The organism is Lysobacter sp. CA199, assembly GCF_052078715.1.
Lineage (GTDB): Bacteria > Pseudomonadota > Gammaproteobacteria > Xanthomonadales > Xanthomonadaceae > Lysobacter.
The window spans coordinates 397,737-453,319 of the sequence record NZ_JBQJIL010000005.1 but is presented as its reverse complement, the minus strand read 5'-3'; the positions used below and the strand labels follow the sequence as shown (position 1 = coordinate 453,319).

At 66.7% G+C, this 55,583-nt stretch carries 34 protein-coding genes (1 of these 34 only partly in view); 13 read left to right on the top strand and 21 right to left on the bottom strand.

Annotated features, from left to right (window positions below; genetic code table 11):
- From ACTOWJ_RS11430 to ACTOWJ_RS11395, 8 genes are all read right to left on the bottom strand, one after another.
- Nucleotides 1–6,916, bottom strand: a 6,916-nt coding sequence (locus tag ACTOWJ_RS11430) for an amino acid adenylation domain-containing protein (protein ID WP_441334731.1), incomplete at its 3' end; no start/stop codon positions are given.
- A 103-nt stretch (nucleotides 6,917–7,019) separates the two neighbouring features.
- A complete protein-coding gene (gene fabD / locus ACTOWJ_RS11425) occupies nucleotides 7,020–8,891 on the bottom strand; it encodes an ACP S-malonyltransferase (protein ID WP_441334730.1) in 1,872 nt (623 codons plus the stop codon).
- Between the two features lie 20 nt (nucleotides 8,892–8,911).
- Entirely contained in the window at nucleotides 8,912–9,169 is a 258-nt protein-coding gene (locus tag ACTOWJ_RS11420) for an acyl carrier protein (protein ID WP_441334729.1), read from the bottom strand.
- A 91-nt stretch (nucleotides 9,170–9,260) separates the two neighbouring features.
- Complete coding sequence (locus ACTOWJ_RS11415; protein WP_441334728.1) at nucleotides 9,261–10,505, bottom strand: aminotransferase class I/II-fold pyridoxal phosphate-dependent enzyme; 1,245 nt, start codon at nucleotides 10,503–10,505, stop codon at nucleotides 9,261–9,263.
- Nucleotides 10,506–10,568: 63 nt separating this feature from the next.
- Nucleotides 10,569–11,555, bottom strand: a complete 987-nt coding sequence (locus tag ACTOWJ_RS11410; RefSeq protein WP_441334727.1) for an NAD-dependent epimerase/dehydratase family protein — start codon at nucleotides 11,553–11,555, stop codon at nucleotides 10,569–10,571.
- 1 nt (nucleotide 11,556) lies between these two features.
- Complete coding sequence (locus tag ACTOWJ_RS11405; RefSeq protein ID WP_441334745.1) at nucleotides 11,557–27,765, bottom strand: SDR family NAD(P)-dependent oxidoreductase; 16,209 nt, start codon at nucleotides 27,763–27,765, stop codon at nucleotides 11,557–11,559.
- A 517-nt stretch (nucleotides 27,766–28,282) separates the two neighbouring features.
- Nucleotides 28,283–28,921: a hypothetical protein gene (locus ACTOWJ_RS11400; RefSeq protein WP_441334726.1), complete on the bottom strand. Its 639-nt coding sequence runs from the start codon at nucleotides 28,919–28,921 to the stop codon at nucleotides 28,283–28,285.
- Nucleotides 28,911–29,459, bottom strand: a complete 549-nt coding sequence (locus tag ACTOWJ_RS11395) for a hypothetical protein (RefSeq protein ID WP_441334725.1) — start codon at nucleotides 29,457–29,459, stop codon at nucleotides 28,911–28,913. The genes ACTOWJ_RS11400 and ACTOWJ_RS11395 overlap by 11 nt, the downstream gene beginning before the upstream one ends.
- Nucleotides 29,460–29,963: 504 nt before the next feature.
- Between ACTOWJ_RS11395 and ACTOWJ_RS11390 the strand changes: the two genes are divergently transcribed.
- From ACTOWJ_RS11390 to ACTOWJ_RS11380, 3 genes are all read left to right on the top strand, one after another.
- Nucleotides 29,964–30,311, top strand: coding sequence for a hypothetical protein (locus ACTOWJ_RS11390; protein ID WP_441334724.1), 348 nt, complete (start codon nucleotides 29,964–29,966; stop codon nucleotides 30,309–30,311).
- Nucleotides 30,312–30,503: 192 nt separating this feature from the next.
- Nucleotides 30,504–30,983, top strand: a complete 480-nt coding sequence (locus ACTOWJ_RS11385; protein ID WP_441334723.1) for a YybH family protein — start codon at nucleotides 30,504–30,506, stop codon at nucleotides 30,981–30,983.
- A gap of 168 nt (nucleotides 30,984–31,151) precedes the next feature.
- Nucleotides 31,152–31,535, top strand: coding sequence for a hypothetical protein (locus tag ACTOWJ_RS11380; protein ID WP_441334722.1), 384 nt, complete (start codon nucleotides 31,152–31,154; stop codon nucleotides 31,533–31,535).
- 566 nt (nucleotides 31,536–32,101) lie between these two features.
- On the opposite strand, the gene ACTOWJ_RS11375 is transcribed toward ACTOWJ_RS11380, so the two are convergent.
- Together ACTOWJ_RS11375 and ACTOWJ_RS11370 are read right to left on the bottom strand one after the other, a co-directional pair.
- The gene (locus ACTOWJ_RS11375) at nucleotides 32,102–33,319 is read right to left on the bottom strand and encodes a chitinase (protein ID WP_441334721.1); all 1,218 of its coding nucleotides are present in this window, start codon (nucleotides 33,317–33,319) and stop codon (nucleotides 32,102–32,104) included.
- Nucleotides 33,320–33,698: 379 nt separating this feature from the next.
- Nucleotides 33,699–34,832 (bottom strand): DUF4861 family protein, encoded by a 1,134-nt coding sequence (locus tag ACTOWJ_RS11370; protein ID WP_441334720.1) that lies wholly within the window; start codon nucleotides 34,830–34,832, stop codon nucleotides 33,699–33,701.
- A 341-nt stretch (nucleotides 34,833–35,173) separates the two neighbouring features.
- Between ACTOWJ_RS11370 and ACTOWJ_RS11365 the strand changes: the two genes are divergently transcribed.
- Nucleotides 35,174–36,376, top strand: a complete 1,203-nt coding sequence (locus tag ACTOWJ_RS11365) for a glycoside hydrolase family 88 protein (protein WP_441334719.1) — start codon at nucleotides 35,174–35,176, stop codon at nucleotides 36,374–36,376.
- A 150-nt stretch (nucleotides 36,377–36,526) separates the two neighbouring features.
- Here the strand turns inward: ACTOWJ_RS11365 and ACTOWJ_RS11360 are convergent, their stop codons facing one another.
- Nucleotides 36,527–37,087, bottom strand: a complete 561-nt coding sequence (locus tag ACTOWJ_RS11360) for a hypothetical protein (protein ID WP_441334718.1) — start codon at nucleotides 37,085–37,087, stop codon at nucleotides 36,527–36,529.
- 126 nt (nucleotides 37,088–37,213) lie between these two features.
- Here ACTOWJ_RS11360 and ACTOWJ_RS11355 point away from each other — a divergent pair, with 126 nt between their 5' ends.
- Together ACTOWJ_RS11355 and ACTOWJ_RS11350 are read left to right on the top strand one after the other, a co-directional pair.
- Nucleotides 37,214–37,684 carry a hypothetical protein gene (locus ACTOWJ_RS11355; protein ID WP_441334717.1) on the top strand — a complete coding sequence of 157 codons (471 nt, stop codon included), beginning with the start codon at nucleotides 37,214–37,216 and terminating at the stop codon, nucleotides 37,682–37,684.
- A gap of 58 nt (nucleotides 37,685–37,742) precedes the next feature.
- Nucleotides 37,743–38,288: a hypothetical protein gene (locus ACTOWJ_RS11350; RefSeq protein WP_441334716.1), complete on the top strand. Its 546-nt coding sequence runs from the start codon at nucleotides 37,743–37,745 to the stop codon at nucleotides 38,286–38,288.
- On the opposite strand, the gene ACTOWJ_RS11345 is transcribed toward ACTOWJ_RS11350, so the two are convergent.
- Entirely contained in the window at nucleotides 38,277–38,783 is a 507-nt protein-coding gene (locus ACTOWJ_RS11345) for a nuclear transport factor 2 family protein (protein WP_441334715.1), read from the bottom strand. The two genes, ACTOWJ_RS11350 and ACTOWJ_RS11345, sit on opposite strands and share 12 nt — an antisense overlap.
- 477 nt (nucleotides 38,784–39,260) lie before the next feature.
- On the opposite strand from ACTOWJ_RS11345, the gene ACTOWJ_RS11340 reads away from it, so the two are divergent.
- Together ACTOWJ_RS11340 and ACTOWJ_RS11335 are read left to right on the top strand one after the other, a co-directional pair.
- A complete protein-coding gene (locus tag ACTOWJ_RS11340; protein WP_441334714.1) occupies nucleotides 39,261–39,473 on the top strand; it encodes a DUF6289 family protein in 213 nt (70 codons plus the stop codon).
- Between the two features lie 146 nt (nucleotides 39,474–39,619).
- Nucleotides 39,620–39,850: a DUF6438 domain-containing protein gene (locus tag ACTOWJ_RS11335; RefSeq protein ID WP_441334713.1), complete on the top strand. Its 231-nt coding sequence runs from the start codon at nucleotides 39,620–39,622 to the stop codon at nucleotides 39,848–39,850.
- Nucleotides 39,851–39,884: 34 nt separating this feature from the next.
- Here ACTOWJ_RS11335 and ACTOWJ_RS11330 read toward each other — a convergent pair whose 3' ends face one another.
- Nucleotides 39,885–41,726, bottom strand: a complete 1,842-nt coding sequence (locus ACTOWJ_RS11330; protein ID WP_441334712.1) for a DUF885 domain-containing protein — start codon at nucleotides 41,724–41,726, stop codon at nucleotides 39,885–39,887.
- A 378-nt stretch (nucleotides 41,727–42,104) separates the two neighbouring features.
- Between ACTOWJ_RS11330 and ACTOWJ_RS11325 the strand changes: the two genes are divergently transcribed.
- Both ACTOWJ_RS11325 and ACTOWJ_RS11320 read left to right on the top strand, forming a co-directional pair.
- On the top strand, nucleotides 42,105–42,560 hold the full coding sequence (locus ACTOWJ_RS11325) for an Rrf2 family transcriptional regulator (protein WP_441334711.1): 456 nt from the start codon (nucleotides 42,105–42,107) through the stop codon (nucleotides 42,558–42,560).
- On the top strand, nucleotides 42,550–43,449 hold the full coding sequence (locus tag ACTOWJ_RS11320) for an NAD(P)/FAD-dependent oxidoreductase (protein WP_441334710.1): 900 nt from the start codon (nucleotides 42,550–42,552) through the stop codon (nucleotides 43,447–43,449). The genes ACTOWJ_RS11325 and ACTOWJ_RS11320 overlap by 11 nt, the downstream gene beginning before the upstream one ends.
- Nucleotides 43,450–43,533: 84 nt before the next feature.
- Here ACTOWJ_RS11320 and ACTOWJ_RS11315 read toward each other — a convergent pair whose 3' ends face one another.
- From ACTOWJ_RS11315 to ACTOWJ_RS11295, 5 genes are all read right to left on the bottom strand, one after another.
- On the bottom strand, nucleotides 43,534–44,709 hold the full coding sequence (locus ACTOWJ_RS11315; protein WP_441334709.1) for a hypothetical protein: 1,176 nt from the start codon (nucleotides 44,707–44,709) through the stop codon (nucleotides 43,534–43,536).
- 6 nt (nucleotides 44,710–44,715) lie between these two features.
- Nucleotides 44,716–45,609, bottom strand: a complete 894-nt coding sequence (locus tag ACTOWJ_RS11310) for a LysR family transcriptional regulator (RefSeq protein ID WP_441334708.1) — start codon at nucleotides 45,607–45,609, stop codon at nucleotides 44,716–44,718.
- Nucleotides 45,610–45,679: 70 nt separating this feature from the next.
- Nucleotides 45,680–46,441, bottom strand: a complete 762-nt coding sequence (locus ACTOWJ_RS11305; protein WP_441334707.1) for a cysteine hydrolase family protein — start codon at nucleotides 46,439–46,441, stop codon at nucleotides 45,680–45,682.
- A 173-nt stretch (nucleotides 46,442–46,614) separates the two neighbouring features.
- On the bottom strand, nucleotides 46,615–47,325 hold the full coding sequence (locus ACTOWJ_RS11300; protein WP_441334706.1) for a hypothetical protein: 711 nt from the start codon (nucleotides 47,323–47,325) through the stop codon (nucleotides 46,615–46,617).
- Between the two features lie 129 nt (nucleotides 47,326–47,454).
- Entirely contained in the window at nucleotides 47,455–47,778 is a 324-nt protein-coding gene (locus ACTOWJ_RS11295) for a hypothetical protein (RefSeq protein WP_441334705.1), read from the bottom strand.
- A gap of 231 nt (nucleotides 47,779–48,009) precedes the next feature.
- On the opposite strand from ACTOWJ_RS11295, the gene ACTOWJ_RS11290 reads away from it, so the two are divergent.
- Complete coding sequence (locus tag ACTOWJ_RS11290; protein ID WP_441334704.1) at nucleotides 48,010–49,143, top strand: sensor histidine kinase; 1,134 nt, start codon at nucleotides 48,010–48,012, stop codon at nucleotides 49,141–49,143.
- 10 nt (nucleotides 49,144–49,153) lie between these two features.
- Nucleotides 49,154–49,939 carry a LytR/AlgR family response regulator transcription factor gene (locus ACTOWJ_RS11285; RefSeq protein WP_441334703.1) on the top strand — a complete coding sequence of 262 codons (786 nt, stop codon included), beginning with the start codon at nucleotides 49,154–49,156 and terminating at the stop codon, nucleotides 49,937–49,939.
- A 24-nt stretch (nucleotides 49,940–49,963) separates the two neighbouring features.
- Here ACTOWJ_RS11285 and ACTOWJ_RS11280 read toward each other — a convergent pair whose 3' ends face one another.
- Complete coding sequence (locus ACTOWJ_RS11280) at nucleotides 49,964–51,346, bottom strand: XVIPCD domain-containing protein (RefSeq protein WP_441334702.1); 1,383 nt, start codon at nucleotides 51,344–51,346, stop codon at nucleotides 49,964–49,966.
- Nucleotides 51,347–51,359: 13 nt separating this feature from the next.
- Nucleotides 51,360–51,872: a hypothetical protein gene (locus tag ACTOWJ_RS11275; RefSeq protein WP_441334701.1), complete on the bottom strand. Its 513-nt coding sequence runs from the start codon at nucleotides 51,870–51,872 to the stop codon at nucleotides 51,360–51,362.
- 991 nt (nucleotides 51,873–52,863) lie between these two features.
- Here ACTOWJ_RS11275 and ACTOWJ_RS11270 point away from each other — a divergent pair.
- Complete coding sequence (locus tag ACTOWJ_RS11270) at nucleotides 52,864–54,171, top strand: iron-containing redox enzyme family protein (RefSeq protein ID WP_441334700.1); 1,308 nt, start codon at nucleotides 52,864–52,866, stop codon at nucleotides 54,169–54,171.
- A gap of 39 nt (nucleotides 54,172–54,210) precedes the next feature.
- Here the strand turns inward: ACTOWJ_RS11270 and ACTOWJ_RS11265 are convergent, their stop codons facing one another.
- On the bottom strand, nucleotides 54,211–55,583 hold the 3' portion of the coding sequence (locus ACTOWJ_RS11265; protein WP_441334699.1) for an aspartate aminotransferase family protein. 1 nt of this gene lie beyond the right edge of the window; only the last 1,373 of its 1,374 coding nucleotides appear in the window; only part of the start codon is in view: it crosses the right edge, with 2 bases visible at nucleotides 55,582–55,583; it ends in the stop codon at nucleotides 54,211–54,213.

Here is a 55,583-nt window from a genome sequence, read left to right as displayed (position 1 = left end):
TGTCCGTCGGCGTCGCTTCGATGCCCGGCAGCGACAACCGCCCTTCGTCCTGCGTCTGCCACGCCAGCAAGGTCTGGAACACCGGCGTGTGCGAGGGATTGCGCGGCGGCTTGACCGCATCGACCACTTGGTCGAACGGCAGGTCCTGGTGCGACTGCGCCTCCAGCACGCGCCGGCGCGTGCGCGCCAGCAGCTCGGCCACCGTCGGCGCGCCGCCCAGATCGATCCGCAGCGCCAGGGTGTTGACGAAGAACCCGATCAGCGGCTCCACCTCCACCCGGTTGCGACCCGCGACCGGGCTGCCGATCACCACTTCGTCCTGGCCCGACAAGCGGCCCAGCACCGCCGCCCAGCTTGCCAGCAGCGTCATGTACAAGGTCGCGCCGTGGCGCTGGCTCAACGCCTTCAGCCGCGCGGTCAAGGTCGTATCGAGCGCGATCTCCAACACATCGCCCGCGTAAGCCTGGTGCGAAGGCCGCGGCCGGTCGGTCGGCACTTCCAACAGCGCCGGCGCACCGGCCAGGGTTTCGCGCCAGTACCCTGCTTGACGCGCCCACTCTCCGTCCGCCAATCGCTGACGCTGCCACTGCGCATAGTCCACGTACTGCACCGGCAGCGGCGGCAGCGACGACGGCACCGTGCCGACACGCGCGGCATACGCGGCGCTCAACTCGTTCAACAAGACGCCGATCGACCAGCCGTCGCAGATGATGTGATGCATCACCAACGCCAGCCCGAACTCCTGCTCGTCCAACTGCGTCACTTGCACGCGCAGCAACGCATCGCGCTCCAGATCGAAGGGCTGGGCGAACAGCGCTTCGTCCAGCGCCGCGACCGCGGCTTCGCGGTCTTCGCGGCCGCGCAGATCATGCACACGCAGGTCCGGCGCGGCCTGTGCCGCGATCTGCTGCATCGGTTGACCGTCGACCAGCACGAAGCGCGTGCGCAGCACTTCGTGCCGAGCCACCACTTCGTCCAAGGCATGCGCCAACGCCGTCAGATCCAGCGCGCCGCGCAGGCGTCGGCCGTCCCACAAGTGGTACGCCGAGCTCGCGCCGTCGATCTGACTCAGGAACCACAACCGCTGCTGCGCCTGCGACAGCGGCATGAACGCCTGCCGCGCAACCGTCGCGATACCGGAGGAGTCCGAGCGTTTTCCGACCGTTACGTGCGCCGCCAGTTTCCACAAGGTCGGCTGCTCGAACAGATCGCGCATCGACAGTTCCACATCGAGCGTCTTGCGCACGCGCGAAGCCAGTTGCACCGCCAGCAGCGAATGTCCGCCCAACTCGAAGAAATCGTCGTGACGGCCGACTTGCTCGACCCGCAGCAACTCCGCCCAGATCGTGGCCAGGCGTTCTTCCATCGCGCCCTGCGGCGCTTCGTAAGCACGCCGCGCGTACGCCGAATCGTCCGGCGCCGGCAAAGCCTTGCGATCGAGCTTGCCGTTCGGCGTCAGCGGCCATGCGTCCAGCCGCACGAAGGCCGACGGCACCATGTACTCCGGCAATCGGCTCGCCAACGTTTCGCGCAGCGCGCCGATATCGAGGGTGTCGTCGCCCAGGCAGTAGGCGACCAGACGCTTCTCGCCGGCCGCATCCTCGCGCGCCAGCACCGCCGCCTCGCGCACGCCCGCGCACTCGATCAGCCTGGCTTCGATCTCGCCGAGTTCGATCCGGAATCCGCGGATCTTCACCTGGAAGTCGTTGCGCCCCAGATAGTCGAGCGCGCCGTCGGCCGACCACCGGCCCAGATCGCCGGTGCGGTACATCCGCGCTTCCGGATCGGCAGCGAAGGGATCGCGCACGAAACGTTCCGCGCTCAGATCGGGGCGTCCGTGATAGCCCAGCGCGACACCGTCGCCGCCGATCCACAATTCGCCGTTGGCGCCCGTCGGCACTGGCTGAAGGTATTTGTCGAGCACGTACACGCGGGTATTGGCGATCGGCTTGCCCAACGTCACCTTGGACCGGCCCGCGGTCACGCGGTCTATCGTCGACCATACCGTGGTCTCGGTGGGGCCGTACATGTTCCATAGTTCCGCGCCGTCTTGCAGCAGCCGCGCGCCGAGATCCATCTGCCAGGCTTCGCCGCCGCACAGCAGGCGCATACGCGCCGCGGGCGTCCAACCGGTTTCCAGCAGCATGCGCCAGGTCGCGGGCGTCGCCTGCATCACGGTCGCGCCGCTGCGTTCGATCAACGCCGCCAAGGCGTCGCCATCCATCGCGGTGTCGCGATCGACCACCACCACGCGCGCGCCGACCGTCAGCGGCAGCAGCAGTTCGAGCACGGAGATGTCGAACGACAGCGTCGTCACCGCGCACAAGGTGTCGCTGGCTTTCAGGCCGGGGCGTTGCGCCATCGAACAGAGAAAATTCACCACGGCGCGATGCGGCACGCACACGCCCTTGGGGCGCCCGGTCGAGCCGGAGGTGAACAGCACATAGGCCGGATGCGTCGCCGGCGCAAACGCCGACAACTGGGTCGCGACGATATCGTCGTCGGCGTCGCCGGAATCCTGCTGGCCCAGCGCGATACGCGGCAGATCGACCATGGCGATCTCGTCGCCGCCGTCGAGCAGCGCGCGGCCGCGCGCATCGACCAGCGCCGCGGCCGGTTGACCGTCCTCGACGATCTGCACGAGCCGCCCGCGCGGATAGGCGATATCCAGCGGCACGTAGGCCGCGCCGGACTTGAGCACGGCGAGCACCGCGACCAGCATCTCGATGCCGCGCTCGGCGCAGATCGCGACCCGGTCGCCGGGCGCGACGCCCATGGCCCGCAGGCGGCGCGCGAGATGATTCGCGCGGCGATCCAGGCCTTGATAGGTTTCGGTCTCGTCGCCGAAGACGACCGCTATGGCCTGCGGCGAGCGTTGCGCCTGCGCTTCGAACAACTCATGCACGAAGCGATCGCGCGGATAGTCCTGCGCGGTCTCGTTCCAGGTCGCGATCGCGCGGTCGCGTTCGGCCGGTTCCAGCAGCGGCAAACTCGCGACCGGGCTCTCGCTGTCGGCGACCATGCCGCGCAGCAGGCGCTCCCAGTAGCCGGCGAAGCGTTCGATCGTTTCGCGGTCGAACAAGGCCGTCATGTAATTCACGAAGCCGGTGATGCAGCCGTCCTTCTCGCGCAGATCCAACAGCAGATCGGTCTGTGCGGCCGTCATCGCCTTCGGCGCGTGGGATACGTCGACGCCGGGCAAGGCCAACTGCCCTTCATCGTGGCTTTGCCAGGCCAGCATGACCTGGAATATCTGATTGTGCGCGGTGCTGCGTGGCGGCTTCACCGCCTCAACCACCTGGTCGAACAGCACATCCTGGTGCGCCTGCGCGTCGAGCAGGCATCGGCGCGTGCGCGCCAACAGCTGTGCGGTCGAGGGATCGCCGTCCAGATCGATCCGCAGAGCGAAGGTGTTGACGAAGAATCCGATCAGCGACTCGATCTCCTCGCGATTGCGGCCGGCCACCGGGCTGCCGATCACCACCTCGGACTGGCCGGACAACCTGGAGAACACCGCCGCCCAACTCGCCAGGATCGTCATGTACAGCGTGGCGCCGTGGCGCCGGCTCAGGGTTTTCAGCCGCGTGGTCAGCGCCTCGTCCAGATGCAGATCGATCGCCGCGCCGGCGAAGTCCTGCTGCGGCGGCCGCGGTCGATCCGTCGGCAACTCCAACAGCGGCGGCGCGCCCGAAAGCGCTTCGCGCCAGTAACCAATCTGCCGATCCAACTCGCCTGCCGCGAGGTACTCGCCCTTCCACGCGGCATAGTCGATGTACTGCACCGGCAGCGTCGGCAAGGATGCCGGGGCGCCACCGGTTTGCGCGGCGTAGAGTTCGCTCAGTTCCTTGAGCATGACGCCGATCGACCAGCCGTCGGAGACGATGTGATGCGTCACCCACTGCAGCTCGAAGGTCCGGTCCTGCAGTTGCAGCACTTGCGCGCGCAGCGGGACGTCGCGCCCGAGATCGAAGGGTTCGGCGAATAGCTCCGAATACAGCGCATTGGCGCGGCCGGCGGGATCCGCGTCGTCGCGGATGTCCTGGAAACGCGGCTGGATCAGCGCCTCGTCGTCGACGCTCAGCAGGGGCTCGCCGTCGACCAGCACGAACCGCGTGCGCAGAATTTCGTGGCGGTCGACGATTTTCTGCCAGCTGCGCTCCAGCGCGGGGCGATCGAGTTCGCCGCTCAGGCGGAACGCGCCGCCGATGTGATAAGCCGACGTCGCTTGATTGAGCTGGGTCAGCACCCAGAAGCCCTTGACGAGCTGCGGCATCGGCAGCAGCGGCCGGCGTTCCACCGGCACGATCGCGGTCAGGCTCGCACCGGCGATCAGCGGCAGGCGCTCGGCCAGTTCGCGCAATTCGGAAGCCTCGAAGACATCCCGAAACGTAAGTTCGATATCCAGCGCCTTGCGCACGCGCGACACCAGTTGCACAGCGAGCAGCGAGTGCCCGCCAAGCTCGAAGAAGTCGTCGTTCCGCCCGACCTGTTCGACCCGCAACAGCTCCGACCAGATCGAGGCGAGCGTCGTCTCGATCGGCCCCTGCGGCGGTGCGTAGGCGCGGCGCGTGTAGGCCGCGTCGTCGGGCTCCGGCAGCGCCTTGCGGTCGAGCTTTCCGTTCGCCGTGAGCGGCCAGGCCGCGAGGCGGACGAACGCCGACGGCACCATGTAATCGGGCAAGGCGCTGGCGAGGCCGTCGCGAATCGCGCCGATGTCCAAGGCCTCGTCGGCGAGGCAGTACGCGATCAACCGCTTGCCGCCGATCTCGTCGTCGCGCGCGATCACCACGGCTTCGCGCACGCCCGCGCATTCGCCGAGCTTGGCTTCGATCTCGCCCAGCTCGATCCGGAATCCGCGGATCTTCACCTGGAAGTCGTTGCGACCCAGCAGCGTGATCGTGCCCTGCGCCGACCAGCGTCCCAGGTCGCCGGTCTTGTACATGCGCGCGCCGGGTTCGGCGTTGAAGGGATCGTCGAGGAAACGATCGGCGGTCAGCTCGGGCTTGCCGAGATAGCCGCGTGCGACGCCGTGCCCGCCGATGAATATCTCGCCGGCCACGCCGACAGGCACGGGGTTTCCCGCCGCGTCGAGGATGTAAACCTGGGTATTGCCCACCGGGCGGCCGATGTCGGCGACGAAGCCGGTGGCGCGATCCATCTGCGTCCAGGTGGAATAGGTCGTGGTTTCCGACGGCCCGTAGAGATTGCACAACTGCTCGACCTGCGCACTCGCCAGAATGCGTTCGGCCAGCGCGCGCTTCAACGGTTCGCCCGCGACGTTCACTACCCGCACCGTCGGTGGCACCGCATCGGCCCGGCTCAGTTCCATCATCACCGAGGGCACGGTGTTGATCAGCGTGACCGGCAAGGCGGCGTTCAACAAGGCCAGCGCGTTGTCGACCAGGGTCACCCGGCCGCCGCACGCCAGCGGGACGCCGTATTCGTAGATCGACAGATCGAAATTGATCGAGGTGGAGAACAGGCAGTTGCTCAGCGTCTGGGGCGAGAACTCCTGCAAGGCCCAGTAGATGAAGTTCACCGCGTTGCGGTGTTCGATCGCCACGCCCTTGGGTCGGCCGGTCGAACCGGAGGTATAGATCAGATACGCCAGATGCTTCGAGGTCAGCCCGACCGCCTGCGCCGCCGGATTCTCGTCGGACGCGTCCTCCCACGCGCCCGCATCGGCTTGCAGGTCCAGCACCGTCAGCGACTGCGCTTGTTCGGCCAAGGCCAGGGCTTGCGACAGCACGGGCCGGCCGACCGCGTCGGTGAGCACGGCGCGCGGCATCGCGTCGTCGAGCATGTAGCCCAGACGATCGGGCGGATAAGACGGATCCAGCGGAACATAGGCGGCGCCGGATTTCAGCGACGCGAGCAGCGCCACCAGCATGTCGGCGTTGCGTTGGACGCAGATGCCCACGCGCTCGTCCGGCCCCAGGCCCAGAGTGCGCAGATGGTGGGCAAGCCGATTGGCGCGGCCGTTGAGTTCGGCATACGTCAGCGACCGGTCGCCGGCGACCAGCGCGACCGCATCCGGCGTGCGCGCGGCCTGGGCCTCGAACAGTTCGTGCATGCACGCATCGCGCGGGTACTCGATCGCGGTCGCATTCCAAGTCTGAAGAACAAGGTTGCGCTCGTCCTCGCCGAGAATCGGCAGACGCGAAACCGCCTGCGTGTCGTCGAGGGTCATCGCCGTCAACAAACGCTGCCAGTAACCGGCGTAGCGTTCGGCGGTTTCGGCATCGAGCAGTCCGCTCGCGTATCGCAGCGTGCCCGCAACGCCGTCGCCGTCGCGCCGCAGTTCCAGCGCCAGGTCCAGGCCGGCCGGCCCGGACGGATACGCTGGCTGAACCTCGAACGCCAGCATGGTCTGAAACACCGGCGAGTGCGTGGCGCCGGCCAACGATGCCGTCGCCGCGGCGATCCCTTCGAAGGTCGGCACCGCGTGCGCGTAGGCATCGTGCAAACGGCGTTCGACCCGGGCCAGCAGCGTGGAGACGGTCGGCTGTCCGCTCAGATCGATGCGCAACGGCAGCGCGTCGCCGGACGGGCCGACACGCGCTTGGCTCGCGGCATCGACGTCGCGATCGGCCGGTATGCCGATCACGATATCGTCCTGACTCGACAAGCGCGCGAGCGTGCCCGCCCAGGCCGCCAGCAAGGCTGTTTGCAGACTCGCGCCATGGCGCGCACTCAGGGCTTCCAGGCGCGCGGTCAAATCCCGATCCAGGCCCACCTCGACGCTGCCCATGTCCGAATCCTGCCGACCCGCCCTGGGGCGATCGGTCGGCAGTTCCAGCATGGCCGGCGCACCGGCGAGCGCGTCGCGCCAATAGGCGACGTGACGGTCGAAATCGTTGCCGACCGGCGGCACGCCGGTGTCGTGGCCGATACCGGTCGTGATCGAAGCGTCCAAGAAGTTTCCGTTTGACATCCCTTATCCCTGTCTTTCCCTGCATCGAATCGGCCTTCCAGCCGACCCTGTCTTCGTCAACGCGAGCCGTGCGGTCCGGGTCGGCTCAAGCCGCGAGCTTGCCGACCGCGCCCGCCACGGTTTCCGCGTTGCGTCCGAACTGATTGATCGTGGCGATCTGCTCGAGGCGATCGCCATAACCGTGTTTGATGAAACCCGACAGCGTGCCGGTGGGGCCGAGATCGACGAAGCGACACGGTCCTTCGGCGGCGATGGTCGCGATTGCGCCGCGGAAATCCATCGGCATGCGGGTCACGTTCCAGTAATGCGGTGGATCGATCCGCTGCAGACGCCCGCCGGTCGCCGACGAGTACTGCGCGATCGACGGCGCCGAGATCGCGATGCCGTCGAACAACCCCAGGTAGGCCCGTTCCACCGGCGCGAGCAATGGAGAATGAAACGGGTACTCCACCGGCAAGCGCATCGAGACGATGGCGTCCGCGTCGAGCTTGCGCGCGACTTCGTCGATGGCGGCCCGGGTTCCGGCGATGACGAAATTGCCGTCGAAATTGACGCTGCCGATCGTGGTGTCGCGATAGACGTCCGGCTGGCTTTGGAAATGCTCGACCGGCGCCAGGACCGTGAGCATGCCGCCGGTCGACGCCTCGGCCTTGAACAGCCCGGCCTGGCGTATCACCACGCGCATCGCATCCTCGCGCGACAACGCTCCAGCCGCGACCGACGCGGCGTATTCGCCGAGGCTGTAACCCAGCACGGCGTGAGGACGGATGCCGGCCTCGGCCATCGCGACGGTGAGTCCGTAGCCGACACTGAAGATCGCCGGATGCGACAGCATGATGTCGGTCATTTCGCGCCACTTGTTCGCCTCGTCGTACAGCTCGGCGATCATGTCGCGCGCGGTCATTTCGCGGTACACGGCGTTGCAGGCATCCATCGCGTCGCGGAAGGCCGGGTTCTTCGCATACAGATCGCGGCCCATGCCGTAGTACTGCGAGCCCTGGCCCGAGTACATGAACACGGTGCGCGGCTTCGATGACGCGATCCGCGCGGGCGCGATCGCCGCGGGCTCGTCCACCGGCGCGGCGGCGTCCAGCGCCATCGGCGCCTTGCGGATCTTCACGAACAGTCCCGCGAGCACGTCCCCGGGTCCGACCTCCCGCAACGCGACCTCGCCCTGCGCGAGCAGCCAGGACATCGACTCGTACCAGTTCACGGGATGGCTGATCTGCTCGATCAGTCGCGGCAGCCAGGCGTCGCGCGCATGCGGACGCGCGGTGCGGTTGGAGACGACGTCGGCCTGCAGCGGATGCAGGCGTCCTGCTTCGCTCAGTCGGGCGGCGAACTCGGCGTACACGGTTTCCACCTCGCGCATGTAGCGCGAATGGAAGGCCGCGCTGACGTTCAATCGCACGAAACGCGCACCGGCCTGCGCGAAGACGCCCTCGCAACGATCGATGTCCTGGTGCAGACCGGAGATGACGTGCTGACTGTCGGAATTGATGTTGGCGATGTCGACGCCTTCCAGGCCGGCCTGGTCGAGGATCGTGCGCACGCGCGCCAGATCGGGGCCGATGATCGCCGCCATCGCGCCGCGCGGCGCATGCGCCATCAGCGCGCCTCGCTTGGCCACCAGTTCGATGCCGGTAACGAAGTCGAACGCCCCCGCCGCGAACAGCGCGGCGAATTCACCGAGGCTGTGGCCGGCGAAAACTTCCGCGACCGGCGCACCTTCATCGCGCGCTTTCAGGAACGACAATGCGGACACCGCGAACAGCGCCGGCTGGGTGTACTCGGTCCGGTTCAGCACGCCGCTCGGATCGTCGAGGCACAGCTCGCGCAAGGAGTAGCCCAGGACCGCATCGGCCTGCGCGACCAGTTCCGGATAGCGCCCGAACAGGTCGCCGCCCATGCCTTTATGCTGCGATCCCTGCCCGGGAAACACCCACACCGTCGTCATCGAAGCCGTCCTCGTCCGTCTCAGGCGACGAGCGCGCGATGGTCCAGCTGCGCGCGCAACACGTCGACGACGTCCTGCAGCGTGTAGCGGTCGCGCTTGTCCGAATCGGCCACCCGGATGCTCAGGCGCTGTTCTAGCTCGTACCAGATCTCCAGCATTTCCCTGGAGTCCACGCCCAGATCGCCTCCGAGATAGAAGTCCGGCTCCACCGACTCGACGGTGAACCCGGTCCGCTTGATCTCGTTGATGGCGGACAACACTTCTTCGTACACGTTCATGTGTTTCTCCTCAGCTGACGTTGCATCCCGGCGCGAGACGGCGCTCGTCCGGAATTCGATGACGCGTGCGTTAGCGCGCGAAGCGGTGGATTCAGAGCAGGCCCATCTCGCGCGCGGTCGTGGCGATCAGATCGACGGCGGCGTCGATCTCTTCGCGCGTATGCGTGGCCATCACCGACAGCCGCAGGCGTTCGGCTCCGGGCGGCACCATTGGGTATTCCATGATGTTGGCGAACAGGCCGCGACGGTACAGTTCCTTGTTCAATCGCCTGACCGCGCCGTCCTCGCCGAAGAACACCGGCACGATCCCGGATTCTCCGCGCGCGATGCGCATGCCGGCCGCTTCCAGGCGATCCTGGATATAGCGAACGTTGGCGTGCAGGTTTTCGATCCGCTGCGGCTCGCGCTCCATTACGTCCAGCGCGGCGGAGATCGCAGCGATCGTCGGCTGCGCCAGACCCGAGGTGAACAGATACGGATAAGAGAAGTTGCGCAGCAGGAAGATATGTTCGTTGCTACCCGACACGAACGCGCCCTGCGCGCCGATCGCCTTGCTGCAGGTGGACATGCGCAGGTCGACCTGGCCCAGCAGATCCAGATGCTCCAGGGTGCCGCGCCCGCTCCGCCCCACCGTGCCCAGGCCGTGGGCGTCGTCCAGGATCGTGATCACGTCGTGGCGCTTGCAGATACCGATGTATTTCTTCAGATCGATGATCAGGCCGTCGACCGAACGCACGCCCTCGACCGTCGAGAAGATCTGCACGCCGGGCTTGGCCTTGGACTTGATCCGATCGAGGATTCGCTCGAAGCCGTCGAGTTCGTCCGGATCGAAGGTATAGAACGGAACGCCGGCCATCTTGATCGCGTTGATCACGCTGGCGTGGCTGTTCTTGTCGTACACGATGATGTCGTTGCGGTTCATCAGGCCGGTGACCCAGCACAGATTGGCCATGTAGCCGCCCGGCAGCAGCACCGCGTCCTCGTGATCGGCCAGCTTGGCCAGACGCAGTTCCAGATCGCGATGCTGCTTGGTGTAACCGGAGAATGCCGGCGAACCACCGCTGCCGATGCCGTACAGCTCGACCGCTTCGATCACCTTGCGCTTCACATAGGGATCGTTCGACAGACCCAGATAGCTGTTGGAACCGAACACCAGCACTTCGTTGAAGACTTCGCTGTTGAGTTCCTTGTACTTCATGCGGCGATCGACCGGGCCGAAGCCCTGGCGGCCGACCATATAACCGGCTTCCAACTCTTTGACGTAGGTTTCGTACTGGTGCGCGAGCCGCTCCTTGAAGGGCTTGCGTTCGAGTTCGATCAAAGCTCTTGAGTCCATGTCCAATCCCTTCGTGCTTGAAAAGTGTCCCTACCGCTTCCTGACCATCGTCCAGGCAGAGCCCTAGCCGAAAAATCCGTTGCGCCGGTACCAGTCCGCGCTGTCGCGAACCATCGCTTCGATCGGCGCGGAGCGGTAGCCGAGCTCGCGCTCGGCCTTGCCCGAATCGAAGTAATAAGTGCATCCCATCACCCGCATCCGATAGGCCTCGACCGCCGGCTGACCGGGTACGAACGGAAAGCGGCGCTCCTGCAGGGCAGTCTTCAGCCGCAGCCAGCGGTAATTGGTTTTCGGAATGCGCAGCGGCTTTTCCAGAACCTCGCCGATCACGTTCAGGAAACGTGCGATGCGAATGTTCTCCCCGCCTAGCAGATAACGCTCTCCGGGTGTTCCAAGGGACAAAGCGCTGACGTGAGCGCGCCCCACATCGGCCGCGGAGCAATAAGTCGCCCCGCCCGGCGGACTGAACGGGAGTTGGTCGTAATGCGCGGCGATCAGCAATCGCCCCCATTGCATGTTGTGGTCGTAGGCGCCGACCACTTCGGCCGGGTTGAGCACGATCGTCTCCAGCCCGCGCGTATTGGCCTGGAACACGATGCGTTCGGCCTGCTGCTTGGTCGCCGCGTAAGGGCTGCGCGCGCGATAGCCGGCGAGCGGCACGCTCTCATCGGCGACGCGCGACTCGTCGTCGAAGGCGCCGACGGTGGAGGTGGTGCTGGTGTAGACCAGCCGGCGCACACCGTTGCGCAGCGCGGCGTCGACGACGTTGCGCGTGCCGTGCACGTTCGCCGCTTCCAACGCCGGCAAATCGCTCCATTTGCAGCTGGTGTTGCCGGCGGTATGGATCACCGCCTGCGCGCCGCGCATGGCGTCGGCCAGGGCGTCCACGTCGTCCAGGCCGCCGCGGACGATCTGCGCGCCGAGCGGTTCGAGGTACTTGATGTTCGAACCCGGCCGCGCGATGGCGGTGACCCTATGCCCTGCGGACACCAGCGCGGAAACGATGTTGAGGCCGACGAAGCCGTTGCCGCCGGTGACGAATACGTGCATGTCACGAACCTTCCGTAGTGGGGGTTTTGGCTTCCATGGTTTTCCAGAACCGTTCCCGGCTCTCGGCCTTCGTGCGCATGCCCAGCGCCGAAGGCATTCGGTCGGGGTTCGAGACGATCCCCTCCAGAAGCACCTTGATCTGTTCGAGCAGCATCGCCGCGCCGGCGTGATCGGGCTCGACCGCGCGATAGATCAAGCTCAGTTCGAGCGAATCCGCGTCGACCGCCGCCGCCAGTTCCATGCGTGGCCGCACGCCCGAGGAATCCGCTTCCGAGGCCAGCCGTCGCTCGCTCGCTCCAACCGGACATCCGAACGAGACGACGCAATCGAACAACTGTTCGCGCCCCACCCATTCGCCGATCCGCTCGATCGTCGTCGACGCATGGCGATGCTTGCGCAGCAAGGTCGCCTGCAGTTCGGACAGCCATTCGAGCATCTTCTGCCGGCCGACGGTCCGCACGCGCACCGGCAACAGTTCCGGTTCGGCGGCGTGGACCGCGCCGAACAATCCGAACTGGGAATAGCGCGCGTTGCTGTAACGATTGAGCAGCACGGCCCAGGCCGCGGCGATCAGGGTCTCCAGGGCGATGCCGTGGCGCGATCCGAACGCTTGCAGCAGTTGCACCAGCGCGGGATCGATCAGCTCGGACGCCGCGTGCACGGCGCCGCGCTCGTCGTGGCCCGGAGCCCCGAATTCGAGCGACATGCTGTCCCCCAGCGCGACGACCGTATCGACCGCGTCGCCCAGGTGTTCGACCCAGTAACGGCGCACCCATTCCTCGTAGGGCTCGTCGGCGTCGCTCCAATCGGATGCGTTCTCGATGTCGGCGGTTACCACGTCCGACAAACGACGCCACTCCGTCGGTTCCTCCGCCCCGTCGGCGACCGCTTCCACCTCGTGGACGTGCGCGCCGTCGTCGATCGGCATGTCAGCCAATACCCGCGAAGACGAGTTCGCGCCTTGCGAAGCGACGAGGTGGCGAAGATCGCAGCGCACCAGTTCGAACGGCGTTCCCGGGAACGATGCGCGCCGCCGCAACTGCCCGTGATGGATCGCGGGCCACTCGATCGCCGCACCGCGCACCCACAGTTCGGCCAGCTTGTCGAGGTCGCGAGCGCGCAGCAGCGTGTCGACGAATCCGTCGCCGGCATCGCCTTCGAGCAAGCGCAGCACGTCCAGCGAACCATGGGCTTCGACATCGCCCGCGAACATCCCGCTGCGGCCGCCCGCGTCTTGCGCATGTTCCAGCGCCGCGATCAGCGCCAGCGCATCCGCTGCGACCACCGCGAGGCGATGGCGGTAGGCGACGCGGCCGATCTGAGAGGCGTAGGCGAGATCGGCGAATGCCGCGAGCGTTAATCCTTCAGCGACCCGTTCGCGCATGAACGCGGCGACCGACGCCCGGTAGGCCGCCAGTCCTTCCGGGCTGCGCGCCGACAGCACGAACACCGTCGAACCCGGCGTGCCGGGCGTTTCGACGGACGCCGGCTCATGCGATTCCACGACCACGAAGGCATTGGAACCGCCCATTCCGAACGAGTTGATGCCCGCGATGCGCGTTCCCCTGGCGTTGCGCGGCCAGGCCACCGCCGTATCCGGGAAACGGAACGCCGAACGCGCGTGATCGAAATTACCGTTGATCCGCCGCAGCTTCGCGCAGGGCGCGAGTTCGCCATGGCGCATGCTCAACAGCACCTTGATGATCGAGCCGAGCCCGGACGCCGCTTCCATGTGCCCGATCGCGGCCTTGCTGCCGATCGCGCAATGGCCGACCGCGGTGGAGGTGCGGCGCAATGCGTTGTCGAGCGCCTTGAGTTCGATCGGATCGCCGAGCTCGGTTCCGGTGCCGTGCGCCTCGATGCAGGTGATGTCGTCGGCGACCAGGCCCGCTTCGCGAATACAGTCCGCGGCGGTGTCTTCCATCACCTGCAGATTCGGCATGAACTGTCCCGGTCCGGTGCCGAAGTGTCCGATGCGCGAACCGCGGATCACGCCATGGACGTGGTCGCCGTCGGCGACCGCGCGACTGAGCGACTTGAGCACCACCACGCCGACGCCCTCGCTGGGCACCAGCCCGTTGGCGGCATCGTCGAACGTGCGCTCCTTTCCGTCGGGCGACAGCACCTTCATGTCGTGCAGCAACTGGTACTTGCTCTGGTGCAGGGAGAGGTTCACTCCGCCGACCAGCGCGACATCGCAGTCGCCGGCCAGGATCGATTGCCGCGCCAGGTGCAGCGCGGTCAGCGAAGCTGAGCACGCGGTCGCGACGGTGAGGCTGGGACCGTGGAAATTCATGACGAACGACAGCCGGTTCGACAGCTCGCTGCTGACCGAGCCCGGGCCGAGGTACTCGGCGCTGCCGTTCTGCATATCGGCAGCGATCCGGCTGAAATCCTCGTTCATCGCGCCAACGAAGACGCCGACCCTCGACGTCGCCAGCGCCTGCGGCGTATACGCGGCATCCTCGACCGCGCGCCACGCGGTCCGCAGCAACACGCGCAATTGCGGATCGGCCTTGTCGGCCTCCGACTGCGACATCCGGAACAGCTTGGGATCGAACAGATCCACTTCGGAGATGAAGCCGCCGACGTCGACGATCGATTGGCCCGAGCGCGAGCGATACTCGTTGAGCGAAGACGCGAAGCCCCGCGCCGCCGGAATGCGCGTCAGGCAGTCGCGGCCTTCGCGCAGGTTGCGCCAGAACTGATCCAGGTCGGGCGAGGACGGGAATTCCCCGGCGATGCCGATGATCGCGATTGCCTCCGCCGCGACGGTCGGCGCACGTCCCGTCGGCAAGCGCTTGGACGGCAACAGCACCGGCGCTTTGTCGTGAACCGGCGGCGGCGCGGCCGGGGCCGGTGCGGGCCGCTCACGCGGCGCAACGGCGGTGTCGGCATCGTCCATGGAGAAACGCCGCCGTACCGCGTCCGGATAGCGGACGCTCAGATAGTGCGCCAGTTGCGCCGCGCTGTCGTATTCGAACAGCGCCGTTTTCGGCAAGTCGGCGAAGTCCGCGCTCAGGGCGGTATGCAGTTCGAGCATCAGCACCGAGTCCATGCCGCACTGCTCGAAGCTGGTGCGCGAGCCGATCGCCGACGCCTGGGTCTTGGTGACCGCCGCCATGCGTTCCTTGACGAATTGCTCGACCCGCGTGCGCAGTTCGTCGTCGCCGGCTGTCGATGCGTTCGCCTTCGACGGTTCCGCGCGCACGGCCGGACGCGTCTCGACCGCGGTCGAACGCGCGGCCGCCGCGCTGTCGACCAGACGCGCCGTGCCGCTGCGTTCCGCGGCGACGGGCCTGTCCGTCGTCACGACCGGCGCGGCCGCGGGCTCGGGCAATCGCAGCGTTCTGGCGATCCGCTGCGGATCGCCCACGGTGACCAGCACGTGGCCTTGCGCCCGGCGCAGCAGCAGCGTGTCCAGGATCTGCAGCCCTTCGGCTTCGGTCAGCGCCTGCATGCCGGAGAACCCGAACACCACCGAGTCGCCTCCGGTGATCTCCATCCCACCGGTCGCCCAGAGCGGCCAGCCGATGGCCAGGCTGCGGCCATGGCGCAGGCCGCGTGCGCGCTGCGCCTCGCGCCACAGCACGTAGCCGTCCATGAAACGGTTGCCGGCCGCGTACGCGCCCGATCCCAGATCGCCGATCAGCGCGGAAACCGACGAGAACGCGACGAAGACGTCCAGCGGCAGCGCCGCGGTCGCGCGATCCAGCACGATCAGGCCGTCGACCTTGGGCGCAAGCAGCTCGGCGAAGTCGGCGTCGTCCAACTCCAGGATCGAGCGATCGCTGGCGGCACCCGCGCAATGGAACACGCCGTTCAGCCCACCGAACTCGCGTTCGGCCACCGCCACCAGTGCCGCCACGGCGGCCGCGTCGGCGGTATCGGCGCTGCGGTATTCGACTTGCGCTCCGAGCGCGCGCAGCGCCTCGATCGCTTCGCGAGCGCTCGACGACAATTCCGGCGAACGGCCGGCCAGCAGCACACGCGCCCGGCACTGCGTCGCCAGCCAGCGCGCCACCGCCAGGCCGAGCTTGCCCGCGCCGCCGGTGATCAGGTACGCCCCCGACTCGCGCAACGCAAGCGCGGCGGGCGCCTCGGCTGCGGTCATCGGCATGGCGCGCAAGGCCCGGCGATGCCGTTGCCCGTCGCGCCAGGCGATCTCGTGGGCGCCGAAGCCGCCGTCGGTTTCGAACTCCTCGACGATGCGCCGCGCGTATGCGTCGGCATCGTCGCGGTCGTCGCGCAGGGTCGAAAGTTCGAACCGGTGGTTGACCATCAACAGCGATCGCGCGTAGCCGATGATGGCCTCGTGTTGCGGCTGCGGATCGCCGTCGTCGCGATGGGCGTACAGCAGCCGCACCGCGGCGCCCGGATTCGCCCGTTCGGACGCCACGAACAACTGCCGCACTGCCTGCAAACCCCGGTGCAACGCCTGCGCGTCGGCCGCATCGGCCGTCAACGCCGCGGTCGATGCGCTGTTCCACACGACGATGTGTTCGGGCAGCAGTTTGCGTTCGCGCAGCGAATCGAACAACGCCGAAGCGCTCGCGGCGCTGAACGGATCGAACCGATCCGGACCCGATCCATCCGCGGCGTCCGCGAACGCGACCGCGACGCCGCGATCGCCTTCGGGCAGGGCCCGAATCACCGCTTGCGCGCGCTCGGGATCGTCGGCCACCACCAGCACCGTGCGCGGTGCGCGACTCGCGACCGTCGCCTCCGGCCGCGGTGCGGGCAGCCATTCGTCGTCGAAGAATTGCAAGGTCCGCGTGTTGACGGGTTGACGCACGAGCGCCCGGCCGCTGAAGCCATGCAGCCTCGCCAGCACGCGTCCGTCCGCGTCGGTCACTACGATGTCGTACTTGTACGCGGTCGCATCGGTGGTCGCGACCAATCCGTCCGCCGTCGCCGGCGCGAGCGCGTCGCGACTGCGCACGACGTGCGCGTAACAGGTTTCGGTGAGCGGGTGATGCAGCTCCAGCTCATCCAGGGCGAACGGCACGATCGGCACGAGCGGATCGCCGTTGCCGGCCACCTCGACCGCGAGCCCCGCGCGCAGCGCGGCGTCCAGCAACGACGGATGCAGGCCGTACTGGCCCAGGCCGGAGCGCAGATGCTCGGGCAGTCGCAGCTCGCACAGCGCCCCTTCGGCCAGACGATAGCGGGCCTGGGTGACCTGGAAAGACGGGCCGAAATGGAAACCCATGCGCCGGAATCCGGCGTAGATCTCTTCGGGTCCGCGTTCGAGCCGTGTGCCGCGCGCGATGATGGCCTGGATATCGAGCCATTCGTCGGCCACACCGTCTTCGGATTGCTGGAACACCAATTCGCCGTCCACGCACACCGCGGCGTCGGAGTCGCAAAGGATCTCGAACTGCAGGCTGGCGTCGTCGCTGTGCATGCGGATCGTCAGGCCGTCCGGCGCGCCGGCGATCTCGAACGGCTGCCGCCAGACGAAATTGCGGATGCGCGAAACGCGCCAACCCTCGCCCGCGGCCAGTTCGCCGGCCGCGCGCGCCATCTCCAGATAGGCCACCCCGGGCAGGATCTTGCGATCGCGATCGGTGTGCACGATGTGGTCGCGCAGGTAGAACTCCTGGCCGTCGAAACGCTTGCTGTATATCTGTGTGGCGAGGGTGGACGCATTTCGGTCGATCAGCGGATGCGGGGCGTTGTCCACCGCATCGGCGCGCTTCTCGTCGACCCAATAGCGCTGCGTGACGAAAGGCATGGTGGGGAACGGAACGCGGTGCGGCCGCGCGGTCCCGAGGCTTGCCGGATACAGCGCATCGACATGACGCGCCCAATCGATATCCAGCATCGACACCCAGGCGCGGGCCAGCTGCGGCAGGCGACCGCCGCCGATCAAGGTGCGGATCAGCGCATCGCGCTCGCCCTGGTCGACGATCGCATCGAGCTTCTCGCCTTGTCGCCGCGGCGAACCGCGCAGCAGGCCGTTGCCGGATGTGCCCGCGCGGCAGGCTCGAAGCGCGGCCAGCACGTCGTCGATGCTGGTGGCGACGACCGCGAGGCGTTCGTCCATCGCTTCGCGACCCACTTGAGACGAATAGGCCAGCGACCGCAGGTCCAGGCCGACGTCCGGATCGCCGCCGCGTTCCAGGAACGCGATCATGCGCTCGACATAGCGCATCAGGCGCTCTTCGCTGTCGGCCGAAAGCACGAACAACACAGGCCGCCCGTCGGGCGCGGTGGACTGCGGCCGCGGATGATCCTCGATCAGGCAATGCGCGTTGGCGCCGCCCGCACCGAAGGAACTCAAGCCGGCGCGGCGCGGCGTCCGCGCATCGGTCGCGCGCCAGGCCTCGCGCTGCTGGACCACCCGGAACGGAACCTGGGCGAAGTCGATGTTCGGATTGAGCGGCGAGGCGTGCAGCGACGGAGCGATGGCGTCGTATCGGAACTGCAGCAGGATCTTGGTCAGCCCGGCGATGGCCGCCGCCGACTCCAGGTGTCCTATGTTGGATTTGACCGAGCCGATGCGGCACTTGTCTCGGTCCGCCATCGCACCGCGGACCGCCGGCGACGCCGCGTCGAACGCGCGGGTCAGGCCGGCGATTTCGATGGGATCGCCCAGCGACGTGCCGGTGCCATGGGCTTCGATGTAGTCGATGCTGCGCGGGTCCCAACCGGTCTGCTTGAGCGCTTTGCCGATCGCATTGGTCTGGGCGACCTGGTTCGGCACCGTGTAGCCGTTAGTCTTTCCGCCATGATTGAGGCTGGTGGCCTTGATCACGCCGTAGACGTGGTCGCCGTCCTCGATCGCCTGGCTCAGCCGCTTGAGCAGCACCGCGCCGACGCCCTCGCCCGGCACATAGCCGTCGCCGTTCGCGCCGAAGGCGCGGCAGCGGCCGTCGCTGGACAGGAACTGCGCGGCGGACAGTTTCTGGTACTTGTTCGGATGCACGATCAGATTGACGCCGCCGGCGATCGCCATGTCGCAGTCGCCGTTGCGGATCGCCTGGCAGGACAGATGGATGGCGGTCAGCGACGACGAGCACATCGTGTCGACGGCCATGCTGGGGCCGTTGAAGTTCATGAAGTACGACACGCGGTTGGCGATCGAGGAGAACGGCGGATTCGGCCGTCCCGACTTCAATTGTTCGTCGGTGACGTCGATCTGCGCGTAATAGCCCCACATCACGCCGACGAAGACGCCGACCGACTGGCCCTTGAGCGACTGCCGGGTTTGGCAGGCGTCCTCGATGCACTCCCACGCGGTTTGCAGGAACAACCGCTCCTGCGGGTCGATCAGTTCGGCCTCGCGCGTGGAAATGTTGAAGAAGCGCGCATCGAACTGGTCCACGCCGTCGATGAAGCCGCCCCATTTGCTGTAGACCGCGCCCTTGACCGTCCGGTCGGGGCGGAAGAAGCGGCCATGGTCCCATCGCGACAAGGGAATCTCGCCGACGCTGTCGCGGCCGGCCGAGAGGTTCTGCCAGAAGGCATGCAGATCGTTCGCGCCGGGATATCGGCCGCTCAGGCCGATGATGGCGATGTCTTCGGGTTCGGACCGATCCGCGCCACCGCGCAGACGCCGGAATCCGCGCGACGCGGTCTCGCGCAGGCGCGCGGGCACGGCGTCGGCAGTGCCCGCAGGCGCGAAGGTTTGCGTAGGCGCTCCCTGTGAGCGTCCCGCTCGCCAGCGCAACTCGCCCGCCCATTCGGCCAGCGTCGCATGGCGGTATGGCGCGAAGGCGTCCACGCCGTCCAAATCCCGCGCCAGCGCATGCAACACCGGCGCGACGTTGACCGCGTCAAACGGCCACTCCGCGATCGGCGTGTCGATGCGGCAGCGCGCCGCGGCAGCGCCGAGGACCTGGCGCAAGCACTGGAACAGGTGTTCGATCACGCTCGGATCGGAGGCGTCGGCAGCGGTCGGCGCCGCCTGCTCTGCGGCCAGCGTCACCGCCGGCGCGGATGCGCGATCGGTCCCGGCCAGATTCTGCGCCGCATCCGGGAAGCTCTCCGTCAGATGCTCGGCCAGCCCGGCGATGTCCTGGTACTCGAAGAACAAGGTCTTGGAGACCGCGCCGAACGTCGCTTCCAGCCGTCCGGTCAGCTTGACGATCATCACCGAGTCGATGCCGTAGTTCTCCAGCGCCGCGTTCGGATCGATCTCGCTCGCGCTCAGGCCGACCGTCTCGCCCAAGGCCTCGCGCAGGAACCTCTGCACCGCCTGCAGCGGCGCCTCGGTCGCGCCGGGTGCGCCGGGTGCACCATGCGACGGATCGGCCGCCGGCGTTGCCGGTTCCGCCGCGCGCGACGGCGCGACGACGGCGGGCGCGCGCGCGGCGGGCGCTATCTCGCGCAGGACGTCGGCGTGATTCTCCGCGAGATAGCCGGCGATGCCGGACAGCTCCTGGTATTCGAAGAACAGCGTCTTGGGTATTTCGCCGAAACGGACTTCCAGCTCGCGATTCAGGGCGGCGATCATGACCGAATCGATGCCGTAGTTTTCCAGCGCCGCATGCGGATCGATCTGCGACGGCGCCAACTTCGTCGCGCCGGCGAGCAGTTCCACCAGACTGGCGGTCGCGATCGCCGCGAGCGCATCAGACTCGATCGGAGCCGGCACCGCCGACTGCACCGCGATCGCCGGCGCCTTGGCGGCGCTCGGCTTGGCCGCGGCGCGCGGACGCGCGAGCATCGACAGCTGCGGCGCGGCGTGAATGGTCAGCTGTTCGATCCGCACCAGCACCCGGCCCTGCGCATCGCACAAGGTCAGATCGAAGTGCGACTGCTCCGGCGTGGTTTCGCCGCGTACGACCGCGGTTTTGCGGGCGTGCACCCAGACGCGCTCGCCCGGCGTCGCGACGATTTCGATCCGACCCAGCCGCACCGGAACCCGGATTGCGTCGGCGCGCGCGCCGAACCCGCCCACGCCGAGGCTGACGCGGATGGCGCCGTCGAGCAACGCCGGATGCAAGACGAAATCCGCGACGTCTACGCCGGCGATCCGCGGCAGCCGCAGCACGCCCAGCGCTTCGTCGGCGTTGTAGCGCAGACTCTCGAAGACCTGGAAACTTTCGCCGAAGGCGAAGCCCATCGCCGAGAACGCGGCCTCCACCTGCGCGCCGTCCAGCGCGACCGTGCGCTTGGCGATCGACGCCAGATCCCGGTCCGCGGCGTCCCCGCCGACGGACGCGACGCTAGCGCCCGCGTCGCCGAGCACGATCGCACCCTGGGCATAAGGCCGTTGTGCATCGTCGTCGGCGCACACCTCGAAGGCGACGGCGCCACGCTCGGGCAACAGCGCGACCCGCACTGTCTGCGGCGCATCGTTCACGATGACCGGCTTGTACCAGTGCACGTCCTCGAGCGCCGTCACCGCGCGCCCGGGCGCGGCCAGGCGCGCGGCCTGCAGGGCGAGTTCGAGATAGACCACGCCCGGCAGGATCCGGTTCTCGCCCAGGCGATGATCGCGCAGGTAGAACTCGTCGGGACGGAAGGTCTTGAGAAATGCCTGCTCATCCAGGGTCGATACGTTGGCGTCGATCAGCGGATGAAGCACGGCGATCGCCGCATCGCGGCCCGCGCCGACGTCGGCCGTGTCGACCCAATATCGCTGGCGTTGGAAGGCATAGCCCGGCAGCGGTACCCGCCGCCGGCCGGCCTGCGCGTGCAGTGCGGGCCAGTCGACCGTTCCGCCGTCTACCCAGGCCTGCGCCAATGCGGCCAGATCGCGCGCGGCGAGCCATTCCGGCATCCGCGCCGCCGCCGCCGCCAAGCGCGCCGCTACCGCGGGTTCGCGTTTTGCGGCATCGCGATGACCCGACCAGGCTTGCGCGCTCAGGGCGCCGTGTTCGGCATACGTCCGCAGCGCGTCGAGCAGCTCGCGCCGCGAGGCCGCCACCAACGCGAGACGGAACTCCATGGCGATGCGACCGACCTGCAAGGTGTACGCCGCATCCTGCAGACCGATATCGGGATCGGCCTGCAGACGGTGCGCGAGCCGTGAGGCCATTTCGCGCAGTGCGGTTTCGCGGCGCGCCGACAGCACGATCAGCACCGGCGCTTCGACCTGCGCGTCGCCGCGAACCTCCTCGACGTACTCCTCGACGATCAGATGGCCGTTGCTGCCGCCGGCACCGAAGGAACTGATGCCCGCCAGTCGCGGCAATTCGGTGCGCGATCCGTTGTGTTCGATCACCGGCCGCGGCCAAGGCTGCAAGGTGCGCTGCACCCGGAACGGGCTGCGGGCGAAGTCGATGTAGGGGTTGGGCGTGTCGGAGTGGATCGACGGCACCAGGCTGCGGTGCCGCATCTGCAGCAGCACCTTGGTGAGGCCGGCGATGCCCGCGGCCGCTTCGAGGTGGCCGAGGTTGGATTTGGCCGAGCCGATCGCGCAGTACTGGCTTTCGGCCTGGGCGAAGGCCTTGGTCAGGCCGGCGACCTCGATCGGATCGCCCAGACTGGTGCCGGTGCCATGCGCTTCGACATAGCTGATGTGGCGCGCATCGACGCCCGCCGCATCCAGCGCTTCGCGCACCAGCGCCGCCTGGCGCTTGGGATTGGGCACGGTGAAACCGGAGGCCTTGCCACCGTGATTGATCGACGAGCCGCGGATGACGGCGTAAATGTGGTCGCCGTCCTGGCGCGCCTTGGCCAGCGGCTTCAACACCACGGCGCCGACGCCTTCGCCGGGCACATAGCCGTCGCCGCCTTCGCCGAAGGCGCGGCAACGGCCGTCGGAGGACAGGAAATGCATGTCCGACAGCAGGTTGTACTTGTTCGGATGCAGCGACAGATTGACCGCGCCGGCGATGGCCACGTCGATCTCGCCCTGGCGGATCGCCTGGCAGGCGAGATGGATCGCGGTCAACGACGACGAGCAGGCCGTGTCGACGGTCAGGCTCGGGCCGGAGAAATTGAACTGATACGACACCCGATTGGCGACCGCCCAATAGAAGCTGTGCGGCACGACCCAGCTGTCGCGCGGACGATCCACGCCGTGCAACTGGTAATCGCCCCACATCAGGCCGGCGTACACGCCGACCGGGTTATCGCGATAACCGCGCGCCGCGGCCAGCGTGTCGGGCGTATAACCGGCATCCTCGATCGCCTGCGAAGCGATCTCCAGGAACAGCCGCTCGTTGGGATCGATGTTCTCCGCTTCCTTGGGCGAGATGTTGAAGAACAGCGGGTCGAAGCGGTCGACATCGCGCAGGAAGCCGCCCCAACGGCTGTAACTGTTGGCGCGCGTCGCGTCGCCGGCCTGGAAGCGGAACTTGGCCGCGATGTCCGGCCGGTCGGCGGGAATTTCCTCGACGCAATCGCGGCCCAGGCGCAGGTTCTCCCAGAACGCTTCCAGCGTTTCGGCCTGCGGATATCGGCCGGCCAGGCCGATGATCGCGATGTCGCCCTGATGCGGCGCCGGGCCGGGTTCACCGATCCGGACGCTTCCGGGCGTGGACACCGCATACGCGACGGCGCGTGCCGGCTCGCTCGCGGCGCGCGGCGACGGCGTGGGCGTGGGTGTAGGTGTAGGTGTAGGCGCAGCGACGATGACCGCCGACGCTTCCTCGGGACGGGCGATCGCGCGGCAGCGATCAGGGTGGTGCTCGATGAAATAACCGCTGATTTCGGCCAGCGTCTGATATTCGAAGAACAGCGTTTTAGGCAGCGTGCCGAAAGCCTTTTCCAGTTCGGCGATCAGATCGATCATCACCACCGAATCGAAACCGTAGTCCTTGAACGAGCGGTCGGGATCGAAGTCGGCGGAAATGCCGAGCTGCGAGGCGAACAGATTCGCCAGGAAACCCGACACGGGCGCACGCCAGGTCGAAGGATCGCGATCGCCACGCTCGCCGTCGACGCTCGATGCGGCCACGGCGGTCGCGGCGACCGAAGACGCGTGATCGCCGGCGATCACGCCGAGCACTTCGCGTACCTTGTCGGTGTCGCCGGCCGGCATCACCACCAGTTGCGGCTGCGCTTGAGCGATCGCGTATTCCAACACTTCGATGCCGCGCCGGGTCGCCAGCGGCACAATGCCGAAACTGCGCCGCAGCGCCTGTTCTTCCTTCTCGTTGAGGCGCATGCCGCCGTCTTGCCAGTACGGCCAGTTGATCGAGACCGACTTGCCGCTGCGCGCGCCGAGCGCGACCAAGCCCTCGCGCATGGCCGAGAACTCGTCCTCGAAGGCGTTGCCGAAGGCGTAGTCGCTTTGTCCGACATTGCCGAGCACGCCGGTGACCGACGAGAACAGCACGAACAGGTCCACAGGATCGTGCTGCGTCTCCTGATCCAGACACCAAGTGCCCTGCGCCTTCGGCGCGATCACGCGCGAGAACGCGTCCGCGGGCTTGCGCAGCAGGAAGTCGTCTTCGATGACGCCAGCCGAGTGCAGCACGCCGTTCAAGGCTTGATCGCGCGTGCGCAGATCCGCGCGGATCTCCGCCAGGACACGCCGAACCTCTTCGCGATCGGTGATGTCGCAAGCGAAATACACCGCGCGGCCGCCGAGAGCGGCCAACTCGTCGAGCACCGGACGCTGCGCCCCGGACGGCGCCTTGCGACCGGTCAGATAGACCGTGGCCCGATAGCGCTCGCACAGATGGCGGGCCACGATCAGGCCCAACGCGCCCAGGCCGCCGGTGATGAGATACGCGCCGCCTTCGCGGAAACCCGCACCGGCCGCGTGAGGCGCCGACGGCAAGGCGCTGGAATGGATCGGCGCGAACATCCGCGTTTCGCGCCGGCCTTCGCGATAGCGCACGTCGGTGGCTTTGTCGATCGCGCACAGCTCGTCGGCGACGATGCCGGCCAGGCCCGCAGGATCGGCGGGGCATTGCACGACTCGTCCGCTGAAGCTCGGCTTCTCGATCGACAGCGTCTTGTAGAACCCGCCCAGCGCAATGATGTCGGTGGCGCCGAGCCCGTCGAGTTCCGCGGTGCCGGCGATGTCGGGTTCGACCAGATGCACCAGGCGCGCGCGCTTGGGGCCGCGCAGCATCGCCTTGACCAGCGCGAATACGGTACGCGCACCGGCGTCGATGCGCGTCTGCACGGACAGCTCGCCAGCGCGCCGCGGCGCGATCCAGACGAAGTGTTCCGGTTGCGCGCCGCGTGCTTTCCAGGCCGCGACCACGGCTTCGGCATCGGCGAGCGAACCGGCGCGCAGGCAATTGCCCTGCTCTGCCGGCGCGAGCTCGGCGTCCGCGGCGAGGATCGGCAGGCGTACGAAATGCGTGCCGGCGAATGGCGAGGTTCCCACGAGCGCGGCGTGAAGACTATCGAGATCGTCCCCATCACCGACCAGCACCACGGTTGCGGGAGCCTGCACCGCGCTCGGTATCGCGGCTTGCGCCCACAGCGGCGCGTACAGGTCGCCGGCGATCGATTCGGGCGCGCGATGCACCGCCGATGCCGCCGGAACCTGCGTCGCCGGAACCTGCGCCACCGAAGCCTGCGCCATGCGCGGACGCAAGCTCAATCCGCGGAACGCCAGGCGCACGCGGCCGACGGACTGGCCGGGCGCGCATTCGATCAGATCGATGTCGAGCTTCGGAATGCGGTCGCTGCCCGACGATGCGGGCGCGAACCGCGCCCAGGCGAACAGCTCGGTCTTTTCCGAGCCGGACGACTCGACCGGTGTGCCCGCATCGAGAATATCCAGACGATCCAGGGAGAACGGCAGGCACGGCGCCTGCTCGCGCGGTTCGTCCGTCGCATCGATGCCGGACGCGAGCACGACCGCGGTCTGCAGCGCCGCGTCGGCCGTGCTCGGATGCACGACGAACGCCGCGCGATCGGCCGAGAGTTGCGCGGGCAACACGATCCGCGCCAGACACTGACCGGCGCCGAGACGTACATCGGCGATCGATCGGTGAGCCGGTCCGTACTGCAATTGCAGGCCGGCCAGCCCGGCGTAGCAGGCCGCGGCATCGACCAGGCCGGCCGTGCAGTCGGCGCCGATCGCGCCGACATCCAGCAGGGTTTCGCCGGCGTCCGGATCGACGTCCAGGCGGCCGCGGCAGTAGAACTGCGCGGACTCCTGCGCTTCCGCGTCGACGACGCGAAAGCGCAGCCGGGCCGGGCCGGCGTTCTGCGCCGCGCCGTCGCCGAAAGAATCCAGCTCCAGTTCGACCGACACCGCAGCGTCCGCCACTTCGAGCGGGCGCTGCCAGACCACGTCGTGCACGCTGACTGTGGACACGGCATCCGCATCGGCGGCGTCGGCCAGCGCAAGTCGCGCGGCGGCGCGCGCCATCTCCAGATACGCCACGCCGGGCAGGATCGGGCGACCGTCGACGACATGGTCGGCGAGAAAGAATTCGCGACCGTCGAATGTCGAGCGGAAGCGCTGTTGGCCGAGGACGGAAACATTCTTGTGCAACAGCGGGTGCAGACCGATTTGGGCCTGCGCATCGTTGCGCAAAGCCGCTGCGATCGGCGCCGGCGTCCAGAACGTCGCGCCCGCGAAGGGATAACCGGGCAGCCGCACAGGACGCACCGAGGCGCCCGCGAACAGCGGCGCCCACGACGACGACATCGGCGTCGCGCCCCCGCGGAAGGCGTCCGCGAAGGTCTGCAGCGCATCGATGCGCGCTTGTTTCTTGAGCTTGGGCCACTTCGACAGCAACGTCTGCAGCGCGTCACCGTCCGCGCTCTCCGGCGCGGCGGTCTGAGCCTGGGCATCCGTGTCCATCGCCTGATTCAGCGCGTCGAGCAACGCATCCGGGCCGTCGACCACGCAAGCGAACCGACAGGCGAGCGCGTCGCGACCTGTCAATAAGGTACGGCTTAGATCGATCAGCCGCGTCTGTCCGGCATCGCCCTGCAACCAGTCGCGCAGCGCCGCGATGCGGCGTCGCAAGGCAGGCGCGGTCTTGGCCGACAAGGCGATCATCACCGGCTCATCGACGCGGCCGCGGCGGTTGCTCTTGGCGATCGGCGACGCCGGCGCCTCTTCCAGAATCAGGTGGGCATTGGTACCGCCGAATCCGAACGAACTCACGCCCGCGCGCAGCGGCGCGCCCGGCGAAGGCGGCAGCCAGGGACGGCTGTCGTCGAGCACGTAGAACGGCGTGCCCTCGATGGCGATGCGAGCGTTGAGCCGGGTGAAGTTCTGGAACGCCGGCAAGCGACGGTGCCGCATCGCCAGCAGCACCTTGATCACGCCGGCGACGCCCGCGGCTGCTTCGAGATGGCCGATGTTGGTCTTCACCGAACTCAGGCCGCAGAACGCGGACGGCAGATCGATGCCCTGCTTGTGCGCCAGCGTACCGAAGGCCCGCACCAGACCTTCGAATTCGATCGGGTCGCCCTTCGGCGTGCCGGTGCCGTGCAGTTCGACAAAGCTCAAGGTATCCACGCCGACGCCCGCGCGCTCGTGCGCCTCGACGATGACCTCGGCCTGCGCCTGCGGACTGGGGTAGGTCAAGGTGTAGGTGCTGCCGCAGTGATTGACCGCGGAACCCTTGATCACGCCATGGATGGCATCGCCATCGGCGATCGCGTGCTCCAAGGGTTTGAGCAGCAAGAACGCCGCGCCTTCGCCACGCACGTAACCATCGGCGGTATCGTCGAAGGTCTTGCAGGTGCCGCTGGGCGACAGCATGCCCATCTTCGAAAACGAGATGTGACGCGTCGGCGTGAGCATCAGATTGATGCCGCCGGCGAGCGCCATCTCGCAGCCGTCGTACTGCAAGGCCTGGATGGCGTTATGGATGGCGTTGAGCGAACTCGAACACGCCGTGTCGATCGGCACGCTCGGCCCGCGCAGATCGAAGTAGTGCGAGACGCGATTGGTGATCACCGCCGTCGCGGTGCCGGTGGAATGGTGCGCTTCGATCGAGATCTGGCCGCGTTCCTGCAATTCCTTGTAGTCGTGGTTGAACACGCCCACCACGACCGCGATCTTGCGGCCGCGCACGCTGGACGGCGCGACACCGGCATCTTCCATGCAGTTCCAGGCGAGCTCGAGCATGATCCGCTGCTGCGGATCCATGGCCTGCACCACCTTGGGCAGAAAACCGAAGAACTCGTGGTCGAACGCGTCCGCCGCGTCGATGAATCCGCCCCATTTGCTATCGGTTTTATTGACGCTTTGCTTCGGATCGCCCCATACCTGGCGCCAGTCCCAACGCTGCGCTGGGATCTCGGTCACACTAGATTTGCGATCGACCAGATTTCCCCAAAACGTTTCGCCGTCGGTTGCCCCTGGAAAGCGAAACGCCATTCCAACAATCGCGGTATCCATATTGTTTCCGAGCATTCATTTGCATCGCGATCGCGACTGCCATCACTCCCCCAAAGAGCGACGACTCCCCTGAACCCGCAGCCGGCCAGCCGGCTGGTTCAACTTCCTCACAAGCATTCAACCATTTTTGTATGGCGACTCATGAAGAATTGCGTATTCCATATCAGCATACGCATAGAACAAGGCACAGAGAGAACACCTGAGCTGCACGTTCCTCACTAAAAATGGTTGATACGTCACATAACGGAGTGCACACCAATCGGCGGCCATCGTAATGGCGCGGTCACAATCTCAACTTGGCACATGTCACACGTATTCGGAAGCCATCAGCGGCCACATCGATGTGATCGAACGCGTGCCACGGCCTGACTGCACCGCGCTGCATAGCCGTTGGATACGGTTGCGAAGGGCATCGATGGCGACGCACCGGCGCTTGCATGTGCGCAATGCGCGCGCACAACAGACCGCCGGCGCAACGCGCCGACGGCGGTCGGATTCAGACCTCGTAGACCCGCGGCGGCAAGCGCGAGATCAAGGGCGGCTGCAGACCGCATGCAGCGTAGACGCGTTCGGTCAGCCGTTGACGGCCGGTGGCGTACCCCGCCCGCCACCGGGCACGGGCGATCGCGCTGGACAGCGCGATCACGGCGAAGCCGTTTGCGAAAAAGATCGCGCACAACAGCAACATGTCCCACTCCGGCTCCGGACCCGCGAACACGATGATGGCGCCGATCAGCAACAGCGTCGCCAAGGCGAGCACGCCCAGCATGCGCGCCATTTCCTTCAGCCGGCGCGCGGTGAAGACGGTCATCGCGCGGGCGGCGAAACGGATGCGGAAGATCCCATGGGCGAAATAGACCCGGCCGTCCTCCAGGTTGCGCAACCCATAGACCAGCCCTTCCTCGTCCTGCGCCTGCTGCGGCCAATGGGCCACCACTTCGACCCGGTCGCCGACGGCCAGGAACGGCGCGACGCGGCCATGGCCGCGCAGGCTGTAGAACGCCAGGCGACGCTCGCCGAAAGAAAAGCGGTAGACGTCGAAGCTCAGTGGGTTGCCGGCGCTGTACTCGGTCTTCACTTGAAGATCGTCCAGCACGGCTTCCAGCTGCAGCAACCGGATCGGTTCAACGTCCATGACGTGCTCTGCGTTTTTTTCGCCCGCGCGCGCGCGGGCGACGAGGCGGGAAGGGGTCGAAGTCCTCGCGTTCGGCCTTGTCCTCGTCCTCGTCCTCGGCCGGATCGTCGGATTCGTACATGGGCGCTGCTGGCGCGGGACGTTCGCGTGCCTGCGCGCGTGCGCGGCGCAAGGCCGCTTCCGAGGTCAGGATCATTTCGCCATAGCGGTGATTTTCCAGCAGTATCGCGGCGTGCTCGTACAGCCCGATCCCGGTGATCACCATCGCCACCACCGAGGCGACCAGCAACGTGCACGACACGATGAAGGCGACGCCCGTGGCGAACATCAGCCAGGACGACACCGCCGCGACGGCGCAGGCGAACACGAGCGCCGGCAGCCAGCGCAGGCAGCCTTCCATCGCCTGATCGAGCAGGGTTGCGCGATGGCGCGGGATCAGGCTCAGAGTGTCGCCGTCGGCGACCGCCCAATGAACCCAATCGTCATCGCCCTGAACCTCGAACACTCCCAGCGTCGCCGGCACGGCCAGCGCCGCCATCGCCCCCAACGCGCCCAGACCGTGCGCCCGCTCGCCGGCCACGTCCTGCCCGCGCGCGTCCACGCGACCGTACAACGGGCGAGGCGGATCTTCGGCCGCGGCGGTCTCGTCGATCCAGTGCAGGCAATAACGCCCCTCGTCCTCGGGGACGGCGACGCGAAGCCGGACGATGCGCCCGCGACGGGTCCGGGCGCGAGTGAATCGGAGCGACAAGGCGAATCCAGACCGTGGCGGATCGGCAGGATAGCAAGCGCGGGGCCGGTTCTTGCGTAAGCGCCGGGAGCCTGCGCCGGCACGGCGGACGGTACGATCACCATCATTCGCCCTCATCCGCAGCGAGGCGAGGCCCGATCATCCGGGCGACCGTGCTTACACTGTCAGTGCCCCAGCCCAGGGTTGGGCACCGGACCCTTGCCAGTTCATTGAAGAACAGGAAGATTCAATAAGCACGGCAATGAGTCCAGACGTAACGGCCTCACCAATCGACACACAGGAGCAGGGTGCATGGAAGACGGCTTCATAGAACTGCTCGCCGAATACTCGGTCCCCGCGGCGGTGATTGCCTGGTACCTGCTGTTCGCGCTCGGAAGCATGGTCATGCACAGGCGGCTGCGCAGCAGAGCGAGCCGCTGGCTTCTCGCCGTCGCGCTGGCTCCACCTGTCTACTACGCCCTGCGATTCGTGGTCATGACACTGGCGACGGTCGCGCTGGGAAACGACGCACGAATCATGACCTTCCATCAATACGACTCGATCATTACCTTGTCTTTCTGTTTCGCATGGCTGCCGCTCAGCTCAGCGCTGTTCTGCCTTTGCGCCAAGTCCATATCTCCATCCCCGCCCAGGCCCTAGATGGCGCGTTCGGATCGGCGACCGGGATGTCTCCGCCGCCCAAACCGACGACTCCGTCGTAGCTCCTGCGACGCCATTGCGTACGCATCACGCATTGAGCAACCCAGTCAGCTCCTTTCGCGATCCGGGTACATCGCCGCGCAAGTCGGTTCGATAGCGTTCGGTCTCCAACCACTCCAGCAAGGACCGAACATGAAGCGTCGTACTTCGATGGTCGCTGCGGGCATGACGCTCGCGTTGTCGGCTTTGACTCCGCTCACCGCGGCGGCGCAGGACCCGATGGCGGCGCAGCATCGGCATTGCGAGCGCGAGTTCGAACGCAGCTCCGAAGCGCTCGGCGACGCGTTCGCCCGGCGCGATCTCAATCGTTTCATGGCCGGCTTCGCCGAAGACGCGGTCCAGATCAACAGCCTGGGCCAGGTGCTCAACGGCAAACCGGCGATCACCGCGTTCTATCGCGCGGTGATGGCCAACGAGTACGTGTTCAAGCGCACCCTGCTGGCGCAGACGATCACCCCACAGTGCTCGAGCGCCGTCGTCGTCGATCGCGTCGAGTTCACCATTCCTTCCGCCGGCATCACTCTGCACGCGATCGATGTCGCCAACTGGGCGCGGGTGCGCGGCCAATGGCGGTTGAGCGCCGATACGACCACGCCGATCGCCAATCCCTAGTCCAGGCATGCGGCTTTGCGGCAGCTTCTGGCTGCCGCTCTGCGTGGCGCTGAGTACCGCAGTATGGCCATCGCATCGCGCTGCGATGCAACGCGATGTCGCTCGTCACTGCGATTGCACAGTCGCGTGACACACTCGATCGATCGCAGTTCACAGGTTCAGCCTCCGATGCCGTCCGCGCCTTCCCGTTCGACCCGGCAACTGTCCACCATCGCCCAGGCGTCGCCGTTCGTGATCACGCAACGGCTGATGGACATGGCCTGGGCCACTCAACCGCCGTCGGGCCGGGACCAACGCGAATGGAATCGGATGGTCGCCGAGAAAGGCAGCGCCGCGATGAAAAGCTGGTGGGGCATGGTCAACGCGATGTGGCTGGCGCCGTTCTCGGCCGGCCTGTGGTCGGCTTGGTCGCCGTGGTCCAGCCCTTGGCAGCGCTGGACCGGCCTCGCCCACGCCGGCGATCGCATCCTGGCCGAGGGACTCAAACCCGTGGCCCGCACGGTGTCGGCCAATCGAACGCGCTTGGCCAAGCGCGCGGCGTCCAGGCGATAACGGCGGCTCAGCACGGGAAGCGGTTTTCGAGACCATGTCGACTTGCCCGACGATGGCGGTCGGCGGCTAGCGGTGGCCGCGAACGGCGGCGAACCGTCTGAATTGTTCATGTTTGACGTCACTCCGGCGGCCCCTTCGGCCTTGATAGATCGCCGTGCCGACAGCATTCTTTGACCCGGATGCCTGGCCACTTCGCGTTGCGATGGATCGCGACGAATCGACCGCACGGACCTCAAGCGCCGGCGTCCACTTTCACTTGCTGCCCAAGTCGAGCCGATCTGTGGACGCGCCGGCTCCGCGGATCAGCGTCGGGTTCGCGCGCGCGGCCACGCCTTTTTGTCGTAGCCCAGCGCACCAAACATTATCGCCAGACCCAGCCGGCGGCGATCGGAAACGGCGACAACGCGAAGGATGACTCTCGTCCTTCCAAGCGAAGGTGTGAGGCGCACCCCCAATGAAACGAACCCGCTCCGCTCGGATCGGGCGTAGCGTCGGGCGAGCGACAGATATCCGTCGCTCGCCGGAGGCCATGACAGGATCGGAATCGTCCGATCGACGTCATCGCATCAGTTCGTCACCACCACGTTCGGAAACGCGTTCACCACGCAGCGCTCGTAGTCGCCGGCGAGCAAGGCCGAGTGCGGGGTCTGATAGGTCACCAGTTTGCAGGCATAGCTCTTGCCTTCCGGATTGCTCGGTACCCAGCTGAAATCCTGTTCCCAGTAGATCGCCAGCGCGCCGGCGCCATTGGCGTCGAACGCTCTCATGCCCTTGCAGCCCAGTACTTCGTTGCCCGGCACCGGCACCTGGAAGTAGGCAGCGGCCGCGCGGTAGTAGGTGATGCGGTTCTGCGATTGCGGATGCTCGCCGCTGCCGCCGCATTCGATGCCGCCGTTGATGATCTGGGTGGTCACGCCGAAGCCCGGCACCAGCCCGTTGTTCTGATCGTTCGCGTTGGGCACCCAGGTGCCGTCGATCACGTGCAGCATCGAGGGCTTGGGCGGCTGCGGATACGAGAAGAAGAACGTCGCGCTGGCCAGATTGAGCCAGGTATCGGCGACCAGATCGGGCCGGTCGAGCAAGGTGCGCACCGTGCCGTACATGGCCTGCGAGAACGGGCCGTAGTTGTAGTTGTAGGACAGCTGCTTGGCGCCGCGGCCGAAATAGCTCTTGAACGTACCGTCGGCGAACTTGCCGCAGGGCCAGGCCTTGCCCTGCCAGGTGGCCGGATTGCATTCGCCGTTGTAGCCGTTGCGCGAGGTTTCGGTCCAACCGATCTCGCGCACGTACACCAGCGCCTGACGCCACTGCGGGATCGGGCTGCTGGCGTTGTGGCCTCCGGTTTCCTGCGCGAAGTGCGCGACCATCGTCGCCAGGGTCTTGCGGCACAACGCGTCGGACTTGGCCGTGGTCTCGTAGTTGGCGCACACGGCCGGGAACTTGGCCACCGCCTGCAACAGGCCGCGATAGGTGTATTCGGGCGTGCGCATCGGGAACACGAATTCGAACTGCGCGTTGCTCAGGATCGATTCGACCCGCTTGACGTTGTCCGGATTGGCCGCGCGTCCCGGCTGCACCGCTTCGACCGCCGCGTTGTCGAGGGTGCGGATCGATTGCTTGACCTTGCGCATCAACGGCGCGTCGGTGAGCTGCGCCTCCTTGGCGAGCAAGGCGCTGCGCGCGATCCGGTACTCGGCGGCCGCGGCATGAAACGAAGCGGCGGCGGCAACGGCGGCGACGGCGAGACTGAGCGAAGTGGCGACGAACGGGTTCCGATGGGCCATGGCGGTTCTCGTGGGAAAGGTGGGAAGAAGGGGCCTGTCGGCGATCGCGACGGCGATGCCGCGTTCAATAGGACAGGTCCAGTCCCCGGCGAACCGCGAGTTGCATCGCATATCGCCGAAAGTCGGCCTTCGCGCCGCGCGAGTTCGCATCCGTCGCGTGACGCACGACATCGGCGTCAGCACGTGTGCGCGCCGCGATACCGCCGTGGTGAACGTTCGGTTCGGATAGCCCGGTCCATCGGTTGCGGATGAAGCCTGGCTTCGCCGGTCGCCTGTCAGGACCGGCGGGGTTCGCCGCGGCTCTTCACCACCGGTTCTGGATGTTCACAACGACGATGCGGCGCTCGCGATGGGCGATGAGTTTGGCCAGCGCGCGAACTCAACGCTCATCGCCGATCTGGATCGGCGCCGTAAGTCGTCGCGCGAACGCTTCGACTTCGGCGTTCCAGGCGTCGGCATCGCGGAAGTCGAGGCCCTGGGACCAGGCGGCGCCGGCGTAGTAGATCAGCGGTTCGGCTGCGGCTTGAGCGGTCGAGAGCCAGAGGTGGCCGTCGCGGTCGGCGATCGTCGCCGCCGTTTGCGCAGGCAACACCACGGCGCAACCGATGCTTCCCGAACCCGCCAGCGGAGCGCTCCACACGCTGGCCCAATGGCCGTCGGCGTCGTAGGCCACGCGATCGGCCGCGGCGCGCTGCACTCCGATGGCCACCGGCAGCATGGTTGGCGCGGACTGCGGCGTCAGGCGGGTTTCGATTCGCGAAAAGTTCGAGCCGGCATCGAGCGAGATGCGTTTGGTTTCCACCACTTGCGCACCGACCGGCCCCCACGACGCGTAATCGAGCTCGAACACCACCCGCAACGGTCCCGCGGCGAGGCGCCGCCAGCGCAGGTAATTGCCGGACGCGACGAAGCCATCGCCGTCGCGCAGGGCGATGCCGCCGCAACCGCGACTGGGCCCCACCTTGTAGAAATCCAGGCCCTGCCCATGGTCGGCGTGGTAATCGCCGCCGGCATACCAACGATCGATCACCGGCGTGCGCACACGTTTGGCCCACACGTCGACGCCGCTGGAGACCTCGCCGTCGGCCGCCAGCGCGGGGCCGTATACGCGGAAGGCGATGCGGTCGTTTTCCCAGGCGAAATCGTCCTTGCGCTCGGGCACGTGGCGGCCGTAGGCGAGCGTCGGGACCGGTGCGGGCGCAGATGCCGCGCGCAGCCGTACGATGCGTTGCGCATGAGGATCCAGACGCACTTGCACCAGCGCCCGATCGATGCGATCGGAGGCCGCCGGGTACTGCAACGCCAGCGTTTCGCCGGTGCGCTCATCGATTGCGGTAAGCGGCTGGTTCCGCAATCCCGGCGGGACGATCAGTTCGATCACTTCCTGTCGCGTCTCTTCGAGCGGATTGCGCAATGGGTAGCGAAGACCCGAGGCTTCCGACGCGGGGCCGTGCGGCGTCAGCGCGCAACCAACCAGCAGCGCGGGCCACAGGCACCACACGGCGCGCTGCATGCTCGGGCCCGCTGCGGCGTTTCGACGATCTCGTGCGCCGGCCGTGGCAAGACGTGAATCAGCGGCGGTCGCGAAAGACATGGCAGCTCCCTGAGCGGCATGGGTCGAAGATAGAACGGCTTGGCGACAAAGCATGCAGCCTGCGGGAGCGAAGCGGCTCACTTGTCAGCGCCCATACCGGCCATCTGTCACATTTCGACGGGTCTTAGCGCAGACAGCGCGGGCCTCGTCGACGGCTCGGGGCCGGACACGCCACGGCCGCCTTCGACTAAAGTCGGCCCGATGCTTCCGCGCCACGCCACGGTACGATGAGCCCGGTCGCTCATCATGGAACTGTCGGCATGAAACGTTTCTGGATGCCCCTGGTCGCCGCGCTCACCTTGCTCGGCGCCTGCGCGCAACAACCGCGCCGCGCGGCGGGCGACGACATGGCCGCGCTGATCGACACCCAACTGCATTTCGCCGCGCGGCAGTACCAGGTGCTGGCGCGCAACACGCCGCCGGACGTCATGCCCCGCAGTTTCGAAAAGGGCAAACCGGTCACCAGCGATACCCGGTGGTGGACCAGCGGCTTTTATCCCGGAACGTTGTGGCTGACCTACGAGTACACGCGCGATCCGGCCACGCTCGCCGAAGCCGAGCGCCGGCTGGCGATCCTGGAGAAGGAAAAGCACCACACCGGCGACCACGACATCGGTTTCATGATCTTCAACAGTTTCGGTAACGCCTATCGCATCACCGGCGATGCGCGCTACAAGGCGGTGGTCGACACCGCCGCGCAGACGGCGACCCAGCGTTACCGTCCGGCGATGAAGTCCATCCAGAGCTGGAACAGCAGCAGCCGCTTCCAGTCGCCGGTGATCGTCGACAATCTGATGAACCTGGAGCTGCTGCTGTGGGCGGCGCAGAACGGCGGCGACGCGAAGCTGCGCGAGATCGCGATCAATCATGCCGACACCACGCTGCGCAATCATTTCCGTAGCGACTACAGCAGTTACCACGTCGTCGACTACGACCCCGAGACCGGCGAACCGAAGCGGAAGATCACCGCGCAGGGCGCCGCCGACGAGTCGGCATGGGCGCGCGGCCAGGCCTGGGGCCTGTACGGCTATACGATGCTTTACCGTTTCACCCGCGATCCGCGCTACCTCGCGCAGGCGCGCGGCATCGCATCGTTCATCCTCGATCATCGGAATCTGCCCGCCGACAAGATCCCGTACTGGGATTTCGATGCGCCAGGCATTCCCGACGCGCTGCGCGATGCCTCGGCCGGCGCGATCATCGCCTCGGCGTTGCTGGAGCTAGGCCAATACGCCGAAGGCAGCGAGCGCACCCGTTATGTGGAGACCGCCGCGACCATGCTGCGCTCGCTGGCCGCACCGCCCTACCGCGCCGCGCTGGGCGACAACGGCGGTTTCCTGCTGCAGCACAGCGTCGGCTCGATCCCGCACGGCAGCGAAGTCGACGTGCCGCTGACCTACGCGGACTATTACTTCGTCGAAGCCCTGCTCCGCTATCGGCGCTGGTATCTGCCCAAAGGTTGAACGGCAGGCCATGAGCGGGCCGGCGCCTGTGCTCAAGCGCCGGGGCCGCGTTAGCGCACGCGGTGCAAGCCGGATGCGAAAAACCCCGCCGAAGCGGGGTTCTTCTGGATCATGCAGCGGCCGATCCGCGGGATCGGCCTGGATCCTCGATCAACCTTCCGGAAGATCGCACTTCATCCTGGCATCGATGTGGAACGGCTTCGGCACCTCGGGATTCGCGCTCTTGACCTCACCGTCGATCTTGAACGAGTCGGCGACGGGCTGGCCTTTGCGATCCGTACAGGCATCGTTCAAGTTTTTCTTGACCGCGGTAACCGCGGCCTCGTGAGTCGCGCCGTCGGCGCTGTTGGTCAGATTGACCACTTCGGCAAACGCTTGCTGGCTCATTCCCAAAGCCAAACCCATCAGGGCGATCGAATACAACTTCCTCATGACCTGCTCTCCTTGTGCTACTGACATCGATGATTGGCGATCATACTGCGGTTTGCGACACGGTCCGATTTTACCTGCTGCCCGACCATCGGAAGCATCTGGCGCGACGAAGAACATGAACAGGCGATACGCGACCTGCTGACCCATCGCCGCAGACAAGTACGCAGCGACGGCGGGGACGCCGGCGACAAGCGCCCGCACGTATCGAACAGTGTCGAGAATCGATAGGCGATTGCGCAAAACGACGAAGTTCCGCCCGGCAAGGTGGCGGTCGATCACAGACAGGGCGCATCCGGACGACCATGATCGCGGCGCGCGCCAGTCGTCGCCCCGGCGCAGTCGATGAATCGTCCACCTTGTCGGGAGATCGATGACATGCGTACCGCCGCTATCGAAGCGCCGTCGATGGAAACGATGCAGTTCAAGCGCATCGGCCTGTCTGCGGTCTTCTCGGTTCTGCTTCTCGCCCCGTCGATCGCCTTGGGGTACGGAACCTGCAACATCTACATCAACGCCGACGGCACGGTCCAAGCCAACCGCGGCGAGGGCGATTGCGCGGTGATGCCGCCCACGCGCGTTGGCATCGGGGTGTACACGGTCGGTGTGAGCTACCCGGTCGTCGAGGAAGCCGACCCGGCGACCGGCGCGGCCGTCTACACCTTTCACGCGGGCATCTGCACCGCCAGCGTCTTCAGCGACCATACGGGCGCGTCGAGCGTGAAGATGTATCCCGATGCGAAGCCAACCAGCTATCCGCGACGAGTCCCGCAAGGCCACAACGGCCTGTTGACCTACACCGTGCGCACGTTCGCGGCCACGCCCGGCCCGACGCTGGTTCCGGCCGACCAGGACTTTTCCATGATCTGCATCAACTGATCGCCCTCCGGCGCCGCGCCTGGGCGCCGCAACCGACTTCGACAGGAGCTCTGCGGCCATGAACACAGCATCGGCGGACACCATGCCACCTGCGGTGCGGCGACCCGGGAAGGGCCCGATTTTCGCCGCGACGCTTGTAGCGCCACTGCTCGCACTCGCAGCCGTATCGGCTCACGGCAAGTGCGCCACTTACATCAATGCCGATGGTTCGGTCCAGGCCAAGCATGGCGAAGCCGACTGCTACGCCGGCGGCTCCGCCTCGCGTATCGCTACCGGCGTCTATTCGGTCGACGTGAGTTACCCGCTCGATTCGCAGGTCGACGAGGAAACCGGGGTGTGGTCGTATTCGTTCACCCAGGGAATCTGCAGCGCAAGCATCAGCAACAACGATCCCCGCGTATCGAGCATACAGCTGTCGACGAGCGACAAGCCGCACAACTTTCTTCATGATGTCCCGCACGACTACAGCAGCGTGGTGTCCTACACCGTGCGTACGTTCGCGGCGACAACCGGCCCCACGCTGGTGCCGGCCGACCAGGATTTCACGATGATCTGCATCGACTGGATGCCCTACGAGCCGATGAAGCGCGGATCAGGGCGATAACAGAGACTGCGGGCCGATCGCTGGCGCCGCGGCGCGGTTGAGCGGATCGGTTCGGCCCGGTTTCGGCGTTGGAACCTGCGAAACAACGCGCGGGACTTGCGCATAAGTCGCGCGCCAATGTCCGTCGCGCTTCGCCCACACATACGACACCCGCAAACGGCGCGTCTGATGCCTGCCGTCCTGAGTCCAACTCAGATCGAGCAGACCGCCGATCACCGCGCCGTCGTTCCAGACCTTGTGTATCGGTTCTTTGAGCGTGTACGGGTCGATCTTGAATCCGGGCAGATGAAAGTCGGCGAGAAACTGCTGCTTGTTCTCGACCGACGCATCGGAATTGACCAGTACGTAATCGTCCTCGACCAGGCGCCCAAGCGTGGCGGTGTCGTTGTCGACCTGGGCGCGATCGTAATCGCGTACCGCCTGGGCCAGATCGGGCGGGAGTTCGGTCGCGAATGCGGGTGCGGTGACCAGTGCGAGAATCACGGCGAGCTTCATGGCCGGCTCCAGGGAGGGGATTGATATCGAAGACCTTGTCGTCGGCGGATCGGTGAATGCGCCGGTCCACGACAGATCCTGATGTTTCGATGCGCGACCACCGTGCCGTCCCGGCGGCCGTGGCACAACGGCCACTTAGCGCTTCGTGCCGATGCCACTTGCGCCGCGCCTGCCGTTCCAGACCAGAAGGCAGTACGTGGCCACCAGGGACCGTGAGCCAAACGCATCAGGATGATCCCGAGCACAAGGCCGAAGCGACGGTACATCCGAGCGGCACGCACGACCGGTACATCGGCGAGGTTGCGCGCGCGGACCTCGAACGCCGCCATGCTTTGTGATCGTTCTCGCAGTTAACTTTGCCCACGCACGACCGTGCGGACTTGGCCAAAGTTCCACCGCAGCCGCAACGCCGCGCGCGCCATCGTTGTATCTTCCAGCGGCGGCAACCAGCCGCACGAAGGCCAGGAGAGGACTACGATGCGAAACATTAAGTTGATTGTATTGGGAACCTTGTTGGCGATTTCCGCCAGTACCGGCGCGGCGACCAGTTCCAGCGGCTGCTACTGTTCGGTGGTTTACTACGACAGCGCGGGCACCGTCGTCGGCGTCCGCCAACCCGCGGGCTGCGGCGATCCGGGTTGGGGAGTCGAGACTCTCAAGTCCAAGGCGTATGTCGGCTGCATCATGTAACGAACCACGTTCACGAAGATACGAAGCCGCCCGGTGGGTTTGGGCGGCTTCGCTGTGTTTATCGAGCGCGTATGGCTCAATCGACCAAGGCCTAGTCCGGATAGAATTCGCCCGTTCCGCCATCGCGGCGCTCGAGGACTCCACGGATGCGCATTGGGTCGCTGACTGTCGCCATCGGCGCGCTGTTGGGAGCGTCGAGCGCACAGACGCAAAGCCCCACTGCCTTGCACGACATGCCGTTCGAACAGATCAGCTTGCAACGCACCGAATGCCTGGGGTCGTGCCCTTCCTGCACTGTCACGCTGCATGGCGCCGGTACGGTGGTTTATAGCGGGCGGGCTTACGTCGCATCGACCGGCGAGCACAGAGCGCAGTAAGCACTGCAATCGCATGCTGCGCACAAGGCACCGCTCAGACACCGGCCTGCGCCGCGATCCATGCATCGACCCTGTTATCGAGCAACTCGAACGGCTGCACGCCCTGACGCAGGACGATATCGTGGAATGCGCGCGGGTCGAACTTGACTCCCAGCGCGTGTTGCGCTTTCGCGCGCAAGTCGTCCCATTGGCTGCGGCCGACCATGTAGACCAAGCCCTGGGTGGGCAATGCGCAATAGCGGTCGACGCGTTGCGACGCGGCGGCTTCGCTGTCGCCGGTGATCGGGCGCACATAGGCCACCGCGCGTTCGCGGCTCCAGCCCTGGGTGTGCAGGCCGGTGTCGGTCGCGGCCTGCATCGCGCGCATCTGGAACGAGCGCAGGTGGCCTAGCGGGCCGAGCGGTTCGTCCTCGTAAGCGCCCATGTCGGCGGCCAGACGCTCGGCGTACAGGCCCCAGCCTTCGGTGAACGCGCGCAGTTCGGTGATCTTGATCAGCGCCGGTATCTCCGGCGATTCCAGCGCGAGGCTGGCCTGCAGATGATGGCCTGGCGAACTTTCGTGGTAGTGCAGATTGCTGAGTTCCCAATGCGCCAGATCGGGAATGCCGTACTCGCTCAGGTACATGCGATTCGGAAGCGAAGCGGCCACCGCGCCCGGATGGAAATACTCCATCCGTTGCGGCTGCGGATGCATCGTCGGCGACCGGTCGGGGATCGATGCGAACTGTTTCGGCAATCGCGCTTGCATGTCGCGTATGCGCGCCTGCAGGTCTTCGTACCGTCGGCGCATGCCTGCGTCGGTCTTGGGATAGCGATGGCGCGGATCGCGCGCCAAGGCCAGATAGCGCTCGCCGATGCTGCCCTCGCTCAGCCCTTGCGCGCGCAGGATCGCGTCGACGCGCGCGCCGTACTCCTCGGCCTGTTGCAGCGCCTGCGCATGGATCTGCGCCGCGCTCTGCCGAGTGCTGGTGTTGAGTTGCAGCGCCCAGCGGTAATAGGCCTCGCCATCGGGCAGACGGGCGACGGAGGGCTCGTTCGACGCCCGTGGGCGCAAGCGTTCGAGCGCTTCGATCTGGCGTTGCAGTGCCGCGCGTATCGGGCCCTCGGCGATGCGCGCGGCTTGCACCGGCCGGGCGCCGTCGAGGCGCAGCTCGGCGCTGCGTCGCAGCAGTTTGGCCAGCAGCTCGGTCTGCGCCGGCTCGGTATCGCGCAGTTGTTTGAGCTGGACCAAGGTCGCATCGATGACGAACCCCGGCGGCGACACGCCCTGCGCGGCTTCGGCGCGCACGCGCTCGCTGTCCTGATCGATCGCCGCGGGCAAGGCGCGCAGGCGCGACAGATAGGCGTCGGCGTCCTCGGCGGTATCGATGCGGTGCACATCGCGGAACAACTCGGGAATCTCGTGATAGGCGCCGTTGCGCTGGCTCAGCGCGTACGGCCGCGCGGCGTTGGCCGGACCGTAGCCGAACTGTCGCGCGCCCTGCGCGTACAGCGCGCTGGTGTACCGCACGGTGTCGAGATGGATCGCATCGGCGGCGCTCAGCGCGCTGCGGTCGACCGCGTCGAGCTCACGCAGGAACCGGGCTTGTTCGCGGCCGAAACGGTCGCGCGCGGCCGCGGAGCGATCGTCGATGCGGTGTTTGGCGGCGGCGTGGTCGGAGTGATCCAGGCCGAACACGCTGACGCTCTGCGGCGAGCTGCGCAGGTGCGCGCGGTACATGCGTTCGAACACGTCGGCCAAGCGCGCGTCCGCCGCGCCTGCGCCGGCGAGCCCATCGGTCTGCTGGCACGGCGTGGCGAACGACTGCGAGCACCCGGGCAAGGCGGTCGCGACGGCGGCGGACAGCGCGGCGAGCGTGAACTGGCGACGATTCAAGGAAAGCCTCCGTGGGGAAGGAGGTGCGGGCGCGATGCCGCCGGCCGCACGGTCGTCGCGGCGCCCGCCGCGACCCACCGTCGCGACGCGGGCGGTCCGCGTTGCAGCGATCCTAGTGAGCCGGCGATAGCGCGGACAACGCGATTATTCGGGTCGACGCATAAGCGTGGCTTATGCAGGCTTGGCCTGTCGCGCCCTGCCACGGCACCGCCAGCCGATCGCGGCGTCCTTGGCGAACGAACGGCGCGATGGCTGGCGGAAGCGAATCCGGGTCGCGCGCATCGACGAATAATGGCCCACGCGCCGGCGATATGACGCCACTGAGCCGCGAAAGGCGGCTTGTTGACACCCGCGCCATCACGTAATAACGTTAGTTACATGAAGAACCCCGAGCGCCTTTCCGTCACCCTGCATGTGCTGCTGCATATGGCCGAACAGCCCGAGCGGGCGATGACCTCGGAAGAGATGGCGGCCTGCGTCGGCACCCATCCGGTGGTGATCCGGCGCAGCTTCGCCGGGCTGCGCGAGGCTGGGGTGGTGCAGTCGGTCAAGGGCCACGGCGGCGGCTGGCGGCTGGCCAAGGCGCCCGATCAACTGAGCCTGGCGCAGATCCAGCAGGCCCTGGGCGAACGCATGGTGCCGCTGGCGGCCAAGCAACCCGAACCGCAATGCCTGGTGGTGCGCGCGGTGATCGATGTACTCGACGAAGCCATGCGCGAGGCCGAGCAAGTGCTCGACCGACGCCTGGCCTCGCTCACGCTGGCCGATCTGGCCGCGCATACCGAACGCCTGCACGGCAGGCGCCACATGCAGGGAGGTCGTCGTGGATCATGATGTCATCGTCGTCGGCGGCAGCTTCGCCGGCCTCAGCGCGGCCCTGCAGTTGGGCCGCGCGCGCCGGCGCGTGCTGGTGATCGATTCGGGCCTGCCGCGCAACCGTTATGCCGCGCACGCCCACGGAATCCTCGGCCACGACGGCAAGCCGCCCGCGCGGATTCTCGATGAAAGCCGCGCCCAGTTGCTCGCCTATCCGCAGGCGCGTTTCGTGCGCGGCACGGCGACGGCGGCGCAACGGCTCGACGGGGGTTTTTCGGTGACGATGGACGACGACGGCGAGCATCGCGCTTCGCGTCTGATCCTGGCCACCGGCATCCGCGACGAACTGCCCGCGATCGCCGGCATGGCCGAACGCTGGGGCGTGTCGGTGCTGCATTGCCCGTACTGCCATGGCTATGAGGTCGCCGACCGGCCGCTCGGCGTACTCGCCAACCATGCGCTGTCGGCGCATCAAGCCGCATTGATTCCCGATTGGGGCCCGACCACCTACTTCACTCAAGCCGAGTTCGAACCCGATCCGGCGCAGGCCGAACATCTGGCGCAGCGCGGCGTGAGTATCGAGCGCGTACCGGTGGTCGCATTGCTCGGCACGGCGCCGCAACTGGACGGCGTGCGCCTGGCCGACGGACGCACGATCGCGGTATCGGCCTTGTTCACCGCGCCCGCCAGCGCCATGGCCAGTCCGCTCGCGGATCAGTTGGGCTGCGAATTCGAACAAGGCCCGCTCGGCCGCCACATCCGCGTGGACGAGTGGAAGGCGACCAGTGTGGCCGGCGTGTACGCGGCCGGCGACGCCGCCACCGCGATGCAGAACGCCACCCTGGCCTCGGCGGCGGGCGTGCTGGCGGGCGTGGGCGCGCATCAGTCGTTGATCCGGCCGAGCTGATTTGGGCGAGCCGCGTCTCCGGCGCGGGCATACCGCGCCCGCCGGACGGCCAGCGCCGTCGCGACGGGGCGGGTGTCGCTCAGCTCATGGCTTCATGTGCGGGCACTGGATGAGCTTGTCGATCTCGTTGGACAGCAGATCCTCCGTGCCCTTCAGCGAATCGGCCAGGATCGGATCCTTGGGGAACACCATCTCGGCGGCCACGTTGTCCTGGACGATCCGGGCGAGATTGTCGAGCGCTACCGCGATCGGGTCGTGCGGCGTTTGTGCGGTCGGGATGTCGATCAGGTGTGAATCCACATTCGCCGGGTTCATGAAGCCGCGGATGATGATGGTGTTCTGATTGCGCACCGAGGTGGTCCAGATCGACAGGACCACCGTGTACAGATCGCGCCAGCGCGCTTCGCCGACTTCCTTGCGCCAACGCTTCATCAGCGCCGATACGCCCTCGACTTGGACTCTGGCGGCATGGCGCATGTTGGTCTTGATGTCCTCGGCGACGCTGCCGGAGAACTTCTCGAATCCCTTGATGCTGAAGCGGTCGTCTTCGAGGCATTGGGCGATGAACTTCAATCCGGCATCGAGAATGCGCGCGCTCGATGCGCCGGCCTCGGCCGGCAGATCGGATGCGGCCAGATGCTTTTGCGCGTTGCGCAAGGTTGCCGCGAGGTCCTTGATCGGCGCGACCCACTCCTTGGTCTCGGAGTCCTTCAGATACGGCGCGATCACGCAGAAGATCGCCAAGGGAATGTGGCTGATCGATTTGACCAGTTCGAAGATGTCCGATACCGGTTGCACGGTCTGGCGCAGGCCGTCGTGGATGAGAGTGTACTCGCCGCCCTTGCTGTCGTTGTTGACCACGATGACTGGATCGAGATGGGTGGTCAGATCGGCCTTGAGGATCGCGTAGTACTTCCTCATCGCGGTATCAACGGCGTACACCGCCGTTCTCGCCCGTACGCGCTCGTCCGACGCGTGGGCTACCATGTCGAGGTCGTGGGCGTCTATGCCCTGGTCTGGCTTGTAGAACATCTGGCTATCCTTGGAGTGTGTCCGGCGGTTGGCTGGGCTTCGCGAACGCGAAGCAAAGGTCCGCCCTGCGGCGGACCTGCGTCCTCGCATCGGGCGAAATCGAGCTGATTCGACGATGCCGTCAGGTCCCCGTGACGGCCCCGGCGCAAACACGCGCCGGCGATGTTCAGGTGTTGCGATCCCCGCGGCGGCGCGTGCGGGCCGGGCACAGCCGGCCAGCCCGGACACCGACGATCACGTCTCCCGGTAGTGCTCGGCCATGTGGTCGACGAAGGCGCGCACCTTGGGCGACACGTACTGGGTCTGCGGATACAGCGCGTAGTAGTACCGCTTGCCCAGGCTGTGCCCGGGCATCAGATGCACCAGTTGCCCGCCGGACAAGGCCGATTGCACGGTGTGCCGGGTCAGCGCGGCGATGCCGGCGCCAGCGAGCACCGCGGCGTACAGCGCGGCGATCGTGTCGACCCGCAGATGGCCCTGCACATCCAGTTGAACCGGCTTGCCCCGCTCCGGCGTCAGCGTCCATTTCGCGTTGCCGCGCGTGCCCGAGAACGCGATCAGATCGTGCTGGGCGAGGTGATTGACCGTGCGCGGCAAGCCGCGCCGCGCCAGATAGGCCGGCGAGGCGACCAGGATGATGTCCGAGACGGTCAGCGTCCTGGCGATCAGGCTGGTATCGGCCAGCTGCGCGCTGATCCGCAAAGCCACGTCGAAACCTTCCGCGACGATGTCGACGAACTGGTCCGAGCACGACAGATCCAACTGCAGGTCGGGATAGCGTTTCTGGAACGCGGGCAGCCAGTCGGCGAGCTCCAGCGTGCCGATCGCCAAGGGCACGCTGGCGCGCAGCAGGCCGGCGACTTTTTCCTGTTCGCCGGCGATGGCGCGGCCGGCCGCTTCGACCCGCTTGAGCACGTCCGCGCACGCGGCGTAATACAGCTCGCCCGCCGCGGTCAGGGTGAAATGGCGGGTGTTGCGCTTGAGCAATTGCACCCCGAGCTCGCGTTCCAACTGCGCCAGCTGCCGCGAAACCGTCGAATGAGTGGTGCCGAGCCGCTCCGCGGCGGAGGTGAAGCTCCGCGCGTCGACGACGCAGTGGAAGATTCGCATCGCATTCAACTGATCCATGTCGGGCTCGGTCGGGAGGTTCGGCTGGGGCATCCGTGCCTGGCGTCGGCGGCCGCCGGCGAAACGGGGCTCAGCGCAGCGGCAGGCGGGTGATCTGCTCGGTCTTCATCACGTCACCGAACGTGTCCTCGATCTCGGCCAAGGCGGCCCGGTGCAGCGAATCCTTGTCGATAGTATCGCCATCGACGCGGGTGATGGCGCGCGTGGCCGAGGCGTCGGACGCGACGACGACCTGATAGCCCAGCGGTGCGGCGTCGCGCGCGGCGCCGGCGACGCAGGCGTGGGTCATCAGACCGGCGACGAGCACGGTCTTGATGCCGCGGGCCTTGAGCTGCTGATCGATGTCGGTACCGGCGAACACGCTGACATTGCGCTTCTGCACGACGATGTCGCGCGCGCGCGGCTGCATCTTGGGATGGAACTTCACGGTATCGCCGTCGAGAGCGAAGACCGCCGAGCCGGCCGGGGCGATGTGCTGGATCTGGAACACCGGCAGATCTTCCTTGTCGGCGAACTCGATCAGCCGCCGCGCGTTGGCCATGGCTTTCTCGCCATCGGCAATGGGCATCTTTCCGCTGAAGTATTCGTTCTGGAAGTCGATCACGATCAACGCCGTGCTCTTGCGGTCCAGGCTCGCCAGCGGCACGGCGCCGGACATCGCCCGGATCGTCGCGCTGCGCGCCGACACGGGCTCGGCGGCGTTGGCGATGCTGGCCACGGCCAGGGTCACGCCCGCGGCGAGCGCGCGCAGCGCGGTGGGCAAGGCAAAGGTTTTGGCGAGGCGATGGCCGGTGTCGAATCGCAGGCCATGAAAGTACGCGAGGTTGGACATGCTGTGCACCTGTTCGGAAGTGGTCTTCGATGGGCGCAGAGCGTAGGGCCGCGCAGACGGCGACATCAACGCCAGATCCAGCACATGATTTGTTCGCGCATTGCACAGATCGCCGAACGCTGTGCAATCGGCGTGCCGATACTCACCGGGCCGACACCCACTCGGCGCGCGGCTCAGTGCACGGAAACGCGCACGTCTTCGTTCGGCCATTCGCCGATCAGCACCCGCCGTGCGACCGGCGCCTGGGCATCGAACATCGCCTGCGCGGTCGCGGTGCTCAAGAACTCGCGGCTCAACGCGTCGCCGGGCGGGACATCGCCGTGGCTCCATTGCGGCGGCACGGCATCGAACTGTGCGTACAGGCAATGATCGAAGTCGGCGGTGGCGTGCACTTGGCCGTCGTGCACGTGCGCGGTGGGAAAGAACAGCGCGTGCGGATCGCGCGCGCGGAACGACAACGCCATCGGATGGACCCGCGCATCGCCCGCGCGCAGCTGGAACACCGCGAATCCGAAACCCTCGTAGGCGGGAAACCGATCCCAGACGCCGTCGTCGAGACGGAAACGCGGATCCAGACGCGCGAACGCGGCACGCTCAGGAACAAAGGAGGCGTCGTACGCGCCGACCCGATGCACCGCGATGGGCGCGCCCGCCGCGGCCGGCACCGCATCCAGGCCGTGCGACACCACCGGGAAGCATGCTTGCAGATCGTCGAACAGGCGCGGATAAGCAGACAGATCGATGAACTCGAGCCCGTCCCGCGAATGGCCCGCGACCGGCAGCGGCAGGATCATCGCCTGTTCCACCGCCGAGGCCAGGCGCATCTCATAGGCCAGGTACTGGCGCTCGCCGCGTCGGCGCGCGTAGATGCGGGTATTGGACACGCTTTGGATCGGTCGGGAGAAGATGCACATGGACGCGGGCCTGATCGGTGGCGCCGGATCGGCGCCGCATCGGCCGATGGTAGTACGGCGCGCTCGCGACGGCATCCGCGCGGGCGCGAATTCTCGCGTTCAGCGCGGCACGGGCGGAATGCGCAGGCTGCGGTAGCGGCACACGTCGATGTCCGGATAGATCAGCGTGCGGCCATCGGCGAAGGTCACCTGGAAATCGTAGCGACAGCCGTCGCCGGCGATCTGGATCGTCGCCGACCCGCCGCCGCCGGCGAGCGGCGCACCCAGCGGCTTGACCTGGAAGCGGTCGTCTCCGGCAGGCGCGACCGCAAGCGAGCGCACGCTGTCGTGGGCGCGATTGATCAGTTCGAAATAGCGGGTGCGAACGCCGGCGTGGGCGGGGCCGGGGACGGCGGCGAGCAGCGTGGAGAGAACGGCGATCATCGCGATCGCGGCAGGCAACGGACGCATGGCGTGGACTCCGGTCGGTATGGGCGGCGACGGGGCGGCATCCGCCCCGGTTCGCGCACATCACAGCCAAACCGCCCTCGCCGCCGCCAGCGATCCGGGACGAATCGTCGCAGCGCCGCGCCGAATCGTAGTGGCGCGCGCTAACGCTTTGCGCGCTTGCCCGGCGCGCTTACGATGCCGCTGTCCTGGCGAGAACGGCAGCCGATGAACATCCAGTTGGGCGATACCCCGATCAGCCTGTCGCGCTACCTCGGCCTGTGGTCGGCGGTGGTGGTGGTGTTCGCGCTGCAGGGCTTCGTCCACGATGCGTTCTTCGCCGAGCTGTGGTCGATCTTCGATTACCTGCGCTGGTCGATGATCCAGTGGTACACCTGGGCCGCGTTGGCGCCGTGGGTGTTCCGGCTGGCCGCGCGCTATCCCATCCAGTCGCCCGGACGCTGGCGCGCGTTGTTCGTACACCTGCTCGCCGGCATCGGCATTACCGCGCTGGCCCTGGTGATCGGCGCGGCGGTGTCGACCTTGTTCGAACCCAGTTCGTTTGCCGAGCAGTTGCTGCAGTTCGTCGGCCGTCACGCGGCCACCGGACTGCTGACGTATTGGGCGCTGGTGTTGCTGCAGCATTCGCTGCGCCTGCGCGCCGAACGTGCGCGGCGCATGGTCGAAGCGAGCCGGCTGGCCGCCGAGTTGGCGCGATCGCGGCTGCAGGTGCTCAAGACCCAGTTGCAGCCGCACTTCTTGTTCAACACCCTGCACGCCATCATCACCCTGCTCGACGAAGACAAGCGTTCGGCCGAAGACATGCTGCTGCGCCTGAGCGAACTGTTGCGCGCGTTCCTGGAGGATTACGACGGCCAGGAAATCAGCCTGCGGCGCGAGTTGGATCTGCTCGAGCTGTACCTGGGCATCCAGGGCCAGCGCTTCAAGGACCGGTTGACGACCCAGATCTACGTCGCGCCCGGCACCCTGGATTGCGCGGTGCCCAGTCTGCTGCTGCAGCCCATCGTCGAGAACGCGATCCGCCACGGCATCGGCCAGCGCGTGGGCGCGGACCGCATCGAGATCGAAAGCCGGCGCGAAGGCGACAGCCTGTGCATCGAGGTGCGCAATCGCAACAGCACGCTGGAATCCGGGCAGGCGCCGGCCGACACCTCCGGGCACGGCATCGGCCTGACCAACACCCGGCTGCGCCTGCGCGAGCTCTACGGCCAGGCCGCCGAGCTGCGCCTGGACATGATCTGGCCCGAGGGCGTGTCCTGCCGCATCCGGCTGCCGTTCCGCGTGCTCGACGACGCCGGCGAGGAGGCCGACGACGACAACCCCGAACACCTGCCCGGATGAGCGCGCCGACATGAAACTCACCGCGCTGGTGGTGGACGACGAGCCGATCGCGCGCCATGCGATCGTGCGCTTGCTGCGCGACGATCCGCAGATCGAGCTGCTGGGCGAATGCGGCGACGGCGATTCGGCGGTGATCGCGATCCGCGAACGATCGCCCGACCTGGTGTTTCTCGACATCCAGATGCCGGCGATGACCGGCCTGGACGTGGTCGCCGCGATCGGCGCGGCGCGGATGCCGGCGACGGTGTTCGTCACCGCCTACGAGCAATACGCGGTGCGCGCGTTCGAGGCCAATGCGGTGGACTATCTGGTCAAGCCGTTCGGGCGCGAACGCTTCGCCGACACCTTGCGGCGCGCCAAGACCCGCGTATCGGCGTCCGGCGACGACGGTTCCAACGCGCGGATCCTGCGCGCGCTGGAGGCGCTGCGACAGCGCGAGGACTACCTCGACCGGCTGCCGGTGCGCAGCGGCGAACAGGTCAGCTTCATCCAGGTCGACGACATCGTCTGGATCAAGGCCAGCCGCAACACCGTGCAGGTGCATCTGGCCGATCGCGTGCACGAATTGCGCGAAACCATGGCCTGGCTCGGCGAGCGACTGGATCCGCGCCGCTTCGCCCGCATCCACCGCTCGGCGATCGTCAACATCCGTCGGGTCAAGACCATCCATCCGTGGTTCAACGGCCACCACGTGGTCACCATGGACACCGGCCAGCAACTGCGCATGAGCCGCTATCAGCACCAGGCCTTTCTGCGTCTGGCGACCACACGGCGCGATGAGGACGGCGGCGAGTGAGCGGATGCGACTGCCCCTCGTGTTCTAGTGCTGCATCCGTGGCCCGGTCTGCGCCTGGCCCTGCTGCGCCGCTTCCTGCACCAATTGCTGGTCGCGCTGTTGGTTGAACGCCTGTACGTCGCGCATGTTCATAGCCTGCTCGTAACGTTCCGAGGCGGGCACAGAAAGCGCCTGCGCCACCGGCATATGCGCGTGATTGGCGGCGGGATCGGGAGAGGCATTGCGGCCCTCCCGGTACACGAACAACAGTTCGCCCGCCGCGTTCTGCTCGGTCGGCCGGTTCAGCGTGACTTTCACGTCATCGCCAGGGCCGAATTTGCTTGCGACCGCCATTGAGAACGCGCTCGCGCTCAGGCGTTCGCTCTGGTCGTCCCACGGTTTGCCGACGCCTTGCTCAAGGTCCCGCACGCTGTCCCTGATCTTTTCCAACAGCTTGTGATCGGGGTGACTGGGGTCATTGGGGCCGGGGGTGGTTGATCGCTCAACCGGCGGTGTGGACTTACCAGGCTGCGCTGGGCTGGTGTCCTTGAAGTCGGGCGGCAGTGTGATCTCCGCGCCGAGTTCCTGGACATTGATCCTGATCTCAGGAAACGGTCGGCCGGGGTGGGCGGATTGTGCGAGGGCTTCCTGGCGATAGATCTCCGAGAAGGCCCAATCGATGTTCCGCGCCGGATAGCCGGGATTGTCGTCGTAGAAAACCTTCGCCATCGCCTCCAGGCTCTTGTCCTCGTCCAGTTGCAAGTCGGGCTTGATGTGCAGGCCGGGGATGATGGTGTAAGTGTAAGGGTCTGTTTTCTGGTTCTCGTCGATGTAGTTGGACAGGCCGCCATCGGCGTTGTACAGGTCTCCCAACGTCGCGTTGGGATTGAGGCGTTTGACGTTTGCGACCACCGTATTGAATCCGGCGATTTCTGCGCTTGCCTCGCGCTCCCGACGCCCATTGTTGTAGTCCTTGACCACCGCGGTGAAGTCGTGTGGCGAGGGCCCGTTGGCGATCGCAGCGACCCGCTCCTTGAACTGCTCCCCCTGTTGTCGAACGACGGCGGCGGAAAGAGCATGATCGACTTCGTGGCCGGTGACGAAACGCACCTCGTTGGCGTTCGACACGCGGTCTTCTACCGGCCCATTCGGATCGGCTTTGTTGAGCAGTCCGATCGACATGGTCAAGGTGCCGGTGTTGTGGTCGAAAGTCCCGTTGAACCGCGCGTCGGGTTCCCCGTCGAACTTGCGCAACTCGCCTTGTTCTACGGTGCGCAAAAGGCTCGCTCTTAACCCCGGCGTGTCCGCGATCAAGTCGCTGAAAATCTTTCCAGGCTGTTCGGTATCGGTCGTTGTTCGCCGTTCGAAATCGGCCAGCAGGTCATCGAGTTTCTGCCGGACCGCCAGTTCTTCCTGAACTGTAGACATATTTCTTTACCCCTTACTGAGCCGCGCCAATGACGACTTTGAATACGCAGAGCTGTTCGTCGTAGCGCTTCTTCTTGCCGCGCAGATGAACCCTGATCCCGACCTTGTCACGGTTGAAGTACCAATACTCCACGCCCGAGTGAGGCGGCAGCGGAGACGACTCATAGCCGGCCGCGGTTAACGCCTGCCGATACTGATCCAAGCCGACGCAGACCGGAGTCATGTCGGCGTTCTTGTCGCCCGAAACACCCATCTCGAACCTGATCGGATAGGGTGCGGATTCGGTACGTGTCGGGGACACCATCGACTTGACGGTGTAGGTCCACGGTGCGACCAGCTTCCCAGTAGCGGCAAAGTCATCGGAGTCGTCCGGGTTGAACCAGAACTTGAGGCCGGTATGTTTTGCGATGTTCTGCGCGGTCAAGTCTTGAGCGCTCCGCACGCTCAAGATCCACGTCAGCACGCGCTCGTTGAGCTCATGCACGTCGAGCGTGTCGTTGGCCGCGGCGGGCGTCGATACCGTCATAGCGGGTTTCTCCTGAACCGATGAGGGGCCTGCGGCCGTGGTGGTGCAAGCGCACGCGGCGAGCAGGCAGCCCAATGCTGGGAGCCTGGTCGTCCAATGTTCGAAGTTGAGTGCGGGAATGAGCCTTCTCCTTGGATGTTCCGTGGGCGTCCGATCTGCCGCTGCGCGGCCCGCCTACGATAGGCCTGCCGGTGCAAGTGGAAGCTGAAGCCATGCTTTAGCCGTCTCGAACACCTGCGTACCCATCCTGAAAGAGCCTAGGGCGACGGTCAAGAATCGCTGACGTGGAGGGTGAGAGGGTGACGAGGGTCTTATGGAGGTGCTCAAGTGACAAGTTGGTGCCGCCACGCTGGATCCGTTGTGGTCCTGCACACCTTCGTCACTGAGCTGACGCAGCGCCCGAGGGGAGACCGGCGTTTGCTAGGGCTTCCCACCGTGGCGCGGGACTTCCATCTGATGCAGTTCCTTGCGGCCCACGCATTCTCGCCATCAGGGAAACATCGCGCCGGAGGGCGGCGATTTATCGCGCGGCGCTACACCCTCAACAATCCGACGTTGTTCCCATTCCCCGCGTAACCATTCCACCCTTTGAAAGGGCTCAGGGGATTAGCTTTTACCCGCGACTCCTCGCAAGCCCCGGCCAATCCCCCGCGCCCGCCGCACCACCGGCATCCGAACGAACACAGGGCGCTCGCACCTTTTGCAAAGGGCGCCGATCCGCATGTTGCGCCGCGCCGCTTCTGATCGCACAGGCGCCACAACCCGCCGCTAAACGCGCGCCGCATCGCATTCATATTGTTCCTGCATCGCTGTTGTCCGCTTTGTTACATCTGCGCGGCGAGCGCCCGCAGCCGCGCCGATACGGTCCCTAGCGCGCCGGCCGCCCCGCACACCATCCAGACGAACCGCCGTGCGGCCGCGATGCCAGGACGGCGTCGCCCTTGCGCGGCCGTAACGCCACCTCTACGCCACTACAGGACGGACCTCCACCATGAATATCGAAATCACGTCCCAGCAGCACAGCGGTCTTGGCTTGGACATCGAGCGCTTCTGGACACTGGCCGATGAGCTGCAGGAGCAGACCGTCGAACACGCCGGCGATCTGTTCGCCTTCGTCGAGCGCGCCAGCCCCGAGCGCTTGTACGGTCTGTTGGCCCAGTACCGCAGCTTCACGGTCTATTACATCGCCGACATCGCGCTGTTGATCGCGCGCCTGCAGCCCGGGCGCATGCGCAGTTTTCTCGCCGACATCCTGTTCGACGAACTCGGCAGCGGCGATCACCGCCAGGCCCATCCGGAGCTGTACGACGATTTCCTGGCCAGCCTGGGACTGGCGCAACCGGCGCTGGATTCGATCGGCCTGGCCGACAACATCGCCCTGCTCGAACGCGCCCGCGCGCGGCTGATCGCGCCGTCGTCCAGCGCCGCCTACGGCATCGGCCTGCGCGGCATGGGCGGGGAATGCGTGTGCCAGATCTATCTGGCGCGCCTGTACGAGCATCTGCGCCGCAATCCCTACATCCGCGAACACGCCGAGCGCATCGATTGGCGGTTCTGGGATCTGCACGTGGGCGAGCACGACATCGCCCATCGCGAAAAACTGCGCAAGCTGATCGGCGAGGAGATCGGCCGCATGCCCGGCGATCACGTCGAGGCGCTGAGCGCGGGTTACCGCGACAGCATGAATGCGTGGTCGACGTTCTGGAAGAACATCCACGACGAAGCGGTGCGTCCGGAGCAGGCCGCCGAGCCGGTGCGCGCGCCGATCGGCGAGGTAGTGCTGGGCGCGCCGAACGACGCTGACGGCACCATCGCTCAGTTCCATTTGGCCATCGGCGTGCACGACCTGATGCAGGCGCGGCAGTTCTATTGCGAGGTGCTCGGCGCGCACCAGGGCCGCTCGACCAAGAACCTGATCGACCTGGACTTCTACGGCCATCACCTGGTGATCCACCAGGCGCCGCGCGACGGCGACGGCGCCGACGCTTCGTTCGGATCGGCCTTCTACGGCGAGACCGTGCGCGTGCCGCACTTCGGCATGAACCTCAACTGGCGCGATTGGAGCGAGTTGGCCGAACGGATCAAGAGCCACGACGCCGCCTTCATCGATCCGCCGCATGTGCGCATGCGCGATCTGCCCGGCGAACACGCCACCATGTTCCTCAACGATCCCAGCGGCAACGCCCTGGAGTTCAAGGCCTTCCGCAATCATCAGGAAGTGTTCGCGGTGATTTTTTCCAACAGCACGCGAGACATCTTCGGCCTGGACACGCTGGTGCAGCAGGCCGCCACCGCCTGACCGGCGTGGGCCCGCGCGTCGCCGTCCGCGGCGCGCGGGTCAGCCGCAATAGCGGTCGGCCACCGCGAGCGCCTGATCGAGCATGGCCAGACCCTCGCGCAGTTCGTCTTCGCCGATGGTCAGCGGTGGCACGATGTGGGTGCGGTTGGCGCTCACGAACGGCCACAGGCCCAGGCGTTTGCACGCGGCGGCGAACTCGGCCATCGGCGCGTTGGCCGCGCCGCTGGCGTTGTAGGGCACCAGCGGCTCGCGGCTGTCGCGGTCGCGCACCAATTCCAGCGCCCAGAACGCGCCCAGGCCGCGCACCTCGCCGATACAGGCGTGGCGTTGCTGCAGCTCGCGCAGCGCCGGGCCGATGATCCGTTCCCCGAGCCCGCGCGCGCGCTCGATCAGGCCTTCCTCGTGATACAGCCCGATGCAGGCCACCGCCGCCGCGCACGCCAGCGGATGGCCGGAATAGGTCAGTCCGCCGGGAAACACGCGCTCATTGAAACTCGCGGCGATGCGTTCGCTGATGATCACTCCGCCCAGGGGCACGTATCCGCAGTTCACGCCCTTGGCGAAGGTGATCAGGTCCGGCGTCACCCGCCAACGGTCGATCGCGAACCATTCGCCGCAGCGACCGAAGCCGGACATCACCTCGTCGGCGATCATGACGATGCCGTAGCGATCGCACAGCTCGCGCACGCCCTGCAGATAACCTTCGGGCGGCACCAGGATGCCGTTGCCGCCGACCACGCTCTCCAGCACGATCGCCGCCACCGTGTGCGCGCCTTCGACCATCAAGGTATCGGCCAGATGCGCCAACGCGCGTTCGCATTCCTGTTCCGCGGTCTGCGCATGGAACGAGGACCGGTAGGGATACGGCCCCCAGAAGTGCACCACCCCGGCCGCGCCCGGCTCGGCGCCCCAACGGCGCGGATCGCCGGTCAGCGCGATCGCCCCGGCGGTGGCGCCGTGGTAGCTGCGGTACATCGCCAGCAGCTTGTGGCGGCCGGTGTGATGGCGGGCGATGCGCACCGCGTTCTCCACCGCTTCGGCGCCGCCGTTGGTGAAGAACACCTTGTCCAGATCGCCGGGTGCGACCTGGGCGATCAAGCGCGCGGCCTCGCTGGTGGCCTCGTTGGCGTGGTACGGCGCCAGCGTGCATAGCTTGTCGGCCTGCGCCTTGATCGCTTCGATCAAACGCGGATGCTGATGACCGACGTTGACGTTGACCAGCTGGCTGGAAAAATCCAGCCAGCTGCGTCCGTTCTCGTCCCAGAAGCGCGCGCCCTGCGCGCCGGCGACGACGACCGGATCCAGCGCGCCCTGCGCCGACCAGGAATGGAAGACGTGCTTGCGGTCGTCGCGGTAGGCGGCCGAGCGCGAGTCGGCGCCGGGATCGGTGGAAGACTCGGGATTCGCGCGCA

Bases quoted from the DNA above. Each gene is read 5' to 3' on its own strand.
- ACTOWJ_RS11270 (WP_441334700.1), top strand. From the start codon at position 52,864: ATGAATATCGAAATCACGTCCCAGCAGCACAGCGGTCTTGGCTTGGAC.
- ACTOWJ_RS11380 (WP_441334722.1), top strand. From the start codon at position 31,152: ATGCCGTCCGCGCCTTCCCGTTCGACCCGGCAACTGTCCACCATCGCC.
- ACTOWJ_RS11305 (WP_441334707.1), bottom strand. From the start codon at position 46,441: ATGTCCAACCTCGCGTACTTTCATGGCCTGCGATTCGACACCGGCCAT.
- ACTOWJ_RS11295 (WP_441334705.1), bottom strand. From the start codon at position 47,778: ATGATCGCCGTTCTCTCCACGCTGCTCGCCGCCGTCCCCGGCCCCGCC.
- ACTOWJ_RS11405 (WP_441334745.1), bottom strand. From the start codon at position 27,765: ATGGCGTTTCGCTTTCCAGGGGCAACCGACGGCGAAACGTTTTGGGGA.
- ACTOWJ_RS11275 (WP_441334701.1), bottom strand. From the start codon at position 51,872: ATGACGGTATCGACGCCCGCCGCGGCCAACGACACGCTCGACGTGCAT.
- ACTOWJ_RS11400 (WP_441334726.1), bottom strand. From the start codon at position 28,921: ATGGACGTTGAACCGATCCGGTTGCTGCAGCTGGAAGCCGTGCTGGAC.
- ACTOWJ_RS11385 (WP_441334723.1), top strand. From the start codon at position 30,504: ATGAAGCGTCGTACTTCGATGGTCGCTGCGGGCATGACGCTCGCGTTG.
- ACTOWJ_RS11365 (WP_441334719.1), top strand. From the start codon at position 35,174: ATGAAACGTTTCTGGATGCCCCTGGTCGCCGCGCTCACCTTGCTCGGC.
- ACTOWJ_RS11410 (WP_441334727.1), bottom strand. From the start codon at position 11,555: ATGCACGTATTCGTCACCGGCGGCAACGGCTTCGTCGGCCTCAACATC.
- ACTOWJ_RS11290 (WP_441334704.1), top strand. From the start codon at position 48,010: ATGAACATCCAGTTGGGCGATACCCCGATCAGCCTGTCGCGCTACCTC.
- ACTOWJ_RS11285 (WP_441334703.1), top strand. From the start codon at position 49,154: ATGAAACTCACCGCGCTGGTGGTGGACGACGAGCCGATCGCGCGCCAT.
- ACTOWJ_RS11390 (WP_441334724.1), top strand. From the start codon at position 29,964: ATGGAAGACGGCTTCATAGAACTGCTCGCCGAATACTCGGTCCCCGCG.
- ACTOWJ_RS11370 (WP_441334720.1), bottom strand. From the start codon at position 34,832: ATGCAGCGCGCCGTGTGGTGCCTGTGGCCCGCGCTGCTGGTTGGTTGC.
- ACTOWJ_RS11310 (WP_441334708.1), bottom strand. From the start codon at position 45,609: ATGGATCAGTTGAATGCGATGCGAATCTTCCACTGCGTCGTCGACGCG.
- ACTOWJ_RS11395 (WP_441334725.1), bottom strand. From the start codon at position 29,459: ATGGCGGCGCTGGCCGTGCCGGCGACGCTGGGAGTGTTCGAGGTTCAG.
- ACTOWJ_RS11420 (WP_441334729.1), bottom strand. From the start codon at position 9,169: ATGAACGTGTACGAAGAAGTGTTGTCCGCCATCAACGAGATCAAGCGG.
- ACTOWJ_RS11375 (WP_441334721.1), bottom strand. From the start codon at position 33,319: ATGGCCCATCGGAACCCGTTCGTCGCCACTTCGCTCAGTCTCGCCGTC.
- ACTOWJ_RS11350 (WP_441334716.1), top strand. From the start codon at position 37,743: ATGAACACAGCATCGGCGGACACCATGCCACCTGCGGTGCGGCGACCC.
- ACTOWJ_RS11415 (WP_441334728.1), bottom strand. From the start codon at position 10,505: ATGGACTCAAGAGCTTTGATCGAACTCGAACGCAAGCCCTTCAAGGAG.
- ACTOWJ_RS11335 (WP_441334713.1), top strand. From the start codon at position 39,620: ATGCGCATTGGGTCGCTGACTGTCGCCATCGGCGCGCTGTTGGGAGCG.
- ACTOWJ_RS11340 (WP_441334714.1), top strand. From the start codon at position 39,261: ATGCGAAACATTAAGTTGATTGTATTGGGAACCTTGTTGGCGATTTCC.
- ACTOWJ_RS11325 (WP_441334711.1), top strand. From the start codon at position 42,105: ATGAAGAACCCCGAGCGCCTTTCCGTCACCCTGCATGTGCTGCTGCAT.
- ACTOWJ_RS11280 (WP_441334702.1), bottom strand. From the start codon at position 51,346: ATGTCTACAGTTCAGGAAGAACTGGCGGTCCGGCAGAAACTCGATGAC.
- ACTOWJ_RS11355 (WP_441334717.1), top strand. From the start codon at position 37,214: ATGGAAACGATGCAGTTCAAGCGCATCGGCCTGTCTGCGGTCTTCTCG.
- ACTOWJ_RS11345 (WP_441334715.1), bottom strand. From the start codon at position 38,783: ATGAAGCTCGCCGTGATTCTCGCACTGGTCACCGCACCCGCATTCGCG.
- fabD (WP_441334730.1), bottom strand. From the start codon at position 8,891: ATGACGACGGTGTGGGTGTTTCCCGGGCAGGGATCGCAGCATAAAGGC.